Annotated in this window: 44 protein-coding genes (2 of these 44 cut by a window edge); 13 read left to right on the top strand and 31 right to left on the bottom strand. The window is 66.4% G+C overall.

Annotated features, from left to right (window positions below):
- Both PMI02_RS02130 and PMI02_RS02125 read left to right on the top strand, forming a co-directional pair.
- A protein-coding gene (locus PMI02_RS02130) for a hypothetical protein (protein WP_007678056.1) crosses the window boundary here: on the top strand, positions 1-380 show its 3' portion. 892 nt of this gene lie to the left of the window's left edge; only the last 380 of its 1,272 coding nucleotides appear in the window; the start codon falls outside the window, past its left edge; the stop codon is at positions 378-380.
- Entirely contained in the window at positions 377-1,762 is a 1,386-nt protein-coding gene (locus PMI02_RS02125; RefSeq protein ID WP_007678054.1) for a hypothetical protein, read from the top strand. Before PMI02_RS02130 ends, PMI02_RS02125 begins: the two co-directional genes overlap by 4 nt.
- A gap of 3 nt (positions 1,763-1,765) precedes the next feature.
- On the opposite strand, the gene PMI02_RS02120 is transcribed toward PMI02_RS02125, so the two are convergent.
- The 7 genes from PMI02_RS02120 to PMI02_RS02090 form a co-directional block, all read right to left on the bottom strand.
- Complete coding sequence (locus tag PMI02_RS02120; protein ID WP_007678051.1) at positions 1,766-2,941, bottom strand: catalase family protein; 1,176 nt, start codon at positions 2,939-2,941, stop codon at positions 1,766-1,768.
- Positions 2,942-2,943: 2 nt separating this feature from the next.
- The gene (locus tag PMI02_RS02115; RefSeq protein WP_007678047.1) at positions 2,944-4,761 is read right to left on the bottom strand and encodes a GMC family oxidoreductase; all 1,818 of its coding nucleotides are present in this window, start codon (positions 4,759-4,761) and stop codon (positions 2,944-2,946) included.
- Between the two features lie 8 nt (positions 4,762-4,769).
- Complete coding sequence (locus PMI02_RS02110) at positions 4,770-7,172, bottom strand: hypothetical protein (protein WP_202948591.1); 2,403 nt, start codon at positions 7,170-7,172, stop codon at positions 4,770-4,772.
- Between the two features lie 194 nt (positions 7,173-7,366).
- Positions 7,367-8,497 carry an NAD(P)/FAD-dependent oxidoreductase gene (locus tag PMI02_RS02105; protein ID WP_007678042.1) on the bottom strand — a complete coding sequence of 377 codons (1,131 nt, stop codon included), beginning with the start codon at positions 8,495-8,497 and terminating at the stop codon, positions 7,367-7,369.
- A 1-nt stretch (position 8,498) separates the two neighbouring features.
- Positions 8,499-9,587 carry a type III polyketide synthase gene (locus PMI02_RS02100; protein WP_007678032.1) on the bottom strand — a complete coding sequence of 363 codons (1,089 nt, stop codon included), beginning with the start codon at positions 9,585-9,587 and terminating at the stop codon, positions 8,499-8,501.
- On the bottom strand, positions 9,584-10,813 hold the full coding sequence (locus PMI02_RS02095) for a beta-ketoacyl synthase (RefSeq protein WP_007678028.1): 1,230 nt from the start codon (positions 10,811-10,813) through the stop codon (positions 9,584-9,586). The genes PMI02_RS02100 and PMI02_RS02095 overlap by 4 nt, the downstream gene beginning before the upstream one ends.
- Complete coding sequence (locus PMI02_RS02090; RefSeq protein WP_007678025.1) at positions 10,810-11,040, bottom strand: acyl carrier protein; 231 nt, start codon at positions 11,038-11,040, stop codon at positions 10,810-10,812. Before PMI02_RS02090 ends, PMI02_RS02095 begins: the two co-directional genes overlap by 4 nt.
- 237 nt (positions 11,041-11,277) lie before the next feature.
- Here PMI02_RS02090 and PMI02_RS02085 point away from each other — a divergent pair, with 237 nt between their 5' ends.
- On the top strand, positions 11,278-11,991 hold the full coding sequence (locus tag PMI02_RS02085) for a methyltransferase domain-containing protein (RefSeq protein ID WP_007678022.1): 714 nt from the start codon (positions 11,278-11,280) through the stop codon (positions 11,989-11,991).
- On the opposite strand, the gene PMI02_RS02080 is transcribed toward PMI02_RS02085, so the two are convergent.
- From PMI02_RS02080 to PMI02_RS02060, 5 genes are all read right to left on the bottom strand, one after another.
- Positions 11,969-13,270: a M20/M25/M40 family metallo-hydrolase gene (locus tag PMI02_RS02080; RefSeq protein WP_007678015.1), complete on the bottom strand. Its 1,302-nt coding sequence runs from the start codon at positions 13,268-13,270 to the stop codon at positions 11,969-11,971. The two genes, PMI02_RS02085 and PMI02_RS02080, sit on opposite strands and share 23 nt — an antisense overlap.
- A 41-nt stretch (positions 13,271-13,311) precedes the next feature.
- Positions 13,312-14,565, bottom strand: a complete 1,254-nt coding sequence (locus tag PMI02_RS02075) for a D-amino acid dehydrogenase (protein WP_007678012.1) — start codon at positions 14,563-14,565, stop codon at positions 13,312-13,314.
- Between the two features lie 89 nt (positions 14,566-14,654).
- Positions 14,655-16,262, bottom strand: a complete 1,608-nt coding sequence (locus PMI02_RS02070) for an amidohydrolase (RefSeq protein WP_007678010.1) — start codon at positions 16,260-16,262, stop codon at positions 14,655-14,657.
- A gap of 14 nt (positions 16,263-16,276) precedes the next feature.
- On the bottom strand, positions 16,277-17,869 hold the full coding sequence (locus PMI02_RS02065) for an amidohydrolase (protein ID WP_007678008.1): 1,593 nt from the start codon (positions 17,867-17,869) through the stop codon (positions 16,277-16,279).
- A gap of 25 nt (positions 17,870-17,894) precedes the next feature.
- Complete coding sequence (locus tag PMI02_RS02060; RefSeq protein ID WP_007678005.1) at positions 17,895-20,804, bottom strand: TonB-dependent siderophore receptor; 2,910 nt, start codon at positions 20,802-20,804, stop codon at positions 17,895-17,897.
- Positions 20,805-21,446: 642 nt separating this feature from the next.
- Between PMI02_RS02060 and PMI02_RS02055 the strand changes: the two genes are divergently transcribed.
- Positions 21,447-23,888 carry a zinc-dependent metalloprotease gene (locus PMI02_RS02055; protein ID WP_238538950.1) on the top strand — a complete coding sequence of 814 codons (2,442 nt, stop codon included), beginning with the start codon at positions 21,447-21,449 and terminating at the stop codon, positions 23,886-23,888.
- Between the two features lie 49 nt (positions 23,889-23,937).
- Entirely contained in the window at positions 23,938-24,516 is a 579-nt protein-coding gene (locus PMI02_RS02050) for an Lrp/AsnC family transcriptional regulator (protein ID WP_007678000.1), read from the top strand.
- On the opposite strand, the gene PMI02_RS02045 is transcribed toward PMI02_RS02050, so the two are convergent.
- The 10 genes from PMI02_RS02045 to PMI02_RS02000 all read right to left on the bottom strand — a co-directional run bounded on the left by PMI02_RS02045 (position 24,513) and on the right by PMI02_RS02000 (position 34,926).
- Entirely contained in the window at positions 24,513-25,781 is a 1,269-nt protein-coding gene (locus tag PMI02_RS02045) for a decarboxylase (protein WP_007677998.1), read from the bottom strand. The genes PMI02_RS02050 and PMI02_RS02045 overlap by 4 nt on opposite strands.
- Positions 25,778-26,017: an acyl carrier protein gene (locus tag PMI02_RS02040; protein ID WP_007677996.1), complete on the bottom strand. Its 240-nt coding sequence runs from the start codon at positions 26,015-26,017 to the stop codon at positions 25,778-25,780. Before PMI02_RS02040 ends, PMI02_RS02045 begins: the two co-directional genes overlap by 4 nt.
- An 11-nt stretch (positions 26,018-26,028) precedes the next feature.
- On the bottom strand, positions 26,029-27,591 hold the full coding sequence (locus PMI02_RS02035) for an AMP-binding protein (RefSeq protein ID WP_007677994.1): 1,563 nt from the start codon (positions 27,589-27,591) through the stop codon (positions 26,029-26,031).
- Positions 27,588-28,157, bottom strand: a complete 570-nt coding sequence (locus tag PMI02_RS02030; RefSeq protein WP_238538949.1) for a serine O-acetyltransferase — start codon at positions 28,155-28,157, stop codon at positions 27,588-27,590. The genes PMI02_RS02035 and PMI02_RS02030 overlap by 4 nt, the downstream gene beginning before the upstream one ends.
- The gene (locus PMI02_RS02025; RefSeq protein ID WP_238538948.1) at positions 28,150-29,142 is read right to left on the bottom strand and encodes a glycosyltransferase family 61 protein; all 993 of its coding nucleotides are present in this window, start codon (positions 29,140-29,142) and stop codon (positions 28,150-28,152) included. Before PMI02_RS02025 ends, PMI02_RS02030 begins: the two co-directional genes overlap by 8 nt.
- 317 nt (positions 29,143-29,459) lie before the next feature.
- Positions 29,460-30,680, bottom strand: a complete 1,221-nt coding sequence (locus PMI02_RS02020; RefSeq protein WP_007677985.1) for a DUF418 domain-containing protein — start codon at positions 30,678-30,680, stop codon at positions 29,460-29,462.
- Positions 30,681-30,785: 105 nt separating this feature from the next.
- Entirely contained in the window at positions 30,786-31,067 is a 282-nt protein-coding gene (locus PMI02_RS02015) for a hypothetical protein (RefSeq protein ID WP_007677982.1), read from the bottom strand.
- A gap of 7 nt (positions 31,068-31,074) precedes the next feature.
- A complete protein-coding gene (locus PMI02_RS02010) occupies positions 31,075-33,597 on the bottom strand; it encodes a cbb3-type cytochrome c oxidase subunit I (protein WP_007677979.1) in 2,523 nt (840 codons plus the stop codon).
- Positions 33,594-34,556 (bottom strand): cytochrome c oxidase subunit II, encoded by a 963-nt coding sequence (gene coxB / locus PMI02_RS02005; protein ID WP_007677975.1) that lies wholly within the window; start codon positions 34,554-34,556, stop codon positions 33,594-33,596. Before coxB ends, PMI02_RS02010 begins: the two co-directional genes overlap by 4 nt.
- Positions 34,546-34,926, bottom strand: coding sequence for a cytochrome c family protein (locus PMI02_RS02000; protein ID WP_007677972.1), 381 nt, complete (start codon positions 34,924-34,926; stop codon positions 34,546-34,548). Before PMI02_RS02000 ends, coxB begins: the two co-directional genes overlap by 11 nt.
- Positions 34,927-35,007: 81 nt before the next feature.
- Between PMI02_RS02000 and PMI02_RS26865 the strand changes: the two genes are divergently transcribed.
- Complete coding sequence (locus PMI02_RS26865) at positions 35,008-35,589, top strand: c-type cytochrome (RefSeq protein ID WP_162130143.1); 582 nt, start codon at positions 35,008-35,010, stop codon at positions 35,587-35,589.
- On the opposite strand, the gene PMI02_RS01990 is transcribed toward PMI02_RS26865, so the two are convergent.
- The 3 genes from PMI02_RS01990 to PMI02_RS01980 are packed head-to-tail and all read right to left on the bottom strand — an operon-like array spanning position 35,507 to position 39,510.
- Positions 35,507-36,175, bottom strand: a complete 669-nt coding sequence (locus tag PMI02_RS01990) for a cytochrome b (RefSeq protein ID WP_007677966.1) — start codon at positions 36,173-36,175, stop codon at positions 35,507-35,509. The two genes, PMI02_RS26865 and PMI02_RS01990, sit on opposite strands and share 83 nt — an antisense overlap.
- Entirely contained in the window at positions 36,172-36,909 is a 738-nt protein-coding gene (locus PMI02_RS01985) for a cytochrome c oxidase assembly protein (protein ID WP_007677962.1), read from the bottom strand. Before PMI02_RS01985 ends, PMI02_RS01990 begins: the two co-directional genes overlap by 4 nt.
- 48 nt (positions 36,910-36,957) lie before the next feature.
- Positions 36,958-39,510, bottom strand: a complete 2,553-nt coding sequence (locus PMI02_RS01980) for a TonB-dependent receptor (protein ID WP_007677960.1) — start codon at positions 39,508-39,510, stop codon at positions 36,958-36,960.
- Between the two features lie 421 nt (positions 39,511-39,931).
- On the opposite strand from PMI02_RS01980, the gene PMI02_RS27810 reads away from it, so the two are divergent.
- A complete protein-coding gene (locus tag PMI02_RS27810; RefSeq protein ID WP_007677957.1) occupies positions 39,932-42,841 on the top strand; it encodes a PAS domain-containing protein in 2,910 nt (969 codons plus the stop codon).
- A gap of 15 nt (positions 42,842-42,856) precedes the next feature.
- On the opposite strand, the gene PMI02_RS01970 is transcribed toward PMI02_RS27810, so the two are convergent.
- The 3 genes from PMI02_RS01970 to PMI02_RS01960 form a co-directional block, all read right to left on the bottom strand.
- Positions 42,857-45,649 (bottom strand): EAL domain-containing protein, encoded by a 2,793-nt coding sequence (locus PMI02_RS01970; protein WP_007677943.1) that lies wholly within the window; start codon positions 45,647-45,649, stop codon positions 42,857-42,859.
- Positions 45,650-45,749: 100 nt separating this feature from the next.
- A complete protein-coding gene (locus PMI02_RS01965; protein WP_007677942.1) occupies positions 45,750-47,135 on the bottom strand; it encodes a sensor histidine kinase in 1,386 nt (461 codons plus the stop codon).
- Positions 47,132-47,797 carry a response regulator gene (locus tag PMI02_RS01960; RefSeq protein ID WP_007677930.1) on the bottom strand — a complete coding sequence of 222 codons (666 nt, stop codon included), beginning with the start codon at positions 47,795-47,797 and terminating at the stop codon, positions 47,132-47,134. The genes PMI02_RS01965 and PMI02_RS01960 overlap by 4 nt, the downstream gene beginning before the upstream one ends.
- 95 nt (positions 47,798-47,892) lie before the next feature.
- Between PMI02_RS01960 and PMI02_RS01955 the strand changes: the two genes are divergently transcribed.
- The 6 genes from PMI02_RS01955 to PMI02_RS01930 are packed head-to-tail and all read left to right on the top strand — an operon-like array spanning position 47,893 to position 54,617.
- Positions 47,893-48,987 carry an ABC transporter substrate-binding protein gene (locus tag PMI02_RS01955; protein WP_007677924.1) on the top strand — a complete coding sequence of 365 codons (1,095 nt, stop codon included), beginning with the start codon at positions 47,893-47,895 and terminating at the stop codon, positions 48,985-48,987.
- Positions 48,984-50,471, top strand: coding sequence for an OprO/OprP family phosphate-selective porin (locus PMI02_RS01950; protein ID WP_007677921.1), 1,488 nt, complete (start codon positions 48,984-48,986; stop codon positions 50,469-50,471). Before PMI02_RS01955 ends, PMI02_RS01950 begins: the two co-directional genes overlap by 4 nt.
- Before the next feature lie 49 nt (positions 50,472-50,520).
- Entirely contained in the window at positions 50,521-51,822 is a 1,302-nt protein-coding gene (locus PMI02_RS01945; RefSeq protein ID WP_007677920.1) for a CitMHS family transporter, read from the top strand.
- A complete protein-coding gene (locus tag PMI02_RS01940; protein WP_007677918.1) occupies positions 51,819-52,901 on the top strand; it encodes an AbrB family transcriptional regulator in 1,083 nt (360 codons plus the stop codon). Before PMI02_RS01945 ends, PMI02_RS01940 begins: the two co-directional genes overlap by 4 nt.
- On the top strand, positions 52,888-53,964 hold the full coding sequence (locus PMI02_RS01935) for an ATP-grasp enzyme, D-alanine-D-alanine ligase (RefSeq protein WP_007677915.1): 1,077 nt from the start codon (positions 52,888-52,890) through the stop codon (positions 53,962-53,964). The genes PMI02_RS01940 and PMI02_RS01935 overlap by 14 nt, the downstream gene beginning before the upstream one ends.
- The gene (locus PMI02_RS01930) at positions 53,961-54,617 is read left to right on the top strand and encodes a YjbE family putative metal transport protein (protein WP_007677911.1); all 657 of its coding nucleotides are present in this window, start codon (positions 53,961-53,963) and stop codon (positions 54,615-54,617) included. The genes PMI02_RS01935 and PMI02_RS01930 overlap by 4 nt, the downstream gene beginning before the upstream one ends.
- Positions 54,618-54,665: 48 nt before the next feature.
- Here PMI02_RS01930 and PMI02_RS01925 read toward each other — a convergent pair whose 3' ends face one another.
- From PMI02_RS01925 to PMI02_RS01915, 3 genes are all read right to left on the bottom strand, one after another.
- Positions 54,666-55,520 (bottom strand): SMP-30/gluconolactonase/LRE family protein, encoded by an 855-nt coding sequence (locus PMI02_RS01925; RefSeq protein WP_007677907.1) that lies wholly within the window; start codon positions 55,518-55,520, stop codon positions 54,666-54,668.
- 115 nt (positions 55,521-55,635) lie between these two features.
- Positions 55,636-57,432, bottom strand: a complete 1,797-nt coding sequence (locus PMI02_RS01920; RefSeq protein WP_007677905.1) for an IlvD/Edd family dehydratase — start codon at positions 57,430-57,432, stop codon at positions 55,636-55,638.
- Between the two features lie 21 nt (positions 57,433-57,453).
- Positions 57,454-57,671, bottom strand: the 3' portion of a protein-coding gene (locus tag PMI02_RS01915) for an aldose epimerase family protein (protein WP_007677903.1). It continues 940 nt past the right edge of the window; 218 of the gene's 1,158 nt are visible here — the last part of the coding sequence; its start codon lies beyond the right edge, outside the window; its stop codon occupies positions 57,454-57,456.

Raw genomic sequence — 57,671 nt, 5'->3', positions numbered from 1 at the left:
GGCTGGCGCGAGTCAACACGATCCACTTCGCGAGCTGGACATTCCTTGACGATCGGCGGCGCGTCTATTTCGCCAGCAACTACGACGGCAGCCGCGAGGCCTATAACGACGACTTCATCAACAAGGTCGCGTTCGGGTTGAACCTGTCGTTCTCCAACGGCCTTGGCTATCCTCGTACCGACTGGCTGATCGTCGGCGGCGCGCGGCGTGAGCAGGACTTCAAGCGCTACCTTTTCCACCACCAGATACCGACGCAGGTCTGGTACAACGCATTCCCCGGCCTCTCGAACTACGACATGGCCCGCAATGCCCGCATCCGCGCAGGTTTCGGGCGCCGCCTGCGCGGCAAGGCGCTACGTCGCTGGATCGCCGAGATATGAACCCTGCTGATATCCAGGCTCTCGTCGCGCGCGGCTTCGGCTCGCTGGACGGCGCGCGCTACGTGCTCCTGCGCGTGGAGGACGCGGGCGCGGCACGGGAGTGGCTGCGCGGCCTGGGCGTGACGACGCTGGCCGAGGCACAGGCCCGGCGTCTCCCGCGGGTGCGGCAGGTGGCGTTCACGGCCGCGGGACTGTGCGCGCTTGACCTGCCGGTCGATACGATCCCCGGCTTCGCGCCTGAATTCCTTGACGGGCTGGCCGGCGACCCGTCCCGCTCGCGCCGGCTGGGGGACATCGAGGACAGCGCGCCCGCGCTCTGGCGCTGGGGCGCAGGTGACGCCGAACCCCACGTCCTGCTGATCCTGCTGGCCGAGGGCGGTGATATCGAAGCCCACCTGGCCGAGACGTTGGCCGCCATGCCCGCCGGGGCCTGCTCGGTGCTGCTCGTCAATGCCGCCAGCGGCCCGGTCGGACGCGAGCCGTTCGGGTTCGTCGACGGTATTTCGCAGCCTGAGGTCGACTGGGAGGGGACGGTGGAGCCTGGCGGCGCCAAGGACCGCCTGTACCGCGATCGCATAGCGCTGGGTGAGTTCTTGCTCGGCCACGACAACGAATACGGCTTCGTGCCCGACCATCCGGTGGAGGGCGGCATCGGGCACAACGGCACCTACCTCGTTTATCGCCAGCTTGAGCAGGATGTCGCGGGCTTCTGGGGCTGGGCCGCGCGGACCGCCGGGGCAGGCGGAGCGGTCGCCTTCGCCGAACGGATGGTGGGCCGGGGCATCGACGGCGATCCGCTCCCGGCGCTCGGCGGGGAGGGGGTGAACGGCTTCACCTTTGCCTCCGACCCGGACGGCGCGATCTGCCCGATCGGCGCGCATATCCGCCGCGCCAATCCCCGCAGCGGCGACGATCCACGCGGGCGGCGCGGCTTCCTTGGCGACGTTGTCTCCTCGCTCGGCCTCAAGGGCAGCGCCATGCATGACGCCGTCGCCTCTGCGCGTTTTCATCGGCTGTTGCGGCGGGGGCGGCCCTACGGCTCGGCGCCGGACCCGCAGGCCGCCATAGCGGGCATCACATCGGAGGAGCCGCGCGGCCTGCACTTCATCTGCCTCAACGCCAGCCTCGCCCGGCAATTCGAGTTCGTGCAGGGCAGCTGGCTCGCCAGCCCCTACTTCGGCGGGCTCTCGGGCGAACAGGACCCCATGCTAGGCAATCGCTGCCCGGTGAGCGGCGGCATGCAGACCGACGCCTTCGCTTACCACGATGCCGCCGGAAACCCGCGCCTTGCCGCCGGACTGCCGCGCTTCGTGACGGTCGTGGGCGGCGCTTACTTCTTCCTCCCCGGCATCGGCGGCCTCGCGCGTATCCTGCGCGGCTGACGTTCAGCCGAACCGCTCGTCACCCGTCGGCTCGACGTGCGCCTCGCCGTTCTTGTCCTGCCGGTAGCGCGACATCTCGTAGTAAAGGCGCCGCCGCGCGCGGTTCTGGTTGCCGAGGGGGCGGTGTTCGGGAACGCAGTGCCAGGGGTTCCAGGTGAGCTGGCGGGCGAAAGCGAATTGCTCGGGCGAACGGAACTCCTGTGGCGGGATGGTGATGCGCGCGACGGGAATGTACGGCGTTTTTCCCGGGTCCCACAGCACTGCACCTTGCTCCACCGGCTGCAGGAACGGGTCTTTCTGCAGCCGCAGCCGCATTTCGAAGCACGCCTCTCCTTCGCGCAGTGAGGCGGCGAGGTTGTCGCGCAGATAGTCGTCGCCGGGCCGCAGCGGCAGGCGCGGGATGCGGGTGACGACGCGGGTGAGCGGGTGGAAGCTGTACTGCATCGCCTGCCCGTCGCCGAGCAGGTAGGGTGTGCAGGAGAAGTATTCGTTGGCCAGTGGATTGGCCAAGGTGCGGTTCCACAGCGCCTGCATGATGAAGTCGCGCACGTGCGGGCGTTTGAAATTCAGGAAGTACCAGACCCCCATCTCCCGCCGGCTCCAGTACTGGAGGTGCGCGTTCTCGCGGGTGTCGGGCGTGGGGAAGGTGATGACGGTGATCGAGGTGAGGTCCTGCGTGAAGCGTTCGTCGTCCATCAGCTTGGGACCGGGCACGTCCATCAGCTTCACGCTCATGCTGCCGAAGCCGACGTCGTCGATGTCGGGCTCGACGTGGGGGCCGGGGTTGGAGAAGCGGATCCACGCGGGGAAGCTGCGTTCCTGCGCGAAGATGCCCTTACGCACATGCTCGGGAAGGCCGGGCAGCACCGTCAGCGTGCCGCGCACGAGGCCGTGGGTCTTGGTGTTGCCCGCGCGTTCGTAGTGGCCGGGCTTGAAGTCGAGATCGAGGTGGTGCTGCATCTCGGCGATGATCGTATCGAGGCTGAGGTCCTCGTCCGCATCGGCGTCCTCTCCCGCGAGGGGCGGGACGTCGCGGCTGCGGGTGAGATTGATCGTCCAGTTGACGAACCGTGTCAGCGGCATGCGCAGCGGTCGGTCGAACAGGGGGCGGAAGAACGGATCGAAGCGCCGCTCGAAATGAAGACCCAGTTCCAGCAGGCGATGGAGAAAGCGCAGCATTTTCAGGTCTCCCTGCCGGGGACGGTCCCGGCTTCGGCGAGGATGTCCGCCGCCAGTTTCTCGGCCGCCAAATAGATCGGTGCGGCTATGAACAGGCCGGGGATGCGCGGGAAGATCGAGGCATCCACCACCCGCAGGCCCGGCACGCCAAGGACGCGGCCAGAGCTGTCGAGTACGGTCCCGATCGCGGCGGTGCCGCAGGCGTGGTGCCCCCAGGCGTTGATGCGGACCCATTCGCGAAGCGCCTCGCCGGTGACGTGAGCGCCCGGAAGCTCCTCCTCGGCGATCACCCCGCGCGCGATGAGGGGGCGGGCTAGCGCTCGGGCCATTTCCAAGCCTTCGACCAGGCCGGTGAGGTCTGCCTCGCCGTTCTGCTCGAAGTGGGCGAAGTCGATCCGGGGCTGGTCGCGCGGGTCGGCGGAGGCAAGGCGCACCCGGCCGGCGCGGTTGCCGGTCTGGCCCTTGAGCACCGTCCAGCTGAAACCGTCGAGGCCCGGCCAGAGGTCAGCGGAATAGCCCCGATAATAGCCCCTGAAGCGCGCCATCAGACCCATCAGGAAGAGGTCCGGCGCTGCATCGCGTGCGGTGCTGGACCGGCGCAGCGCGGCGAGGGCGGCGCCGTTCGAGATATACATGCCGCTGCGGCCATCCGCCCATGCCCGGTGCAGCGGGTCTCCTGGGGCGAACTCGGCGCCCTTCAGGGAATGCCACGGGCGTGCCATGCGGTGGACCGCGCTGATCTCGTAGCGATCCTGCAGGTTGCGGCCCACTTCGGGGAGGTCGGCGCGCACGGGGATGCCGTGCTGGGCAAGATGCGCCGCCTCGCCGATACCGGACAACATCAGCAGTTGCGGCGTGGCGAAGGCGCCGCCTGCGAGGATCACCTCGCGCCGGGCGATGCTCCTGCCCTCGGCGACGGGCGTGCCGGGATGCGGGCTGGCGCGGTGCAGGTGGCGGCCTTTCAGCCACTCGACGCCCAGCGCGGCCCCTGCCTCGTCGAACAGGATGCGCGTGGCCAGGTAGTCGGTCATGATCTGAAGGCGGTCCGGGTGGCGTCGGCGCACATCCTCCAGCCGTTCGCGCGCACCGCTGCGGGCATGGTCGCGGGTAGACAGAGGCGCGTAGCAGACCTGTTCGCGATGTCCCCGGCGCCGGTCGTTGGGATCGCCCCAGTTGCGCAGGAACACAGTCAGACGTCCCAGCCACCCGCGCCCGCGAGCGAGGTCCACCAGCGCTCCCAGCACCAGCGAGCGGATCAGCGCCGCATCGCGAAAGGCCCGCATCGGCACGGCCTTCTCGACCGGCAGCCAGCCGTTCCAGCCGTGGCCGGTTGGGTCGATGCCTAGCCGTGCGAGGAAGCGCCAGAGCGGGCGGTGGCGGCAGTTCTCGACCGCCTTGCGGTGGCCGCGCATCGCCTCGGGCACCCAGCCGGGATCGCCGGTCTCGTCCGACAGCGCCTGCCAGTCGCTGTCGGGAGGCACCATGAAGATCATCGCGTTGTGCGCCGTGCATCCGCCCAGCGCACCGGCGCGGGGATAGGCGATCAGTCCATCCACCGCCTTGTCGTCTGCCCCTGCGGTGGCAGCGTCGGAGAAGTGGCGAACCTTCGTGTCCCACGCGAACTCGGGGTTTTCGGACGCGAAGGCGTGGAAGGCAGGGACGTCGTAGTCGGCCGCCGCGCGTGCGTCGGCATTCTCGCGCGGGTCGGGGCCGGCCTCGATGACCAGCACCCGCATCCCGGCTTCGGCGAGACGCGCGGCGACGGCGCCCCCGGCGGCGCCCGAACCCACCACTATGTAGTCATGTTCGGGCGCATCCATCGCGCGGCTCAGAGCGTCTTGAGGTATTCGACCAGTGCCCGCTTGTCCTCGTCGGTGAGCACCGGCTCGGTGCCGTAGGCTCGCTCGTCCCTTGTGAACTGGTGCTGGTTGAACTGCGCGGTGCCGAAGTAGTGGCCGCGATTGACCACGAAGTCCGGGCACTTGTTTAGCCCCAGAAGCTGGCTGCGCAGCGGAGCGAAATGTTCGCGAAGCGCCGCGTCGTCGGCGCCGCGCGGCGCGGTGAGCAGGCTCTTCTTAAGCCGCGCCAGCAGAACGATGAGATCGCGGTAGTGGCGCGCGACGACCGCCGGATCGCGGCTCTCGGCGAGCGGTTGGAGCGAGGCGAGCAGGTTGACCGGCATGCCTTTGGGGATCGGGCCGAGCTCGATGTCCCCGCCGGCGTTCTCCAGCGACTTGAGCGCTTTTCTCGCCTCCTCGTCGAACGGGCCGGGGGCGTCGGGCAGGAAGGCGGAGGGGACGTAAAGGTAGCTGCGGGCGCTGGTGCGGTCGATCGTACCCCAGGCGCCGGGCACCATCGTGTCGCGCTCGCGCCGTTCGGGCCAGAGCATCTTGACGATGCCATCGTCGAAGGCGGCCATGCGGCCAGCGACCGAGGGATCGCCATTGAACGTGCCCACCGTGTTGTTGAGGAGGAACGGCGCGGTCGACCACAGCGACACCAGCGAAGGCACCCGCGTGTAACCGCGTCCCCCGCCCGGCATGCGGTAGGGCTTGGCCTCGCCGGTGAACGGGTCCTGGTAGGCGACCGTGCCCACCGAAGGCAGAGTCTTGTACGATTCCGACGAGAAGTTGTCCCAGATGTTGCCGCGCAGGGCGTTGGTCGCAAGCGTACTGCACAGGTTGGTGCGCAGCAGCGTGACGGGGACGCGCACGTCGCTGCTGAAGTAGTTGCCCTGCCGGAAGTCGGGCCGGGCGACGATGGCGCGCATCTGGCCCTTGAAGTTCTCGGTCTGCGTCCAGCGCCACCAGGACTGGAAACGCGAGACGTAATCGGTGCCGATCGCGTCGGTCAGGGTGGCATTGGCGGGCGCCTGCGGCTGCTTGCTCGAATGGCAGCGCGCGCATGTTTCGGCGAAAGCCCTGGCGCCGCGCTGGAGAACCTGAGGGCTCGCCTTGAGGTATGCCGCGCCGCCCGGCGCGTTCGCGAGCGGATCGGGACGCGCGGCCTTCAGGAAGAACATCGCGGTCAGCGGCGTTCCCTTCTCGGTCGCGCGCCAGTAGGAGGAATTGCGCCGCGCGGTCTCGATCTCGATGGGAGAGATGATCTTGCCGCCGACCACCGGGTTGAAGTGCCGCAGCCACTCCTCGCTGAACAGGCCGATGTTGAGGTAGACGCGGTTCAGCGCGCCCAGCGCCCCCACCGAATCCGATCCATCCTTCAGCACATGCGGCGTCCACACTGTGTCGGGCTTCTCGAAGTAGCGGGTGAGGGGGCCGGACTTGAGGATGTCGTTGAACTGGGCGTTGTTCCTGCCGCCGCCCGCGAGCTTCTCGCGCCCGATGCTGCGGCCGACTTCCAGCCGGTCGCGCAGGAGATAGACCGCGTTCATGGTGCGCGGATTGTTGATGTTGTCGGTGGAGACGAGCGAGGTGTCCATCGCTCCGGGACGGTAGGTCGAAACCAGCTGGTACATGTAGTTGGTCGGGTCGGCCTTCCACATGAACAGGCGGTTCACCCACATGTACTGTGCGCCCACGGTCGAGTTCAGGTTCGCGTATGTCGGCTTCTCGGGGTCGGCGGGTGGGCGCGTGGGGCTGGGGCCGACGTGACAGAATCCGCAGCTCATGCCGACGCGGTAGGGCCGCACGAGCTTCGGATTGTTGTAATAGCGCGGTTCGTTATAGTATTTCTCCGCGCTCCACGCCGCCTTGGCCTTCTCGTCGAAGTCGGGGTTGGGGAACAGGCGCAGGCCTAGGATGCCCGAAGGTTCGCCGAAGTAGGAGCCCACCGGCACGGTGGTTCCGCGCGCGCCGATCTTCACGCCGGGATACTTCTTGGCATTGGCGAAGGGATCGGGCGGGCAGGCGGGATCGCGGGTGTCAAGCCACAGCCCGTAGCGGTCGGGCTTGCTCGAGGTGGAGAAGCAGGGCTCGTTGACGAGGCCCATGACCTTCCAGCGCGTGGGCCGGGCATCGGGGCTTCCCGGCGGCGGCGCGACGATCTTGAGCAGGTCGAACCCGCCGAGCGTGGGCTTGGTCATGCCGTCCCAGAAGCGGTCGTTGCCGCCGGTCCAGACCAGCCACATGTTACGGCCCTTCACCTCGTCGGGGTTGAGGGAGACGCCGTCGTCCATGTCGCGGAAGTAGTCCTCGTCGACCTGGGCCAGCGCATCTTCCTTGATGCCCGCCGTCTGCGCCTCGTCCTCCGGTCCGCGATCGCAGGCGGCCAACGCGACCAGAGACAGGCTCAGGAGAAGTCCTCTAGCAACCACCACATTCCCCCTCGACAGTGCCGCCCACGTTGTGGGGTACGGCTTGCTTGCGGTATGACTGGCGGCCCTGGTACCTAGTATTTATTAGTCAGGAGGCTCCTGTTTTATCCGGTCGTCAAGTGACTTTGCTTGTAATGGCACGCGGCTGCCGGTTAGTTGGCAGTCGTCCCGGGGCGATCCTCTACGGGATCTTCGACCCATTCGCGCAGGCGCGTCGCCCGTGCGGCGAAGGTCAGTGTCCATGGAAGCAGGCGGGCGAGGTGGCAACCGGCCTGACGGAGCAACGGACGCTCCAGCGCGTATTGAAACGCCATCGCTCGGCGAATCTGGGCCTTGGCCTCGGCGTCGACAAGGCGGCCGTAAGTCGCCGCGCCTTCTCCCGCCTCAAGGCAGCGCGCGGCGAGGAAGGCGCTGCGCAGCGCGATCGACATGCCGTCTCCGGTCAGCGATGCCGTCATGCCCCATTGATCGCCGAGCGGGATCACCGCCCCATTTCCGGGGCGTTTCGCTGCGATGCCGTAGGCAAGGTTCGCAATGGTCAGTGGCCGGTCGAACAGCGGCTCGGCGTCGGCCAGCAATGCCTGCATAGCGTCGTTCGCGCAGATCCAGTCGAGCAGGGCGCCCCAGTCGCCGCCGATACGCGCCAGCAGCGTGCGCCGGACGACGAAGCACAGGTTGGCCCTGCCGGCCTCCACCATCTGCAGCCCCGCGTAGCCACCGTCGAACAGCGCCAGCATGATTGTTCCGCTCAGGCGCCGCGCGGCGAGGGGGGCGAGGCGGTAGTGCATCTTGAAACCGACGAAGCCGTTTTCGGCTCGTCCGGAGGGCGCCACGCCCTTTTCGCGCACCGGCAGCTTGCCGGTAGCCAGCAGGACGTGCGCGCCCTCATGATCGCCCTGGTTCGTGCGGACGATCCGCCCGTCGATCTCGGCCACCCGCACGCCGCGCCGGACCTCGGCGCCCGCCTCGGCGGCGCGGGCGATCAGTGCTTCGTCGAGGACGTAGCGGCTGAGGCCGAAGGCGCCGAATGGCAGGGGCGCCTCGGCCTCCACTGCGCCCGAGACGAGGCGGATCCTGTCGATCGGCACTCCGCCGAGCGCCAGCGGGTCGACACCGAGCTTCCTAAGGTGCGCTACCGCTTCGACCGAAAGGAACTCGCCGCAGACCTTGTGATGCGGCGCGCTCTCGCGCTCGATCAGCAGCACGTCCTTGCCTGCCCGCGCGAGCAGGCAAGCGGCGGCGCTGCCCGCCAGTCCCCCGCCGACGACGAGCGCATCGCGCACCTCAGGTCTCGAGCGTGAAGCGGAAGCTTTCCGCTGCCATGCCCGGCCCGAACGCCAGCGCTAGCCCCGGCCCCCGCGCCTCGCCGGCGAGCATGCGGGCAAGGATGAACATCAGCGTGGCCGAGGACATGTTGCCGTGATCGTTCAGCACGGTCCGCGATGGCAGCAGCGCCTCCGGGGGCAGGCCCAGCCCATGCTCCACCGCGTCGAGCACGGTGCGCCCTCCGGCATGGACGGCCCACAGGTCGAAGTCTCCGGGCGACGCGCCGCGTAGCAGGCCGAGGTTGTCGTTGCGGCGGGCATCGGCGGCGAGGGCCTCGGCGATGCGGGCAGGAACCTCGCCGCCCAGATGCATGTCGAAGCCCTGGTCGCGTATGCCCCAGGTGATCGCATCCGCCGTCCCGGGGATGGTCACGGCGCGGAAGTCGCGAAGGGCGATGCCTCCGGAAGCCGCGGTGACCAGCGCCGCAGCGGCGCCGTCTCCGAAGAGGAGCATGGCGAGCAGGCTCGCCAGTTCGCCGGTGCGCTGGAAATGGATGGAGCAAAGCTCGAGCGTGACGACCAGGACCCGCGCCTCGGGGGTGGAGCGGACGATGTGATGGGCGAGCCGCAGCGAATTGACGGCGGCGTAGCATCCCATGAACCCGACCACCGTGCGCTCAACGCCGGGATCGAGACCGGCGCCGGTGACGATCAGCTGGTCCAGTCCGGGCGCCATGAAGCCGGTGCACGATGCGACCACGAGATGGGTGATCCCGACCGCCGCGGGCTCGATCCCGAGTGCGTCGATGGCGGCGAGCGCAAGGCGCGGGGCGTCGCGTTCATAGCGCTCCATCCGCCGTCCGGTCGAGGGCCATGTCCCGGTGCCATAGAACCCCGCCGTGTCGGTCAAGGTGCCGTCCGGGAGCGTCCTGGGTTCGAGGAAGGAGTAGCGTTTTGCGATGCCCGACCTTGCGGCCATGCGCTCGAAAAGGCGGCGGGAGCGCTCGTCCTGCAATTCTCCGGTGACGAAGCGGACGAAGGCATCGTGAACCTCGAACGGCGGATTTGCGGTGCCGATGCGGTTGATGTGGGCGACCGCCGTGCTCATGCCCGCTTCCCCACCAGCACGGCGTTGAGGCCGCCGAACGCGAAACTGCTCGATATCAGCACGTCCGGCGAGATGTTCTCCCGTTCGAGCACCAGCGGCAGTTCGCAGTCCGGGTCAGCGCCAAGATAGTTCAGGATCGGCGGAGCCACGCCTTCGTTCAGGGCGACCATGCCGAGCAGGAACTCCATCGCGCCGGTCGCGCCGATCATGTGGCCATGCGCCGACTTGGTGGCGATCACGCGGTGCCGGGGAAGGTCGGCGGCATAGACCTCGTGCAAAGCGGTGGTTTCCGCCACGTCGTTGAGCGCGGTGCCGGTGCCATGCGCAGAGATTAGCGCGGGAACGTCGAACGCCGTGCCCGCATCCTCATGCGCAGTGCGAAGGGCTGCGGCGATGCCGGCGGTGTTGGGCGCGGTGATGTGGCTGGCGTCGCTGGTCGCGCCGTACCCGGCGAGTTCGCCGTAGACATGCGCGCCTCGGGCAAGGGCGTGACGTTCGCTCTCGAGCACCAGCACGGCCGCGCCTTCGCCCAGCACCATGCCGCCGCGATCGCGCGAGAACGGGCGGCAGGTGTCGGGTGCGAGGACGCCCAGCGATTGCCAGCCCGCCATCGATCCGCGCGTCAGGCACGCCTCGGCGCCGCCGGCGATGACGACATCCACGCGACCGCTGCGGATCATGTGCATCGCCTCGCCCAGGGCATGCGCGGAGGACGCGCAGGCGCTCGACAGCGTGAAGACAGGCCCATGTACGCCCAGCAGGATGGCTATGTGCGCTGCAGGTGCGGTTATCATCGAGCTTGGTATGCTCTGGGGGTGGACCCGGGCTTCATCCCTGCCGAAAAGGCGTTCGTAGCCGGCGTCGATCGTCGCGTTGCCGCCGCTGCCGCAGCCCAGCAGGATCGCGGTGAGGTGGGCGAGCGAAGGGTGCTCCGGCAGCCCCGCGTCGGCCACGGCTTCCAGCGCTGCTTCGATCGCGAAGGCCGAGATCGGATCGAGACGGCCCAGGCGCCGCAGGCGCTGGGCGTCGATCCCCGCAAAACGAGCGCTGTCGCCTGGTCCTCCCTCGATCCATGCGGCAATACCCGAGGGCGCTGGCGGAACGAGTGGGCGTATCGCGCCGTCGCCATCCCGGAGGCGCTGCCAGTTCGCTGCCACTCCGCGCCCGAGCCCGCTCACGCAACCCATTCCGGTCACGAGCACGCGGCGGTTCTGCCTGTCCGTCATTGCGGCGCCGTCACCCCGATGCGTTCGAGCAACTGGCGCAGCGTCGTCTCGCGTGAGAGTTCCTCGGGCTGTATCTCGACGCCATACCTGTCCTCCAGTTCGAACAGCAGGCTGACGAGATCGAGCGAGGCGATGTCCAGCGTGGCCAGCGTCGCGTCGGGAACCAGCCGCTCGGCGGGCAGGCCGGTTTCCTTGGCTATCAGGGCTATGATGTCGTCATAGGTCATCGGCTCTTCTCCGTGGCGACGCAGCTGCAGTGTTACTGGGGGTGAATGAGTGAACAGCGGCCCGTCACGTGGGGTTCGGCGCTACCGGTGACTTGCGTTTCATCGTGGCATCCCGGCTGCTCTCCCGAACGGAGACTGCGCCCTTTCGAAAGCCCCCGCAAGCACGATGGATGTGTTAACGATGCAACGCAGAAATCCCGGAGTCGCTTCCCTGCGCGCCGGACGCCGGAGCCGGACATGAGCGTTCTCTCGACCCGTTCCCGCCAGGAAGAGCAGATGGACGCCGCCGACCTCGACGGCGCGACGTACACCGCCGTCCTGCGCGATCTCGCCAAGGTCAACCGGTGGACGCTCACGGCACATCCGACACTGGCCTTCCTGTCCCATGCGATAGGGGAAGCGCGCAGCTTCAGCCTGCTCGACGTCGGCTTCGGGTACGGCGACCTGCTGCGCAAGGTGGCGCGCTGGGCGGAGCGTCGAGGGATCGAGGCGCGGCTGGTCGGCGTCGACCTCAACCCGGCGAGCGAGGGTCTGGCTCGGGCGACGACACCCGTCGGCCTCGCCATCGACTACCGTACCGGGGACTATATCGACCAACCTGAAGAGTTCGACTTCATCGTCAGCAGCCAGGTCGCCCACCACATGAGCGACGAACAGCTCGACCGCTTCCTGCACCATATGGAATACGCGGCCCGGCGCGGCTGGCTGGTCTGCGACCTCAACCGCCATGCCTTCGCTTATCACGGCTACCCGCTCCTGGCGCGGCTCATGGGCGTTCACCGTATCGTGCGGGAGGACGGGCAGCTGTCGATCGCCCGGTCCTTCCGGCCGCAGGAATGGCCGGCGGTGCTGGCGCGGGCCGGTCTCGATCCCGACACGATCCGGGTCGAAAGGCGTTTTCCTTTCAGGATCGCTGTGGAGCGCCGGTTTACCGCACCTTTTCCCGGCTGAGGCGTGTCATGAGCAGCGCTGCGCGCTTGATCTGGCGGGGGAAGCTGGCGAGATCCACGCGCTCCTCGGGCGTGTGGTCGCCGCTGCTGCTGGGGCCGAGGCCGGCGAGGCCGTCCACGTCCTGCGCGACGAAGCTGATATCCCCCGCACCGCGTTTCAGGGGATCGAGGGCGGGCATCGCGGTCAGGCCGAGGTCGGCGTTGATCGCGTTGAGCCGGTCCAGCAGCGCCTGGTTGCCCGGCGTCGGAGCCATGGGCGGATAGCCTTCCTTGAACGTGATGGTGGCGCCCGTCTGCGGCAGGTGCTTCGCGACGATTGCCTGCATCTTCGCTTTGACCCGTTCGACCTGCTCAGGCGTGAGTGCGCGGAAGTCGCCCTTGGCGATGGCGACGGGCGGAATGATGTTGGTCTTGCCGGTCGCCTCGATCATCGCCTCGTCCGGGCTGAGGTTCGCGGTGGCGCCGCCGGCGACGAGGCCGATGTTGAAGGTGAGGTTGGGCTCGGGCAGTTCCTGACGGAAAGCGGTGATGATCCGCGCCAGTTCGAACACCGCGCCGTCGCCGACACCGGGGGAGAAGATGCCGCTCGAATGCGCCGTCACGCCGGTTGCGGTGATCGTATAATCGCGCGCCGATCGCCGGGCGACCGAGCCGTAGTCCTGCCCGTCGATGATCACGAGCCCTTCGAAGTCGAGCGCCACGTCGGCCCGCTTGCCTGCGGCGATCAGGTCCGCCCGGGAGGTGCTGATGGGCGTGCCGGAGGCTTCCTCGTCGCCGGTCAGCACGACCTCGACATTTGCGCCCGCCAGCGTGCCCGCCGCCTTCATCGCCCGCAGCGCCGCGAGCATGACGACGATGCCGCCCTTGTCGTCGCCTGCTCCGGGGCCGTGAAGCTGGTCGCCCTCGCGCTTGGCAGTCTGGAACGGCGAACTCGGTTCGAACACCGTGTCGAGGTGGCCGATTAGCAGCATCCGCGTAGTGCCCGCCTTGCCCTTGTGCGCCGCGATCAGGTGCCCGGCGCGGTTCACCGCGTCCATCGGCACCCACTTGGTGGTGAAGCCGAGCGCGGTCAGTTCAGGCACGACCATGTCGCGCACCTTTTTCACGCCCTCGACGTTACGGGTGCCGCTGTTCTGCGCAACCAGCTTCTCCAGCAGCGCGAGGTCTTGGTCCGCCCCGGCATCGGCTGAAGCGACGATCCTGCGTTCGGGTGCGGACACTTCGGCGAGGGCAGGGGCGGCGGCCAGCAGCAGCGGCAGGGGAAGCAGGGCTCGGATCATGCACGGACGATACCTTGGCAGCGCGGCGGTGCAAGGGCCGCTCATGCCGCCGCCGGCAGATTGTCCAGATGCTCGGCCGCCAGCTCGGCGGTGATGGCGGAAAGGGTCCAGCCCAGGTGTCCGTGGCCGGTGTTGTAGAACACGCGGGGGTGGCGGCCGCGCCCGACGATCGGCATCATCGTCGGGGTCATCGGGCGCAGACCCGCCCAGGGGATGACCTGCCGGGTCGACATGCCGGGAAAGTGGCGCTCGCTCCATGCAATGAGCGGCTTGATGCGGTCGGCGCGGATGTCGCGGTTGATGCCGTTGAACTCGGCGGTCCCCGCCACGCGGAAGCGGTCGTCTCCGAGGCGACTGGTGACGATCTTGGCGTCCTCGTCGAGCAGACTGACGCGCGGCGCGGCAGAGCGGCTGGGCTCGTCGCCAAGCTGGACGGTGATCGAGTAGCCCTTGACCGGGTAGATGTTGGCCCGGTCGCCCAGCATGGCCGCGAGGCCGCGGCTGGCGATCCCGGCGCAGACCATCACGGCGTCGCCTGCGATGGCGTCCTGCGGACGGTGGGCCTGTCCTTCCCCAAGGCCGCCCACCGCCTGCAGTCGCACCGACACACCGTCGGGGCGAAGGTCGAACCCGGCGACTTCGCTGCCGAACACGAAGCGCGCGCCGCGCCGCTCGCAGGCCGCCGCGAGGCCGCTGGTGAACTTGTGGATGTCGCCGGTGGAGTCCGAGGGCGTGAAGAAGCCGCCGCAGAAGTCGCCGTGGAGGCTCGGTTCGATCCCGGCAATCTCAGCCGGAGACACTTCCTCGCGCTCCAGCCCGCCCTCGCGAAGCAGTGCATTGCCCTTGCGTGCCTGCGCGAAGGTCGCCGGATCGCGGTAGAAGTGGAGGATGCCGCAGCGGGCGAGGTCGAAGTCGATCCCCTCGCGCTCGGCGATCTGGAACAGGTGGCGGCGCGCGGCGATGGCGAGGCGGGTGGTCTCCACCGTGTTGGCGCGGTGCTTGCCGATGGCGGCGGTGAATTCGGCCAGCCACGTGTACTTGTGATACGTGGGGCGCATGTTGAACAGCAGCGGCGCGTCGGCCCGGAAGATCCAGCGCATGCCCTTGGTGATCGTCGCGACCGAGTTCCAGACCTCGGCATTGCTGGCGGAAAGCTGGCCGCCATTGGCGAACGAGGTCTCCATCGCCGGGTAGCGCAGGCGTTCGACGATCGTCACCTCGTGCCCGCGCTCGAGCAGGGCATAGGCCGAGGTGACGCCGGTGATACCGGCGCCGATGATGATGATCCGGGCCATCGCGGGTTTCCTGTCTGGTGGTCGGGCCTGAGAGGGGCCGGCCGGGGCAGTTTCCCTGGATAGGGCCCCGGCCGGTCGGCGCGGCGGGCCTAGCCCCCTGCGCCCGAGGTTTCGCGACCCGAAGCCTCGTAATCTACGCCCAGCTGCTGCAGGTACGTGTCGTATTTGTCGGGCTGGTAGTACTTCTGCTCCATCGCCGGGCGGATCTGCGTCATGGTGCGCGCGTTGCGGTCGATGGCGGGCATGTCGGTGGCGGCGATCAGCGGGTCGTACTTCTGCTCCTTGAGCTGCACGTCGCGGAACCACGCCTTCGCGTCGGTCACCAGCTGCGGGGTGGTGGCGATGTCGAGGATGGTCATGGCGACGGCCTTGGCGCCCGCCACCGTGCCCTTGTGCGCGATCGGGGTGGCCATCGCCATTGCGGCGGTGGAGTGGTGGAAGATCACGTTCGGGATGTTCGCCGGGTAGCCGATGGTGACGGTGGGAACGGTCCACATGACGTCGCCTATGTCGTCCGAGCCGCCGAAGCTGGCCTCGCCGCGCGTCTCGGGCGTCGAGAGCGGGGTGACTTTGGCGGGCAGGGCTTCGACCTTGAGGTGATTTGTCGTCTGCACGGCCTTGGCGAAGGCCTGGTCGGCCGGTGTCCACTGCGGCACGCCCACCGCCTCGATGTTGGCATAGAGCGCCTCGGCGAGCGGCTTGTTGCCGTAGTTGGGGGCAGCGAAGCCCAGTACCTTGCGCTTGACGGAGGTGCCGGACGCGAGCGCTGCGGCGTCGGCCACGTCGTTGCCGGTCTTGTAGAGATCCCGCAGCGAGGAGAAGTCCTTCTGGCGGAAGTAGTACCAGCTGCTCGCCTTGTCGGGCACGACGTTGGGCTGGCCGCCCCCATTGGTGATGACGTTGTGCGAACGCTGGGCGAGCGGCAGGTGCTCGCGCCGGAATTGCCACATCACATCCATCAGCTCGACCCCGTCGAGCGCGCTGCGCCCCTCCCACGGCATCCCGGCGGAGTGCGCGGTCCTGCCCTTGAACTCGTACTCGACCGAGATCATGCCAGTGAGGCCAAGGTCGCCCCAGCCGGTGCCGAAGCCGGTGTTGACGTGCGCGAAGATCGAGGCGTCGACGTCCTTGAACACGCCCGCGCGCACGTAATAGGCCTTGGTCGCCAGCAGTTCCTCCGCCACGCCGGGCCAGAGCATCAGCCGGCCCTGGATGCCGTGTTTCGTCATCACGTCCTTGGCGGCGATGGCGGCAGCGACCATCAGCGGCATGCCCGAATTATGGCCCTCGCCGTGGCCCGAGCCGCCTTCGGTCAGCGGTTTGACCTCTGCGATGCCCGGCACCTGCGAGACGCCGACGAGCCCGTCGATGTCGCTACCCAGCGCGATCTTAGGTCCACCCTTGCCCCATGTGGCGGTAAAGGCGGTGGGCACTCCGGCGATCCCGCGCTCGATCTTGAAGCCGTTCTTCTCGAGGATGGAGATGAGGTATTCGCTGGTCCGGGTCTCCTGGAAGCCGGGCTCGCCGAAGCTGAAGATCTCGTCGACCATGACCTGGATGTGCTTGCGCTGGGCCTCCACCCCGGCCAGCACCTCCTGCTTGAGCGCCGGGTCCGCCGCCGCGAGGGCAGGGACGGGGGCCAGCGCCGCGCCCGCCAGCATCGGCGCCAGCAGCGCCGCGAGCTTCCTGTTTTTCATGCCGCTCGCTCCCTTCACTTCGCCGGGCCTTCGAGCATCGGGTACTTGATGCCGAGCTGGTCGAGGTAGGTCGGGTACTTGGCCGGGTTGTAGTAGTACTTCTCCATCTGGGGGCGGTAGAGCGCCATGTTGCGCTCGTTGAGCCAGATTGCGGGTACGTCCGCATCGGTCAGGACCGGGGCGTAAGTGTCGGTCTTCAGCTGAACGTCGGTAAAGTAGGTCTTGGCGTCGGCGATGAGCTTGGGAGTGGTGACGAGGTCGAGCACCGTCATCGCCACGGCCTTGGCGCCCGCTTCCACGCCCTTATGAGCGATCGGAGTGGCCATCGCGATCGCTGCGGTGGAGTTGTGGCCGATCATGTTGGGGATGTTGGACGGGAAGCGGATGGTGATCGTCGGGACTGCCCACATGATGTCGCCGATGTCGTCCGAGCCGCCGCCCGTCGAGGGCTTGCGGTTCTCGGGCGTGGAGAGTTCGGTGACCTCGTCCTTGAGCGGCTCGATCTTGCGCTCGTTGTAGGTCTGGACGGCCTTGGCGAAGGCCTGGTCGTCCGCGCTCCACTTGGGCATGCCGACGGCCTTGATGTTGGCGTAGGCGGCCTCGGCCATCGGCTTGTTGCCGAAGTTGGGCGCGGCGTAGCCCAGCGTCTGCTGGGTCATCGTCGTGCCCGTGGCGAGCGCGGCGGCCTTGGCGACGTCGTTGCCGGTCTCGTAGAGCTTGCGGATGTCGGCGAAGGTGCGCTCGCGGAAGAAGTACCAGATGCTCGCCTTGTCGGGCACCACGTTGGGCTGGCCGCCGCCGTTGGTGATGATCATGTGCGAGCGCTGGGTCAGCGGCAGGTGCTCGCGCCGGAAGTTCCAGGCGACGTCCATGATCTCCACCGCGTCGAGCGCGCTGCGGCCTTCCCAGGGCATGCCCGCCGAGTGGGCGGTCTTGCCCTTGAACGAGTATTCGACCGAGACCATGCCGTTGTTGCCCATCTCGCCGTAGCCGGTCGAGAAGTCGGAGCTGACGTGGGTGAAGATAGACGCGTCGACGTCCTTGAACAGCCCGGCCCGCACGAAGTAGGCCTTGGTCGCCAGCAGTTCCTCGGCGACGCCCGGCCACAGCATCAGCCGTCCCTCAAGGCCGTGCTTCTGCATGACCTTCTTGGTGGCGATGGCGGCGGCCACCATGAGCGGCATGCCCGAGTTATGGCCCTCGCCGTGGCCCGGCGCGCCTTCGATCATCGGCTTGAGGTAGGGCACGCCGGGCATCTGAGAGACGCCGAGGACGTCGTCGATGTCGCTGCCCAGCGCGATCTTGGGTCCGCCCTTGCCCCAGGTGGCGGTGAAGGCGGTGGGGATGCCGGCGACGCCCTTGGTCACGGTGAAGCCGTTCTTGGCGAGGATGCCGGTCAGGTACTCGGAGGTCTTGAATTCCTGGAAGCCGGGCTCGGCGTAGCTGAATATCTGGTCGACCATGACCTGGATCTGCTTGCGCTGGGCCTCGACCTCGAGCGCGACCTCGTCCTTGAGGGCCTGCGGGGCCTCGGCGCGGGCCGGGGCTGCGGACAGCACGGTGGAGGCGAGGGTGGCGGCCAGAACGGCGCGGGTGAACGTCCTCATCTTGGGGGTATTCCTCTCTCTTCCCTTAGAATTCGACTTTGGCGGCGACGCGGAACGTGCGGCCCACGACATCGTAGCGGCTGCGGTTGGTCTGGGCGTAGGCGGGGACGTTGTTGCCGTCCGGCCCGTTGCCGACGAGGACCGGGTCCTTGTTGGTCAGGTTGTTGACGATGAAGGTCAGGTGGCCATTGCCCCCCATCGTCGGGAACTTGAAGTCGATCGAGGCGTCGAAGTAGGTGGCGCCGTTGATCGAGTTGTCGTTGATCGTGCGGTACTGGGGCGTGCTGGCGGGGCAGTCGCCATTGCACTCGATCCAGTCGTTGCCGTAGACGCCGTCGGTGAAGCCGCGTGCGACGAGGTTGAAGGTCACCGGGTCCAGCTCGTAGAAGGCGCTCAGGCGGTAGACCCAGTCGGGCGAGGCGTAGGTCGTGTTGGTCAGTACGCCGGCGTAGTCGATCGGGAAGCTGATGCCGTCGTCGAGCACGTTCTCGATGTAGTGCGTGGCCTGCCCGTGGAGGCGCAGAGTGCCCGGACCGACCGGCAGGGTATAGCTCGCCTCGATGTCGAAGCCGCTGGTCTTCTGGGTCGCGAAGTTGATCGGTGTCAGGTCGATGGTGCTGAGCGCGCCGTTCACGAACTTGATGTTCGGGCAGTAGGAGGCGACACCCTGATCATAGCACAGGTCCACGGTCTGCTGTGCGGTGATCGAGCCGATCGCGTCGTCGATCTTGATGTCGTAGTAGTCGAACGAGGCGCTGAAGCCCGGCAGGAACGACGGGGTGATGACGATGCCCGCCGTCCAGCCGTCGGCGACTTCGGGCTTGAGGTTCGGGTTGCCGAAGGCGTTCTGCACGAACTGCTGCGAGCCGGTGACGGGGGCGTTGGCCCCGGCCGGGATGATGACCGAGTTGGTGCGCGCGGTGCCGGCGGCGAACAGTTCCTCGAGGTTGGGCGCGCGGATGTCGTGGCTGATGTTGCCGCGCAGGCGCACGTCGTCGATCACCTGCCAGGTCGCGCCGACCTTCCAGGTGCCGACCCAGCCCGAGGTCGAGTAGTGCGTGCCGCGCGCCGCGGCGTTGAGGTTCAGCCCTTCGATGATCGGGATATCGACTTCGAGGAAGCCCTCGTAGACGTCGTATTTGCCCTGGTTGACGCGGAAGTTGCCGTAGAGCCAGCCCGAGTTGTGGACCGGATCGACCTCTCCGTCGATCTGCTCGCGCCTCCATTCGACGCCGGTGGCGAAGGCGACGTCACCCGCCGGAAGCGCGAAGGCGCTGCCCGAGATGGTGGCGGCGGCGACGTCCTGCTTGATGGTCTGGTGACGGACCGGCTGGTATCCATCGAGGAAGATGTAGTCGAGCGCCTCGGCCGATGGACCGTTGGTGCCGAGGCGGTCGATGGGCACGCAGCCGTTGGTCGGGTCGGTGAGCGTGGAGCGGCACACGATGCTGCCGTTGGCTGCGAACACCGCGTCCTGCGCCAGCGCCATGCGAGAGTTCTGCCAGGTGTTGGTCAGCTCCTCTCGCGCCTTGGTGACGCCTTTCTGGTAGTAGACGTCCCAGTTCATCGGCTTGCTGAACAGGTCGAGGCTGCCCTTCGCGCCGACGACGCCACGATAGACTTCGCGCTTGATGTTGCTGCCGGGGATCGGGAAGCCCGCGTTGGAGGTGCCCACCGTGATCGTCGAGAGGCCGCGCGCGGCCATCTGCGCGGCGACGGCCGGGTACTGGCTGAGCAGGTAGGCGTTGTCCGTGCGGATCGAGACGCCGGTGCTGGGGGTCTGCTGGTACGAACTGGCGCTGACCGAGCGGTTGTAGGAGAACTGGCCGAACACCTCGATATCAGGCGTGACGTTGAAGCCTATGCGCTGGAACGCGCTCAACCGCTCGTCCTTCGGGACGAGGGTGTTGGTGCCGACATGGCCCGCCAGCGTCGTCTGCCAGTCGCCGCCGACCATCCACGGGCTGGAGACGGTGCCGTAGTTCAGCTTCGCGGTCTGGCCCTCGCCGAGGAAATAGGTGCCCATCAGCGGGCCGCTGGTGATGAGGCCGCCCGCGGTGTAGCCCGAGGGTCCGATGCCGCTACCGACGTAGCGCTGGGGCTGGCCGTTGGTGGCGGTGTAGGCGGGGTTGTTGATCTGGAAATAGCCGCTGTCGTTCCAGTCGCGGTTGATACCTTCCTCGCGCGTCTGGTCGAACCACGAGACGCTGGTGAGCAAGTGCAGACGGTCGTCGAGCAGCGAGAATCCGGCGGTCGCGGCGATGCGGTAGTTGAAGGCGTCGCCGTAATCAGAGATGCCCGCGTCGGCCGAAAGCTTCACGCCCGTGTAGCCGGTATCGAGGATGAAGTTGACGACACCGCCCACCGCGTCCGAACCGTATGCTGCGGAAGCGCCGCCAGTGATGACCTCGACCCGCTTCACCAGGTCCTGCGGGATGGTGTTGATGTCTACCGTCCCGCCGACGCTGGATGCGACCGAGCGCTGCCCGTCGACCAGCACCAGCGTGCGGCCGACGCCGAGGCCGCGCAGGCCGATGGAGTTGATGCCCGCACCTGCGTTCGAAAGGCCGCCCGAAGACGTGCCGGAAGTGCCGCTGCCGGCGATCGCGGGCATCTGGTTGACGAAGTCCGAGATGTTGGCCGGCGCCTGCGCGGCGATGTCCGCCTCCCCGAGCACGGCGACGGGGGTGGGCGCGCTGTAGCCGTCGCGCACGATGCGCGAGCCGGTCACGACGATATCGCTCGTCGGACCTTCGGCGATCTCGTCTGCCGGGGTTTCCACCTCCTGCGCCATGGCCGGGGTGATCGACAGGAGCGGCGCGGCCGATGCCAGCAGCAGCATCCGGGCGGTGAAAGTCTTCGACTTGTGTCGAGCGCCAGAAATCCGACCAGCATGCGTGGTCTGGGTGGCGCTTTCTTCAGTGGCGCTGTGCATCGCGATAATTCCCTCCGGCCTGAACCATGTCTGCCGCAGGCGTCCCCGTCCCCGTTACGAATGGAGGGCACGTGTCCGGTCGTACCGGTGAAAGGCCGGTCGGCGGATTCTCGTCCGCTGCTTTACGATCGTAGCGTCCCCGCCTCGCGATGGTCGCAAGGTTCCATTATCGAGAAGTGCCCGTTGGCGCCGTTGCCCCGCGGTGCCCTCCCCGACGCCGTTGATCTTAGCTGGAAGGCTGCGCGTGATCCCACGAAAGATCAGGAGATTGCTGCAGGCGGTTGACAGATTCCGTCGCCAAACCCGCACCTCGCGCAGAAATGGTGCGAGCGAGCGGTTGGGAGCGCATTTTCCAATCATGATGCAATGGCGTGATTCGGAAATGCGGCAATGCGTTCCGATTACGGTTTCAAAGCTTTAACTCGATATGCGAACCGGTAGGGAGAATCCGTTGTCAAGGGGGCGTTTGACGCAGGATTTCATCGTCAAAGGGGGTTGATCGCCCGATAAGTTCGGGGATGCTGCAGTGCGATATCTGTTAGTCTTGGCAGGTCATCAACGGCCGTCCGGTCAGCCATTTGCCCGGGTAGTCCAATAACAGGGGTTGTTTTGCCGATGTCGATTCCTGCGCGCAATAAACACTTGGTCCGCACCCTGCTCGTCGCTGCCTCGGCGCTGTCGTTGCTGTCCGGGACCGGGGCAACGGCCGCGCCCGTTCGCGTGACGGCATCGCCCGACGGCGCGCTGCTGCCGGTCGAGGCGGACGCACAGAAGGGCAAGGTCATGCTCGTCCTGCCCGCGGCGGACGCGGACGGCGTTTCGGGCCGCTACCTGTTCACGCAGGCGATCAAGACGGGCCTGGGCTCGGCCGCCATCCGCATCGACCGGGGCATGCAAGGCGATACCAAGGTGCTGGCGTTCCGCCGCATGGGCGGCAAGGTCGCCGTCGTCTTCGAAAACCCGCGCTATCGGGCCACGGGTGATGCCGGCGTCGCCAAGGGCGCGCGGGCCAGCTTCCCGTTCAGCACCGTCGCCATGCTGGAGATCGTCGGCGATGCTCCCGATGGAGGGCCGGTGAAGGTCGACCTGACCCCGCTGCTGATGGCCGACAGCATGGACCTTGGCGGAGCGCTCGCCGCAGGTGCCAAGGGCTACAAGCTGTCGGAAAAGCTCAGCGCGGTCGATACCGGCTCGATCAAGGTGTTCCCGCGCAACATCGAACTGGAAACGGTGCAGACATTCGCCGCCGACAGCGCGGGCCACGAACTCGATATCCTCGCGCCGGACGGCCGCGCGGTCAGCTTCACGGTGCACTCATCGCTCGTGGCGCTGCCTGAACCGGGTTTCAAGCCGCGCCGCTTCGACATCCGCTCGGGCGCCCATGCCACCCAGGTCTACGACTTCGGCACTCCGCTCGGATCGCCGATGCTGGTCGAATACGCGAACCGCTTCCGCCTGGAAAAGACCGACCCGGCGGCCGCCCGCTCGCCGGTCAAGAAGCCCATCGTCTTCTACATCGACAGCGCCGCACCCGAACCGATCCGCAGCGCGCTTGCGGACGGGGTGCGCTGGTGGGCCGACGCTTTCGACGCCGCCGGGTTCATCGACGCCTTCAAGGTGGAAATCCTGCCCCCCGGCGTAGACCCGCAGGACGTGCGCTACAGCATGGTCAACTGGACCGACCGCCAGAACCGCAGCTGGTCGTATGGCGGGGGGGTCATAGACCCGCGTACGGGCGAGATCATCAAGGGCAATGTCGTGTTAGGTGCGCTTCGGGTACGCCAGGATATCACGATCTTCGAAGGCCTCGTCGGCACCGCCCAGAACGGGGACGGCGGCCCGAACGACCCGGTTCGCGCGGCTTTGGCGCGTATCAGCCAGCTCGGCGCGCATGAAGTCGGGCACTCGATCGGCTTCGTCCACAACTTCAAGGCCAGTCTCCAGGACCGCGCCTCGGTGATGGACTACCCCGGTCCGAAGGTGGATATCGCCGGAAGAAACCTAAGTCTTGCAGATGCTTACGCGTCGGGCATCGGAAGGTGGGACAAGTTCACCGTCGACTGGCTCTACGGAGAACCCTCTCCCAGCGTAGACCCCGATACCGACGCCGCCTCCAAGGCCGAAGCCGCCCAGAAGGCCGGCATGCTCTACGGCACCGACATCGACGGCCGCGCCTCCGACCTCGCGGTCCCCGGCGTCAACATGTGGACCGAGGGGCAGGACACCCCCGCCGACCTCGCCCACACTCTGGAAGTCCGCCGGATAGCGCTCCAGAACTTCGGCCCCCGCGTCCTCCTCGCCGGAGAACCGCTGTCGAACCTGCGCCGCAAGTTCGTGCCGATCTGGCTGTTCCACCGCTATTCCATCGACGCCACCGGCAAGCTCGTTGGCGGTGTGCGGTACGACTATGCCGTAGCGGGCGACGGAAAGCCGGTGCCCAGCCCGGTTCCCGCAGCTGAACAGCTGGCAGCGATGGACGCCATGGTCGCGACGCTTTCGGAACGCGAACTGACGGTTCCCGGCGAACTTTCGATGGTGCTTTCGAGCGGCACCAGCGCCCGCGACGACGCCGAGGCGGAGCCGGAAGTACTGCTCAGTGCGGGTTCCGCCGTATTCGACCCGCTGGTGGCGGCACAGGTCGCGGCGCAGGTCACGCTCGACAGCCTGCTTGCGCCTGCGCGCCTGACCCGCCTTCACATCCAGCATGGCTACGACGCAGGGCAGCCGGGAGTGATGACGCTGCTCGACAAGCTGCGGCCGGTTATCGGCGCGCATGACCGTGCCGTCACGCGCCGTATCTCCCAAGCAACGCTGCTGGCTATCGCCTCAGCTTCGCGCGATCCGGCCACTCCCGCGGATGTCGCGGCGGTGCTCGACGGTTTCCTCAAGGTCATCGCGGGCAGCTTCGCCAAGGCCAAGCGTGTTTCCGAGGAGGGGCTGTGGCAGCTGTCGATGGCCGCCACGCTTGGTGATCCGGCAAGACTGGAGGCCGAGATCGACAAGCAGCGTCGGCCCAAGCCGGACATCCCGGCAGGCATGCCGATTGGCGATACCGGGTGGTTCGACGACGTCCTGCCGAATTGATCGGTCCTTCCGCCACCTTTCGTTTGAAGTCACGGAGGCTTGCGGCACTATGGTTCTGAAAACGAAAAAAGGGGCGCAGAGCAACATGGACATGCCATCAGGCCGATCGAACTGGCTCGAACCGGCGCGAAGCCGGCCTATCCAGCACGAACTCGACGATACCGACTTCCGACTGATGCGCGCGCTGGTGACCGAAGGGCGCGCATCGGATGTCTGGCTCGGAGACAACGTCCACCTGTCGAGCACGGCGGTCGCCCGGCGGCGCAAGATTCTTGAGGAAACCGGCTACATCACCCATTATTCGGCCAACCTCAACGTGCGGTCGCTGGGGTATGGTACGCTCGTGGTGGTGTCGATCGAACTGATGTCGCAGGCCGAGAACGTGCTCCAGGATTTCGAACGTGCGGTGCTTCAAAGCCCGTCGATGCGCTTCTGCGCGTTCGTCACCGGCGACACCGACTTCCTGATGATCCTGAACGTCCAGTCGCTCGAGGATTACGATATGATCTATCGCAAAGAACTGTCGGTCCTGCCGCACGTCGCCCGCATCCGCAGCAGTTTCGTGCTGCGCGAAGTGGCGAACCGCCAGATTGCGCCCGCGATCCTCCAGGCGCATCGCTCGATCTAGGCGGCATCTGCAGCCGCGAGGCTCATGCTTTCAAGGGTCGATACCGGCGCAAGGAAGCGGGAGACGTCATGCAGCACTCCGCCCAGCAGCATCAGCTCGGCGGGAGGTGCGTGGCTTATGAAATGGATTGGGCTGGCGGTGAGGCCGTAGGCCCCGCTGTTGTGGACCGCGATCACATCGCCTTCCGTAAGCACCGGTAGCCGCACGCCGCTCCCCAGCCTGTCGATCGAAGTGCAGAGGGGGCCACTGATGTCCACGGGTTCGACGACCTCGCCGCCGCCGACCCGGTGCATCGAGTAGTTGCGGCGGATGACCATGCCGAAATGCCCCGAGGCAGGCAGGTGGTTGTTCATGCCGCCGTCGCAGATGGCGATGCGCACACCGCGCGACTCCTTGATCGAGACGACCTGGGTGAGGAAATACCCGGCCTCCGCCACCAAGTAGCGGCCCAGTTCCAATTTGATCTTTGCCTTGGTGAAGCGGGGGGCCTCACGGAACCGGGCGATGTCCGGCAGTATGGCATCAGCCACGGCGTCCAATGGCAGCGGGACGTCGCCGTCGTGATAGGCTACCCCGAGCCCTGCGCCCATGACCAGGCTGTCAGGCGTCAGCGCGGCGCCTTCGCACAGGTCCTCGAAAATGGAGAGAAAGCCGCGGTAATTCTCCACGATCGCGTCGGGCTTGAGGCACTGGGTGCCGGAATAGATATGCAGCCCTGCGAGCCGCAGCCCGGGCATGGAAGCGATAAGCTCCAGCGCCGCCGCTGCGTCGGGCAGGTCCACCCCGAACGGACTGGGGCGGCCGGCCATCTGGTCGCCGAACCCTCTCGGCACCCTGTCGGGAGCGACGCGGAGCAAAACCGGTTGAACCTGCCCCGAAGCGCAGGCCACTTCGCTGGCAACCCGCGCTTCACGAAGCGATTCGAGAACCAGCAGGCCGAGGCCTCCGTGGACTGCCTCCCTGATCTCGAACTCGCGCTTTGCCGGCCCGGTGAAGCTGACGAGAGCGGGGTCCCAGCCGGATTCCATCGCCAGATGGAACTCGCCGATCGACGATACGTCCAGCAGGTCGATCTTGCCGACCATCCAGTGCAGGAGCGCCGGATTCGGGTTGCTCTTGACCGCGAAGCTCAGGTCCAGCTGCCCGCCGAAGGCCGAGCGGAGCTTCTCGATGCGCTTTGCGATGTCGTCGGGGAAATAGACGAAGGAGGGCGTTCCGAACTGGTCGGCGGCTGCGGCCAGCCAATCGTCCCGGTCGCCGCTCATGTCGCTTTCTCGAGTGCGAAGCGGCTGATCCGCTCGGGGGTATCGAAATTCTCCAGTGTCACTTCGTCGGCCCTGATCTCGATCCCGACCTCCTGTTCGACGAAGGCGATCAGGGAAATCATGGCGATGGAATCGAGTGCTCCGGATGAAAACAGCGGAGTGTCGGCATCGACCTCGCCGTCAAAGCCGGAGATGGTGTGCAGTTTCTCGATGATCTTGTCGGTCGTGAAGGGCACTGGGTTCGCTCCTAGGGGGCAATGGGCTGTGGTTGCGGGGGCGGGGCGCATGCGCGCACCACCTCGGGGCGGGCGAGTTTTCCACTCGCCGTGCGAGGCATCGGGGCGTCCCAGACATGGATGGCGCGAGGAACCATGTAGGCGGGCATGACCTGGCGGCAGTAAGCGAGCAGCCCTTCGCGAGTGGCCCCCGCCGTGAGGGTCGCGGCGACGTGCACGCTCTGGCCCAGCAGCTCGTCGGCGACGCCGAAGACGACCAGGTCGGTCGCCATGCCGCTGCGGTGGACGAGGTCTTCCACCTCATCCGGACTGATGCGGAACCCGCTGCTTTTGATCAGGTTATCCCGGCGGGAGACGAACCAGAGGTCGCCATCCTCGTCGACCCTGACGATGTCCCCGCTGTACACGACGAGTTCGTCACCGATGAGCGCCGAAAGTTCCGGGCAGGGCCTGATCTTTTCGGCCGTCGCATCGGGGCGGTTCCAATAACCCTGGCTGACGAGCGGGCCGCGATGCACGAGTTCGCCCTGCTCGCCCGGACCGGCGATGCCGATGCCTTCCTTGACGACGAAAACCTCGCTGTGGGGGATGGCCTGGCCGATCGAACCCATTTTCCGGGCGAACTTCTCCGGCGGCAGGAAGGTGGAGCGAAAAGCCTCGGTCAGGCCGTACATGAGATAGACCCGAACGTCCGGGAGCAGTTCGGGCATCCGCTCAAGTATGTTCAGAGGGATCTTGCCGCCCGAGTTGGTGATGAAGCGCAGGGATGGCAGGGCCTCGTGCGAGGCGTCCAGCAGGCGGATGAACTGGATCCACAGCGGGGGGACGGCCGCGAAGCCGGTCACGCCGTGGTCGCGGATGGCGCGGACGATTTCGGTGACCATCGCGACGGGCTGATGCACCACAGTGCCGCCCACCAGCATCATCGTCGTCAACTGGTTGAAGCCGTAGTCGAAGCTGTAAGGCAGTACGCTCAGCAATCTGTCGTCCGAACGCAGTTCCAGGTAGGCGGAAACCGAGCGCGCGCCGTAGACGATGTTACGGTGGCTGAGCATGACGCCCTTGGGCTTGCCGGTCGAACCCGAGGTGTAGATGATCGCGGCAAGATCGGTTTCGCTACTGGCGAAGACTCTTGAGGGGGGGGCATCGGGAAGTTCGTTCCAGCAGGCGGCGGTAGTGCAATGACCCGCCAGGAGCACTGTCACGTCCAACAGCCTGTCGGACAACGCGGCCGCCACTCCTGCTTCAAGGATGGCTGCCCGTGCCCCGCTGTCCTCGATGACGTAAAGCAATTGCTCTGCGGTCCACGCGGTGCTGACGTTGACGAACACGCAGCCGATCCGGCTCGCCGCCAGCATGGCGGCCACCTCGCGCATGCCTTTGCGGACCTGCACCACGATCCGGTCTCCCGGCACCAAGCCCCTGTCGGCAAGGAACGCCGCGACGCGGTCGACTTCGCGGGCGACCTCGGCGTAAGTAAAGGATCGTGCCGGATCGACGATGAAGGTTTTCTCCGCCTGCTGCGGAAAGTTGTGATCGAACAGGTCGAAGACCGTGCGGCTATCTTGGGTCATCGGAACGGACCCAGCCGCGGGTAGATCCTCGCAGGTGATCCCACGACGACCGAGTCCGAAGGGACATCGGTGGTCACCGCGCAGTTCGCGGCGATGCGCACGCGGTCGCCGACGCGGATAGCTCCCAGCACCGTCGAGTTGGTGCCGATGAACACGTCGTTGCCGATCAAGGGCGCGCCGGGGCGCATGTTCGTGCCGATGGTGACGTTATGCATCACGCCAAGGCGGTCACCGATCACGACGTCGGGATGGATCGAGAGCGAACCCTCGTTGTTGACGATGTGGAAATCGCGCCCGATCGTGACCCGGGGCGGGATCCAAATTTTCGTTATGTTGGCGACGAAGAAGTTCATCAGGCCGTAGAACTTCGATGCGAGCCCCCTCGTTATCGGGCTGCGGCGATGCAGACCCCAGTGGCCGAACCGATAGATGCAGAGCGAGACGAACGCCCCGTTCGTCACCGCCGAACCGTGGCGACGATAGTCGGCGGTGATGATGTGCCAGGCCGACTCCCGCCGCACGTTGCCGGCCGCCCCTGGCGGACCATCGATTGCGGCGTCAGGCAAGGTCGAGGGTCCGGTTGATTTCGTCGATATCGGCGTGAAATGCATCGTCATCACCTCCCATTCCCACCACGAGCGAATAGTCCTGCTGCTGGCGATCGGTGAGCAGCTTGAGTACGGCCACGGCACGCGACGGCGGCTGGATCACAAGCGCACGCGCGTCCGGCGGCATCATCACCAGCCCATGCACGAGGTGGCTGCCCTCGACGCCCGCGACCACCGAGGCGCCTCCGCATGCCGCCACGATTTTGTCCAGCGCAGCGGTGGTCGGGTCGAGCACGGTGAAGCCATGGCGGGCGGCAAGATGATCGGCGATCGCGCGTTCGTTGCGCAGGACCCGCTTCTCGCCCGTTGCGCCCCGCAGGAGAAAGACGCCGGGGTGCCGGCGCGGCTCGCTGCCCGCGAGGCGACGGCGCATGTCGTCTGCCCGAGCCCTCTTGTGGGCATTGTGCGAGCGATCGTCGAACAAGATCAGTTCGTCGAACAGCGTCGCGCGTGTCCTCACCGGCGTTATGGCGAGCCGCCGCTCGTAAGAGGGTCGATGCCCCTTGGGCACCATGGTCGCCATGGGGACCCCCGCGTTTTCGGCCAGGCGATAAGTGAGGCAATCGTCGCTCAGCCAGTTGCCGAACCAGCGGTTGCCGACCCAGCTCTCGTACATCGCGGCGCGGCACGCCTCGCGCGGGGCAAGGCCGAGCGGGCGGCGCCCCGCGCCCGGGCGCAGATGGCGGGCGGTGCTGCCGGAATGGAGTATGCCGTCCATGAGCAGGACGTTGCTCAGGCGATAGCCGAAAGTCGGGGCCTGCTGCGAATCGAACCCGCCGCGAAAATCGCGCAACACTTCCTCGATCGAACCGAACTCCGAGCCGCGAATTCTTTCCATCTGACCGGACAGCGCCAGGGCAGGCCGGACGTGGACCATGCTGGCGGGGGCGATCTCCCATCGCTCCACTGCGCGCGTCAGGACATCCTGCGACTTCGCACCCATCAAACGGGACACGCCGTGCATTGCTGGACGGATAAAGGGGCGCAACATGTTGGATTGTCCGTTCAAGGCCACGCCGCGCGATCGGGCGCGTTACGGACTTCCAAGAAATAATTCAGAAAAAACAAAGCAAATCGCCAATACATAATGGAAAAGGCACAGCAACATTTTCACAAAGCTCGCCCAATGCGTATCCGCCCCCATAGGAACAGGTTACCTCGCGGTCAGAACCCACGTCCGCAAATCATGGATGGTCAAGCGCAAGACTCTTTGCCGCGGCAAAGCGAACTTGGCTCGTTACCGCTTTAAGCTATTGATCTTCAGTTGCCCGGCGTCGGCTGCATATCGAGTTCGGGCGAAGGCCCAGAACCAAGCGGTGCGCGCCTGAAGGGAATGTCGACCCTAAGGTCGGTCGCCGCCCGCCATGCCCATTCGACCGGGCCATATCGGAATCGGCGGAACCACAAGTTTGCGATGCAAACCTGAGAAGCAATCGCGGCGATGCCGACGAGTAGAAGCGTGGGGCCGTCCCACCTCTGGTACAGGCCGCCGCCGAAAGGATAGAGGAGGGGAATGAAAATCAATGACTGCAGAATATAAAGCGTAAGCGTCGCACGCCCGACATTGGCTAATGGCGCAAGTATCGCGCGCGCGGAACTCTGCCACAATGCGCAGATCGCAAGCCCCCAGCAGGCTGTGGCGGCCAGGTCTTCCCAACCTTCCAGGATGGCGCCCAGAATGTCGGTCGATTCCACTCCCGCCGCAGCATCGAGCAGTTTCACGCGGATGGAATGCAGCACGAGGATCGATGCCAGCCCTGCGATCAACGCCAGTGCCCTCGGGCGGCGCAACTCGGCCAGGCGGGAGAAGAAGTTCGCACGGCCTAGGACGAGCCCGACGATGTAAAGACCGAAGATCTGGGAAATACGGCCAGAGACGAACATGAAGTGCCACTTGGTGACCTGCCCCACCCACATGTTCGCCCGAACCACTTCGGACAGGCCTCCATGCAGATACGCCGAGACGCCTGGATTGACTGCTCCCGCTGCCGCGGCGGGGAGCACACTGCGACCTGTCACCGCGAAGTTCCACCACTGCAGGGGTTGCAGAAAACACAGGATGGCGATGCCGATCAGTATGCGCTTACCTTTGATCTTGGTGGCAAGAAGCAGGGGCAGGCCCAAGGTCGCGAGCACTTCGATGATGTCCCCGGAATAGATCATCGCATGGGCGTAGCCGATCAATTCAAGGATAATGAGGCGCCAGGCGAACCATAGGGCGTTGTTCGACGGTTTCGCTCCGGGACGGTCGATCAACATGTAGAAGCTGAACCCGAAACCGATCGACAGCAGGGGGAAGGACTTCCCCATGAAGAGGGCGAAGACGGCTTTGCTGGCCCAGCTTGGCTGCGGGTGCATCCAGTACAGTTCGTAGCCTTCCAGCATGTGAACCAGGAACAACGCCGACAGCGCGAAACCACGCAAGACATCGACGATCTGCAACCGCTCTGCTTTTGGAGAAGGTACGCTGGTGCGAGACATGCCGCTCCCGCCCATGATTAGGTTAGGTTGAGCGCTTTTACGTTTCCTCGGCCCGGCGAAGATATTGGGAATATTATCTCCCCGATTTCGGTCGCTCGCTGAGGCCTATTCTGTTCCCGCGAACCAGGGGGGAAGCGCTTGCCAGCAGACCGCGACCAGACTGAGCGCGACGCCGCCAAGCGCTATAGAGCGGCGCCATCCTGCGAAAGTATCTCGAACCTCCAAGCGCCGGCCCCGGAGCAGCAGAAATGCATCGACTCCAAGGCAGGGCACCGTGAGCAGGACGGTGATCCAGCGCGACGGAGCGATCTCGGCGATCGCATAGAGCCCGAAGAAGTGTGTCGTCCATACCAGCAGCCCGCCGAGGAGGATGGCCCAGGTCTTCATGCCTGCGTCACGCGCCGATCGAGCGGGCGAAGAGGGTGCCGACCAGTCCCTGCGCTCCGGTATAGGCGATGAAGAGGCAGGTAAGGTCGAGCGTGTTGTTCCGGCGCGCCGTGACCACGCGCCGCAGCTGTCGCCATCCCAGATAGAGCGCCATCAGCACAGCGATGGCTGCGACCATGCCCTGCAACGAAAACAGTGCGAATACCGCCGCGCCCTGACCTCCGGCATCAGGTGCCGTGACGGCGGACCATGCGCCGATGTCCAGCCACAGCAGTGCCGGAGCAACGATCGCGCCGGCCAGCGCGGGGAGGATCGCCCAGGACTTGCCGATCCGGTGAAGTTCCCGCGTGCCCCAAGCCGCCGCGATGACGGCAAGGTAACCCAGCGCGATCGGTAGTGCCTCGAGCATTGGCGGCGGCGCTGTCCAGAACGAGGGCTGGTTGCCCCACAGGAAGGCAAGGCTGAAAAGAGCCATCGCAAAGATCATGCCCATGACGACGATGAGGATCATCATCGCCCACCAGCCGTGGCTCTGGGGGCCGGTGACATAGGTGGGCACGCGGATGCCCGCACCGATGTCGACGTCGTTCTCTGGAACGGGCAGGTCGGTGTCCGCCAGCCAGCACAGGACCGCGAGGATGCCGAGCACGCCGCTGACGAGCGCGAACAGGTAGGCTTGTACCGTCAGCGCCAGGAAGAAGCCCGCCGTGAACAACGCCGCTGCGAAGGGCCAGACCGATGGTCCTGGCATGATCTGCACGTATTGCGGCTCCGCCAGCAGCGGGCTGGTGACGATCGTCTCGCGCCGGCCCGTGGCAGTGCGGGGCAGGAAGTAGCGGCCCCGCTCGACATCCTCGGAGATGTTCGGATCGTCCCACAGCGGCTCGCGGCTTTTCACCACCGGTATCGAGCGCGTGGAATAGAGCCCGGTCGGCAACCATTCCAGCGTACCGGCGCCGAAGACGTTGCCTGCCTCCCCCTCCTCTGGTGCGAGGCGGAAGTTGCGGGCCATATCGATCAGGAACAGCAGCACGCCCGCCGCCAGCATGAAGGCACCCAGGGTCGAGATGAGGTTCAGCGTGTCCCAGCCGCTGCCCGGCAGGTAGGTATAGATGCGCCTCGGCATGCCCATCAGGCCAGAGAGGTGCATCGGCATGAAGGCGATGTTCATGCCGCCGAACATGAGGCCAAATACCCATCGGCCCCATCTCTCCGACAGCGGGCGGCGGCTCACCATTGGAATCCAGTAATACATCGCCGCGAACAGCGGGAAGACCATGCCTCCGATCAGCACGTAATGCAGGTGGGCGACGATGAAGTAGGTGTCGTGCGCCTGCCAGTCGAATGGGACGAGTGCGACCATCACTCCGGTCAGCCCGCCGGTCACGAAGATGACCACGCTGCCCATGGCGAAGAGGCCCGGCGTATTGAAGCGCGGCTTGCCGACCGCGAAAGTCGCGATCCAGGAGAAGACCTGGATGCCCGCCGGCAGACTGACCGCCATCGATGCGGCGGAGAAGAACCCTGCTGTCATCGGCGGCAGACCGGTCGCGAACATGTGGTGCGCCCAGACGCCGAAGCTGATGAACCCCGTGGCGATCATGGCGAGGACGATCAGGCGGTATCCGACCAGTTCCGCACGCGCGACGGTGGGGATGATCATGCTCATCATGCCCGCCGCCGGCAGGAAGATGATGTAGACTTCCGGGTGGCCGAAGAACCAGAACAGGTGCTGCCAAAGTACCGGGTCACCGCCGCGCGTGGCGTCGAAGAATGGCCAGTTGAACGCGCGCTCGATCTCTAGCAGCAGCGTTGCGAGGATCACGCTGGGGAAGGCGATCACGATCATCACCGCAAAGACCAACATGGCCCAGGCGAAGATCGGCATCTTGTCGAGGCTCATGCCCGGCGCGCGGGTGCGCAGGACGCCGACGATGATCTCGACGGCTCCGGCGATGGCGCTGATCTCGATGAAGCCGATGCCCAGCAGCCAGAAGTCGGTGTTGATGCCGGGCGAGTAGGCTTTCGACGTCAGCGGCGGGTACATGAACCAGCCCCCGTCGGGCGCCAGACCGATGAACAGCGAGCCGAAAAACGCGAGCCCGCCTACCGCATAGGCCCAGAACGCATAGGCCGAGAGGCGCGGGAAGGGCAGGTCACGCGCGGCCAGCATCTGCGGCAGCAGCAGCACGCCCGCCGCCTCCACCATGGGCACTGCGAAGAGGAACATCATCACCGTGCCATGCATGGTGAAGACCTGGTTGTAGGTCGCCTGGGGCAGCACGTTCATGAGCGGTGCGGCCAGCTGCACGCGCATCAGCAGACCGAGCACACCCGCCAGCAGGAAGAACAGGAAAGCGGTGCCGAGGTAGTAGATGCCGACGTAGTTGTTGTTGACGACGGTGAGATATTCCCACCCCTTGGGCGCGCACCAGACGCGCTTTAGGCCTTCCTCCTCGCCCTCCGGCCGGTCGCCTTGCGTCGGGAAGCGGTTGAAGAGGTCGGGATCGAAGCCTGTCTCCGATTTCATTTCAGGCCGGCCAGATAGTCGGCGAGGGCATTGAGTTCCTCCGCCGTGAACTGCTTGTAGTTGGGCATGCGGTTGCCGGGTTTGAGCGTCTGGCTGTCGGCGATCCATCCAGCGAGGGTGCCCCGGTTGTTGGGCAGGATGCCTGCGCCAAGCGTGCGCCGCGATCCGACGTGGGTGAGGTCCGGCCCGGCGAGGCCGCGCGCCTCGGTGCCGGCGATGGTGTGGCAGGCCGCGCAGCCGCTGGTCAGGAACAGTTCCTGACCGCGCGATGGCGGCGGTGCTGGGCGCGGGGCGAGGCGGCCGGCTCGCCAGCGCTTGAAGCTCTCTGGCGTATGGGCGACGACCGCGAAGCCCATCAGCGCATGCGGGCCGCCGCAGTATTCGGCGCATTGACCGCCGTAAGTGCCGGGCTGGTCGGCCTGGATGCGCAGCAGGTTCCGCCGGCCGGGGATCATGTCCATCTTGCCAGCAAGGCGCGGCACCCAGAAGCTGTGGATCACGTCGGCGGAATCGAGTTCGAGCAGGACTGTCTCACCTATTGGTACGTGGAGTTCGTTGGCATCCTGCATCACCGGGCGGCCTGCCTTGTCGAGATAGGAGACGCGCCACCACCACATTTCGCCCGTCACGCGCACGCGCATCTCGCCGGGGCGCGGGGCCTTCGCGGCAAGGTCTCCGGTGAGCCAAAGGCCCCAGACGAGCAACACGGTCAGCACGACGACCGGGAAGGCGACACCGCCGATCCAGATCGCCTTGTCGCCGCCCAGCCGCTTGCGTAGCGACGGCGCGCCCCATAACGCCACGCCAAGCGCGGCCAGCACGATCGCCAGCACCACGGCGCCGCCGATCAGCAGTGCCCATGACAGCAGGGTCACCGGCTCGGAGTAAGGTCCGGCCGGGTCCAGCACAGCGGGCGGCCAGCCGCCTAGAACGGCTTTCAGGTCGGTCTCAGCGGGCATCGGAATGGTGGAGGAATGCGGCGATGTCGGCTGCGTCCTGTTGCGTCATGGGAATTTTGGGCATGGCGGTTCCGGGAACGGTCGCCGGCGGATCGAGAAGATAGGCGGCGAGTTCGCCGGGACGGTTGGGGAGCTTGCCCGCGATCAGCCCGCGATCGGCGAAATTCGTCAGCGCAGGGCCGGTGGTGCCTTGGGGCCAGATATCGGGGATCGCGTGACAGGCACCGCAGCCGAGCCGCTGGGTCGCCGCCTTGCCGCGCGTGATCGAGGCTTCGTTCGCCTCATGAGGGGCGACCGCGATGTCCTCGCAAGCGGCAAGCAGCAGCGTGGCCATCAGCGCGAAAAGTACCCCCGTCCTGCGATCATCCATCGCTTTGGGGAACAGTCGGTTAGGGCGATGGTTCCGTCAGCCATGCGTCGTTTCCTTCCCGCACTTGCCCTATTGTTCCCCGTGTCTCTGGCCAGCTGCGGCGCGGAGGGTGGCAATCCCGCGTTCCGGGCCAGCGGCGAAGTGATCGCCTTCAGCGGCGGAGAAGGAGGAGCCAGCCACGCCTGTGCGACCTGTCACGGCCTGAAAGGCGAAGGTGACGGCCGCCTGACACCTCGCCTGGCGGGTCTCGATGACGGATATCTTCACCGCCAGATGGACGACTATGCCAACGGCCGCAGGCAAAATCCCGCAATGCGCGCAGTCGTCCGGCGCCTCAGCGGGGAGGATCGCGCCAAGGTGGCGGCCTACTACGCGGCCCTTCCTCCCACCGGCACGGCGCTTGCCGGTATCTCGCCTCTTTACCGTGAGCGTTGCTCCGGCTGTCACGGGGCGGCGGGCGAAGGCCGGGACGCCGCCAATCCGCGGCTCGCCGGTCAGTCGCCCGCTTACATCGCCGCCCAACTGGAGGCGTGGCGCTCTGGCAAGCGGCGCGGCGACGGGATGGGCGAAATGCTGGCGATCAGCCGGGCGCTGACGCCGGCGGAGGTGGACCTGCTTGCAAGCCATGCCGAGGCTGCCCTTCAGCCGGCTCGTCGGCCTTGAGTTCGGGAAGCATGCCGATAAGTACGTCGTGCTTGTCCCAGAAGTGATGCTTGATCGCCGCCCCAGCATGGAGCGGGACCATGACCAGCAGGCAGATCACCAGCAGGGCATGGATGCCTTCAGCCCAGTCCAGCACGGCCCACTGGACGGCGATGGGCACGTCGTGGAACGGCATCTGCGGCCAAGGCACGCCTGCCAATGACAGGTCGGGGCCGTCGCCCAGCGCCGACCACATGGCCCATCCGCTCAGCGGCAGGCCGAAGAAGCAAATGTAGAACAGCCCGTGCGTTATGTAGGCGAGCTTGGTCTGCCAGCCCAGCTTGTCGGCATCGTTGACCGGTCCCGGTACGATCGTCCGCCACAACAGGCGCAGTACGGCGAGCACCAGCATCAGCAGGCCGAGTTCGGAATGGAGGCGATAACCCTCAAGTTTGTCCGCGCCAATGGGCACCCGGCCCATATGCCAGCCCCAATAGAGCTGGAAGGTGATGAGAGCAGCCATCGTCCAGTGGAAGGCAACGCCGACCGGAGAATACCGCCGCTCGGCGGTGTGGCGAGCGGCCCATTGCCGGATCGCCTCGATCACGCGGCAATAGCCCGTTCACGCCCGCTTTCGCGGCCGCGCAGCCAGCTTCCGGCTAGGTACAGCGCGGCGAAGAGATAGGCCCCGGCGCCCGGCACCCACATGACGAGCCCGGCAAGTTGTTGATCCTCCAGCGGCGAGAGGCCCCACGCTTGCGTGGTGATCCAATGCCAGCGGTAGATCGCGGTCCCGGCGAACGTCAGCAGCGCGCCGAGCAGGCCCATCTGCATCATCGTCGCCAGTAGCGCGGTCCCGGCGGCGGGTCCGGGCGATGCGATGACCGCGCGCCAGAAGCCGATCGCGGAGCCGAGCAACGTGGCCTGCATCAATGCGTAGCCCACGTAGCTGCCGAGTGCGAAGGCGTAAGCGGACGGGGCATGCCATGCCCATAGTATTGCGGCGTGAGCGAGGGTCCAGGCCGCGAGTGCCCCCGGCCCGCCCTTGCTCTCCCGCCGAAAGGCCATGGCGACCAGCGGCGCCGCGAGCGCAATCAGCAGGACGTGGTGGACCGTCCGTGCGCTGAACAGAGCGGACGTCAGTGCACAGAACGGAGAGACGAACAACAAGGTCAGGACGGCGAAGCCGCCGAGCAGCGGGCCGCTACGCGCACCCGCTTTCCGGCAGAGCAGAAAGCCCATTGCCAGCAGTCCCATCACTAAGGGATCGAAATTCCATCGGCTGACGAGTTCGGCCGGAAGCGGTGTGCCGCCGCAGTAGGGGAGGGTGTCTGGCTCCATCCCTCCCCAACCGCCCCCGCGGCGCGCGGTTCCCTCAGGCGTGCCTGCTTAGCGGCCGAAGTGATACTTCAGTCGCAGGCCGTACATGCGCGGCTCGCCCACCGAGGCGGTCTCGAACCCGACTTCCGGCGATCCGAGCCCGGCGGCGTAGCTATAGTACTTCTCCTTGGTCACGTTCGTCGCGAACAGGGAAAGGTCGATCGGCGAGCCGGCAATGGAATCCCATGCAAAGTTGAGGTTCAGCAGGCCGAGCGAAGGGAGCGTGCTGAAAGCGGCGATCGCCGGATTCGGGTTCTCGCGGTCGATGTAGTTCACGAGCATTTTGGTGCGGTAGGTGTAAGCGACTCCGAAGGAGATCTGCCCGATGGTGTCGTCCAGCGGCAGCGTGTAGTTCGCCGAGACGGTGAACTTGTGCTTGGGGGAGAGGACTTCCGGATCGCCCGGCTCGAACGGCGCGGCAAGGGTGAAGTTCGGATCGGTGTAGGTGTAGAGTTCTTCCGGCACCGATTTGATCTCGGTGTGGAGGTAGGTGTAGCTCGCCGCGAGCGCGAGGCCCTCGAACGGGTTGAGGGTCGCCTCGGCCTCGAGCCCGTAAATCTCGGACTTGCCCGAATTGACGGGTGCCGCGGTGGACGCTTGGCCGCTGCCCGGGACGGCGTTGAACCCGACCTGGAGCTGCTGGTTGGCGAAGTCGTTGTAGAACGCGGCGAGGTTGAGTGTGCCGTTGACCGAGCCGTGGAAGCTGCTCTTGAAGCCCAGTTCAAAGCTGTCGACCTTCTCCGGATCGACCAGGTTGAGCGGCGCGGCGACGTTGGGCGCGATCGTGGCCGAACGATATCCGCGTGCATACTTCGCGTAGACCATCGCGTCGGGGGTCAGGTTGTAGTCGAGGTCGATGAGCCAGGTCGGCTTGCTCGACTTCTGATTCAGCGTCACCGAGCAGCCATCCGCCACCGAGGTCGGGTCGGTGCAGCGCGGATTGGGCGCGCCGGGCAGGCTGGGGAACGGACCGTACGCGGGCGGGTACGCCAGCGTGTAGGTTTGGCGCAGGCTGACGTTGCGCTGCTTGTCCCAGGTGTAGCGGAACCCGCCGGTCAGCTTGAGCTGGTCGGTAAGCGCGTAGGTGGCCTGGGCATAGAGGCCGTAGTCCTGGAAGAACGTCTTGCCGACCGTGTAGTTGACCGAACCGACGTGGATCGGCGGCACGAGCGCCGGGTTGCCGCCCGCGGCGATCACCTGCTGCACGGCGCCAAGATAGGTGAGAAGGCCGATCGGGTCGTTGCACCGGAAGTTCGCGCCCTGGTCAGTGCACGAGGCGAGGAACGGCGACTGGCTGCCAGCATAACCCAGCGGATTGCTGAGTTCGACGTAGCCGCCGACTTGCCAGTCGAGGCGATTGTCCATCGCCTTGCCCTGGATCTGCAGTTCGTCGGTGAATGTGTACTGGTCCGCGGTCTTGAGGCCGGGCGGAGGCGAAATCTGGGTGAAAGGAACGTGGTAGGTGCCGATCGGCAGCGCGCCGCCGGTCAGCGCGCCGAAGTCGATGATGGCGTCGACGCCGAACTCGGGTGCGTTCATCGTCTGCTTGTATTCAGCGTAGCTGGCGATGTTCTTGACGGTGATCGTGTCGGATGCGTGCCAGGTCGTGGTGTTGATGACCTGCCACTGATCGATCTTGTTGAAGGATTTCGCCAGCGGATTGATGACGTTGTAAAATCCCGTGCCCTGCCGCGCGAGCTGGCTGGCGAAGATCCCGCCGAGTCCCTCGCTCGGATCGACGGCGACCAGCTTGGTGATCGGCCCGTTGGTGTCCGAGTGGACATAGGAGGCGATGAGGTAGTTCTCGAGATCGGGCGTCAGGTCGGCGACCACGCTGAGGCGCAGCGCGTAGTAATCGACATCGTTGAAGTCCTTCGGACCGATGCCGCTCTGGTTCTTGAGATAGCCGTCGCGGACCATGCGGTCACCCGACAGGCGGACCTTGAAGGTATCGGCCAGCGGGATGTTGATCGCGCCCTGGACACGGCGCGTGTCGTAGTTGCCTATGGTGCCTTCAAGGTAGCCTTCGAGGACGTCTGTGGGCTTCTCGGGAACGAGCAGAACGGCGCCGCCGGTGGTGTTGCGGCCGAACAGGGTGCCCTGCGGGCCCTTGAGGACCTGCACGTTCTGGAGGTCGAAGAAGCTGCCAGGAAGCACGCCGTCGCCCGTGGGCAGGCCGTTCGAGGCCCCGCGCGGCGTCACGACCTCGGCGAAATAGGTGCCCACCGATGGGAGGGTTCCGATGTCCTGTGCGAAGCCGCGGATGGCGAAGGTGGTGTTCTCGGAACCGAAGTTGGAGTTCGACGAAAGCGACGGCGTGTAGGTCGCCAGGTCGCCTGCGTTGACGACGTTGCGATCGGAAAGCTGTTCCTGGTTGAAGACGGTGATTGAGATCGGCACGTCCTGAAGGCGTTCCTCGCTGCGCCGGGCCGTGACGACGATGTCGTTGCTGCCGATGCTGGCCCTGGCGGAGTCGCGCGGGGCGTCCTGCGCAAAGGCAGGCGAGGCGCACGCCAAAGAACTTGTCGCAAGAAGGACCACGCGTAGCTGGACGGAATTCATCGGCTCTCTCTCCCTGACATGCGGCGCCGTCGTCGTTGACTCGGATCGGAAACGCCGTTCTCCACATTTGTGATATGAATCAGCGTGGCTCGCAAGGCCGTCCGATTTTGCTGGCGCCGGTGAGCCGAGGGAATCTTTGCTTCAAGCAAGTAGCTGTAAACGAACAGTTTTATGCAAACTTCATTGTTACGAATGATTGCTAATACTCTGCGACACGATATCGCCCGAGGGAAATCTGGGGCCTGGGCGTGTAAGGGAGGGTACCGTGAGCGGTCGCCGCAGCCTCCTCAAAATTCATAAGAGAAAGTCCGGATGGAACGGAAACGCCGTGATATACTTTCCATCTGAAGCGCAGTAGCTGACATTCCCCTATGCGGCCGATGTGCCCTTCCGCGACGCAGGAACGACAGAGCCGATCCGAATGAACGACGCCCCCAATGCTGCCGCCCGGCGCGACGCCGCGCTGGCTCGTTACGATGTCCTGGATACCCCCCCTGAAGAAGCATTCGACGAGATCGCCCAACTGGCTTCGGCGATCTGCCGCGCGCCGATTGCGGTCGTCAATTTCGTCGCCAGCGACCGGCAGTTCTTCAAGGCCGAGGTGGGCCTCGGCGTGCGCGAAACCCCGCTCGAGACTTCGTTCTGCATCCGGGCGCTGCAGGAGGAAGACTTCCTGGTCGTGCCTGACGCGAGGCAGCACAGCGATTTCAGCACCAACCCCCTCGTCACCGGCGAGCCGGGTCTGCGTTTCTACGCGGGCGCGCTGCTCAAGACGGAAGAGGGTACTCCGATCGGGACGCTCTGCGTCCTGGACTACGAGGCCCGCGAACTCGATCCGTTGCAGCAGCAGGCGCTCAAGGTCCTCGCACGGCAGGCGATGACCACGCTGGAGCTGCGCCGCGCCGCCGTCGTCGCTGACCAGCAGCAGGCACGCCTGCGCGAAGCACAGGGAGCGGGCGGGGTCGGGCTCTTCACGTTGGAACTGGCGACCAGCATTATCACGCCGACCGCCGAATTCTGCCGCCTCCATGGCTTGCCGGTCCAGCCCCACTATCCGGTTTCGGCCTTCGAATCGCAGGTGCTTGGCGAGGATCGGCACCTCATCACGTCCGCGGCCGCCCGCAATCGCGGTGAGACCCCGCGGGAGCTTCAGTACCGGGTGCGGAACGACGAGACGGGGGATGTCCGCTGGCTTGCCCGCACCGGGGAAGTCGAATTCGACGAGGCCGGCACCCCCGTCCGCTTCGTCGGCGTCGCGCGCGATGTGACCGGCCAACGTCAGGCGGTGGACGCACTTGCGCGTAGCGAGGAGCGTTATCGCGCTCTGTTCGAGGCGGTCGATGACGGATTCTGCATCATCGAGTTCTTCGACGGGCCCCACGGTCCCCTCAGCGACTATGTCCACGTCGAGGCAAACGCCGGATACGAGCGCCAGTCCGGCATTCCTGGTGTGGTTGGCGTCACCCTCCGCGAACTCGAGCCCGATGACGCGGACGGCTGGGCGGAGCTTTACGGCAATGTCCTGCGCACCGGCGAACCGATCCGGTTCGAGCGCTATTTCCTCGCCGCGGGCCGACATATCGAGGTGTCGGCCGCCCGCGTCGAACCCGCGAGCCGCCGGCAAGTCTCCGTGCTCTTCCGCGACATCGAGGCCCGCAAGCGGGCCGAGGACGCGCTGCGCACCAGTGAGGCCCTGGCTCGGGAAAACATCGACCGTGTGAAGCTGGCGCTTTCGGCTGGTGCCATCATCGGGACATGGGTCTGGGACATTCCCAATGATCGCTTCACCGTGGACGAGGGGTTTGCGAACGCGTTCGGGCTCGACGCGGCGCTGGGCCGGGAAGGGCTCAGCTTGGCCCAGGTGGTTGCCTCCGTGCATCCCGACGACAGTGCAGGACTTGCCGAGGCGATGTCCGAGGCGATCAAGCAGGGTGGCTCCTACGCGCATCCGTACCGGGTGCAGCGCGCAGACGGACGCTATTATTGGATCGAGGCCAACGGCCGGGTGGACCGGGGAGCGGACGGATCGCCCCTGAGCTTCCCCGGCGTGCTCCTCGACATCGAGCAGCGGCGCACGATCGAAGAGGAACGCGACCGCGCCGCGGCGGCCCTACGCGCGCTGAACGAGACGCTAGAGCAGCGTGTCGTCGAACGCACCGTCGAATTGATGGAGGCGGAGGAACAACTTCGGCAGGCCCAGAAGATGGAGGCGGTCGGCCAGCTGACCGGCGGGCTTGCCCACGATTTCAACAATCTCCTTGCGGGCATCTCCGGCGCGCTGGAGATGGTAGGTACGCGCCTGAGCCAGGGCCGCCTCGCCGACGTGGACAAATATCTCGTGGCTGCACAGGGTGCCGCTCGCCGCGCGGCCTCGCTGACGCACCGACTGCTTGCGTTCTCGCGCCGTCAGACGCTCGATCCCCGGCCCACCAACGTCAACGCCCTCGTCAACGGCATGGCCGACCTCATCCAGCGAACCGTGGGTCCGGCGATCAAAGTCGAGACGGTGGGCGCAGCTGGGTTGTGGCCGACGCTGGTCGACCCCAGCCAGCTCGAAAACTCGCTTCTGAACCTGTGCATCAACGCGCGCGATGCTATGCCCGACGGCGGGCGGATCACTATCGAGACGGCGAACAAGTGGCTCGACCGCAATGGCGCGCGGACCCACGACATTCCCGAAGGCCAGTACCTCTCGCTATGCGTGACGGACACCGGCAGCGGCATGACCCCGGACGTCATCGCCAAGGCTTTCGACCCCTTCTTCACCACCAAGCCGATCGGGCAGGGCACTGGCCTCGGTCTGTCGATGATCTATGGCTTCGCCAAGCAGTCGGGCGGGCAGGTTCGCATCTATTCCGAAGTCGGCGACGGCACGACCGTGTGCATCTACCTGCCGCGCCATTATGGCGATTCCGGCGAGGAAAGCGTGCGGGACGTCGAGGTTGCGCTACCTGCGGCGGAAGCCGGCGAAACCATCCTGGTGGTGGACGACGAGCCGAGCGTCCGGATGCTCGTGACCGACATCCTCGAGGATCTCGGCTACACCGTGGTCGAAGCGGCGGACAGTGCTTCGGGCCTCAAAGTCCTGCAGTCGGACATTCGGATCGACCTCTTGGTCAGCGACGTCGGCCTGCCCGGAGGGATGAACGGCCGGCAGATGGCGGATGCCGGGCGCGAGTCTCGGCCGGACCTCAAGGTGCTGTTCATCACCGGTTACGCGGAGAATTCGGTGATCGGCAACGGGCACCTACAGCCCGGCATGCAGGTTCTAACCAAGCCCTTCGTCGTCGAGACCCTTGCCGCCCGGGTGCGCGACCTCATGGCAAGCTGAAGGGGCCGGAGGCGGTCAGGCGATCTGCCTGACCGCCTCCGCCGCAGCCAGGCTCGGCGAAAGGCCGGGCCGACCGAAATAGTAGCCTTGAGCTTCATCGCAGCCCTGCTCCTTAAGCAGGTCGAGCTGGTCGACCGTCTCCACGCCCTCGGCCAGCACCGGCACGTTGAGGCTCTGGCCAAGGGCCAGAACCGCCTTGATGATCGCGCGGGCCTGCGCGCTCGACTGCGATCGGAGCAGGAACGACTTGTCGATCTTGATCTTGTCGAACGGGAACGAGTGAAGCGTGTCGAGAGAGGAATAGCCGGTCCCGAAATCGTCGATGGCGATGCTGACGCCGAGACTCTTGATCTGGCGCAGCAGGTGCAGGGCACGCAGCTTGTCGCCGATGATCGCGGTTTCGGTGATCTCCAGTTCCAGGCGCATCGGCGACAACCCGGTCTCCACCAGGATGCCTCGCACGATCTCGACGATTTCCGTCTGCCCCAGCTGGATGGCGGAAAGGTTGACGGCGACCTTCAGGCCGTCGGGCCACGTGCGCGCCTCCTTGCAGGCTTCGCGCAGGACCCATTCGCCGATCCGGAATATCTCGCCGGTTTCCTCCGCGATCGGAATGAATTCGTCGGGCGCGACCGGGCCGCGCGTCGGATGTTGCCAGCGCAACAGCGCCTCGTACCCATTGAGTTCGCCGGTCGCGAGGCCGTGTTGCGGTTGGTACAGGACGGTCAGTTCGTTGCGGTCGATCGCCTGACGCAGGTCGTTGGAGAGCTGGCGGCGGGCGCGCGCGGTCTCGTCCATCTCGGGCTCGTAGTAGGCGATGCGCTCGCCGACATTGGCCTTGGCACGGTACATCGCGAGGTCGGCGTTGTTGAGCAGCTGCTCGCGCTGCTGCGCGTCGTTCGGGAACACTGCAAGACCGATACTGGCGTCGAGGAGGAAGCAGTTGTCCTCCGGGCCGAACGGCCTCGCGAAACAGGCATCCAGGCGGTCGAGGAAGTTTGCCAGCTCCGCCTTGTCCTTGAAGCGCTTGGCGGCCGCGAATTCGTCCCCGCCCAGGCGAGCGACAACCTCACCTTCAGCCATGACGTCGAGCAGACGCTTCGAGAGATGCTGAAGTGCAGCGTCGCCGGCGCCGTGCCCGCGCGTGTCGTTGATTTCCTTGAAGCGGTCGAGGTCGATCATGACCGCGGCAAGCTGGTGCCCGAAATGCCGGGCCTGCTCTAGTTCCGCATCGATCCAGTGCGCGAAGCTCGAGCGGTTGGGAAGGCCGGTGAGGGCGTCGTGCATCGCCATGTGCGCGATCCTGGCGTCGGAGCGGCGCCGCTCGGTTATGTCCTCGAAAGTGGTGACCCAGCCGCCGTCGGCCATCGCGCGGCCGGTCATCGAGACCACAAGGTCGTCGCCAAGATCCAGCACCACGGGCGACGAGGTCGGGTCGGCGGGAGGTTTGGCGAGCAGCAAGTGCAACTCGTCGATCCGCGCCTGCGAAACTTGCGCATGTGCCCGGGTTTCCAGCACCAGCCGCGCGACATCCTCAAGCGTCATGTCGATGAGTGACGCCTCGCGGTCGAGGCCCCAGATCTCCTTGAAGCGCCCGTTGACCACCAGCAGCCGCTCGTCCGGCCCGAACAGGCAGAGGCCCTGGTGCATGTTGCCCAGTGCCGCGTCGAGGTGGCCGGCCATCGCCTTGAGGCGGTCCTCGTCCTCCTTGAACCGCGACATGTCGCGGGTGATCTTGGCAAAACCGATGTGGTCCCCGTTCTCGTCGGCGATCTTCTCGATCGAGACGTGAGCCCAGAACCGGCTCCCGTCACGGCGCACGCGGAAGCCCTCGCCGCTGAACTTGCCGGTCTGCGCGGCGAGCGCCAGAGCACGTTCGGGTAGGCCCTCGGTACGGTCATGTGACGTGTAGAACCCGGCAAGCGGAAGGCCGATCGCCTCGGTTGCCGTATAGCCCTTCAGTCGTTCCGCGCCCGCGTTCCAGTTGGCGACATTGCCATCCCGGTCCAGCATGTAGATCGCGCAGTCGGTGATGCCCTTGACCAGGATCGTCATGTCGCGCTCGGTGGCATGGAGCACGAGACGCGCCTTGCGGGCCATGGCCAGGACCGCGATGCAGATCGCGAGAAGTCCCAGCGCTCCCGCGGCGATTGCAGCCGCCATGCTGCCCGGCGACATCAGGATGCCCGTGCGCAGGTCCAGCGGCGCTGGTACCAGTCGGACCGCAGTCATCGCGGTGAAATGCAGGAGCACGATCGAGAGCGTCATCAGCAGGCCCGCGGCGACGCCGCTGCGCACCGAACGCCCCCGCACCGCCAGCGCCAATGCGGGGCCCGTCGGCAGCACCGCGAAGAGGAGGGAGAGCGTCACATAGCCCTGGTTCCAGTGAATGTCCGCCGGGATTTCCAGCGCCGACATGCCGATGTAGTGCATCGCGACGATGCCGCCGCCACCCAGCACGCTGGCAAGCGCCAATCCCTTGCGGTCGGGCTTGGCCAGCGCGGTGGAGAACGACATCGTCGTCATCGCGATCGCCGTCATCAGCGATATGATGGTCGCGGGGATCTGAAAACCGGCGATCACGCCGGGGTCATATCCCAGCATCGCCACGAAGTGCGTGGCCCATATCCCAAAGCCGATCGCGACGCCCGCCCCGCATATCCACCGCGCCGCAGCGTAACCGGCGAGGTACCGTGCATGACGAAGCAGCTGGACCGAACTCATTGTCGAGATGACGCAGATGAGCGCCGCGAGGAGAACGAGCCACTCGTCGTGCTGGTCGTGGATGCACAGCAGAACGTCGAACATTGGAAAAAAGCCCCCAGATTGCAGGGCCGTGGTAGCCGCCGTTGGTTAACGAGCGCCTAAGCGTCTTCCGCATAGGCATTTTTTCGTTAGTCGAGGTCCGTCAAGCGGCCGGAAAGGTCACGGTCACGCGCAATCCTGGCTCGGCATCGCCAAGTTCCAATCCTGCACCGAGCCGTTCGACAACCGCCTTGACTATCGCGAGGCCAAGGCCACTGCCGGCGGGCCCTTGTTCGCCTTGAAGGCGGGCAAAGCGATCCAGGGCCTGGTCGCGGGAGGCGGCCGGAATGCCGGGGCCGGTGTCCGCGACGGTGAGCCGCACGCGGTCGTCCTGCGCTTGCAGAGCGATGGTCGCCATGCCGCCGCGCCGATTGTAGCGGATGGCATTGTCGACGAGGTTGGAGAGCATCTCGAACACCAGCGTGCGGTGTCCCTCGATCAGGACCGGACCTTCGCCGTCGCAGTCCAGGCGCAGTTCGACATCGGCTTCGATCGCCTGATGGATGCGCCGCGAGATGACGGCGCGGCTCACTTCCCTGAGATCGATGCGCACGAACGGCGGCTGCTTGCCGGCCTCGTCGGCGCGGGCGAGGGCGAGCAGCTGGGTGAGCAGGCGCTCCAGCCGGTCGGTGGCTTCCTCGATCTCATGCAGAGCTTCATGGGAGCCGCGCCGAGCCAGCGCCAGCTGCACCTTGAGTACAGACAGCGGCGTGCGCATCTGGTGCGAGGCGTCTGCGGTGAAGCGGCGCATGCCGGTCGTCGCGTGATCGAGCCGCTCGAGCAACCGGTCGAAGGAGCGCGACAGCGGCTGCAACTCGGCAGGCAGGGGACCGGTCTGGAGAGGCGAGAGGTCGGGCGCGGCGCGGGTGTCCCGCGCTTCGATCACGGTGCGCAGTTCGGCCAGCGGGCGCAGGCTCCACCCCAGAGCCGGGCGGATCAACAGCAGCACGATGCCGATGAGCACGAACTCGCCGATGAGCAGTGCAGTCATCAACCCGCGTTCGAGCGAGCGCCGGTTCTCGAGCGTTTCAGCCACCTGCACGACGACTGGTGCCTGGATGCGGGGCAGATCGCGCCGGATTTCGGCGATGCGGATGCGCTGTCCGCGATAGTCGGCAAAGCGGAAGCGCGGGCGCTCGGCGGAAAGCACGGCGACGTCCGGTGCCGGGAGGTCGGGATAGCCGGTGAGCATCCGGTCGCCCACCGCGATACGGTAATAGACATTGTCGCGCTCGGAGTTCTCCAGCATGCCGAAGGCGGCGGGCGGGAGATCCAGCGTGACTTCACCGCGCTCTACTTGAACCGTTTCGGCGATGGCACCAAGCGCCCCCCCGAGTACGCGGTCGTTGGTGCGGCGCACGACGTCCGAGATCAGAACCCAGCCTATCAATCCCAGCGCCAGCGCCGGGATAACCAGAGGGCCCATCATCGCGGCGAGCAAGCGATGGCGCAGCGATACCGCTCGTTTCGACTCCAGAGCGCCGGTCATGCCCGGTCGAGCATGTATCCGACGCCGCGAACGGTGCGGATCGCCGGCCCATCAGGCGCCAGCTTGCTGCGCAGGCGCGTCACGTTCACTTCCAGCGCATTGGAGCCAACGGGATCATCGAAACCGAAGACTTCGGCCTGCAGCGTCTCGCGTGAGACGATCTGGCCGGCTCGCGCCGCCAATGCCTCGAGCACCGACCATTCGCGGCGGCGCAGTTCCACATGCCGCCCGTCCACTTCGACCCGGCCCGTCGAGCGGTTGATGGTCATCGCGCCGATCCGCACTTCGGGTGCCGCATCGCCGCCCCGCCGCCGGCCGAGGGCGCGGACGCGTGCTTCCAGTTCTTCGACCTCGAAGGGTTTACGCAAGTAATCGTCGGCGCCGAGGTCGAGCCCGCGGACACGGTCATCGAGGCCGTCGCGAGCAGTCAGCATCAGGACCTGAGCCTGATCGCCGCGCGCGCGGAGGCGAGCCAGTACCTCGAACCCGTCGATATCTGGGAGTCCGACGTCGAGGATGACAAGCGAGTAGGGCTCGCTGGAGAGGACCGACAGCGCTTCCTCGCCGCAGCCGACATGGTCGATCGCGTGGCCGGCCGTGCGCAGCAACGACACAACACCCCGAGCGAGGGCGGCGTCGTCTTCCACAATGAGGATTCTCACGCAGATTTTCCGTGAAAGGTGAATGACAGGTTGCGCTCGTAGGCCATGCCCACTGCTTATCCGACATTCGAGGCGGAAAGCGAGAGGAACCGGCAATGCGTATTTTCACCCCTGTCCTGGCTCTGGCGGCGCTCCTGGCGGTGCCGGCGGGCGCGCAGCGACCGAGCGCGCCGCAGCGCCCGGCGGGCTATCCCCGGTCCTACGACACGACGATAGCCGATGCCCGCGCCGAGGGGCGGGTACGCATCTACGCCAATGCCGACCGTGCCGAGCTCGTTCCGGTGGTGGAGGCGTTCAAGCGCGCTTACCCCGGCATACAGGTGTTCTACGCCGACATTGGCTCGACCGAGATGTACGCCCGCTACGTGCGCGAGATGCGGGCGAAACAGTATTCGGCGGACATCGTCTGGTCCTCGGCAATGGACCTCCAGATCAAGCTCATCAACGACGGTTACGCGCAGCAGTACGCCAGCCCGGAGAAGCCATCGCTGCCCGATACCGCGGTGTGGAAGAACATGGGATTCGGCGTGACGGCCGAGCCGATCGGCATCGTCTACAACCGCAAGCTGGTGCCGGCCGCGCAGGTCCCGCGCAGCCATCAGGACCTCGAGACGCTGCTGCGCGCCCGCCGTGCCGAGTTCACCGGCAAGGTCGCGACTTTCGACCCGGCGCGATCGAACACTGGGTATCTCTATCTCTCGCAGGACTTCCAGACGACCCGCGACACGCGCAGCCTGATGGAGGCGATCGCGGCGACCACGCCGGTGCTTGCGACCAACACTGGGCCGATGCTGGCCGGCGTCGCATCCGGCAAGCTCGCCATCGCCTACAATGTCATCGGCTCCTATGCGCTCGAGCAGGCGCGGCGCAACCCGGACCTGGGCGTGGTGTTTCCGCAGGACTACACGCTGGTGACATCGCGCATCGCCTTCATCTCGCGCGAGGCGCGCCATCCGGCCGCTGCCCGCCTGTTCCTCGATTTTCTTCTCTCCCGTACCGGACAGGCCCAGCTTGCCCGGCACAGCCTCTGGCCGGTGCGCGGCGACATTCCCGCGCGTCGTCTCCTTGCAGGGCAGGCACGCGTCGTGCGCGTCGGACCGCAGCTTCTCGTCAACCTTGATCGCCTGACCCGCGAGCGCTTCCTGCGCGAATGGAACGCGATCCTGCTTTCCGGAAAAACCAATCCATGACCCGACTTTTCTCGACCGGCGCGGCGGTAATCGCGCTGGCGGCGGCGACTCCCGCGCTGGCGCAGGCGCCGACGCGCGATGAACTGGCCGACCTCGTACGCGCGCAGGCCGCGGAGATCGCCTCGCTGCGCCAGCGGGTCGACAGGCTGGAGGCAGAGCGCACCGTAGCGGCGGCTCCCGAGCAGGCACCCGCGCCGGTACTTGCCGCCGGTGAGCCCGCCAAAACCACGCCGGTGCCGATCGTCACGCAGCCCTACGCGGCGCAGCTTCTCCCGCCCGGTCCGGCAGAGCGCGACGTCGAGCGCATCCGCGCGGCAGCGGTCGCTGCTGCGGGCGGCAGCACGGAATGGGGCCAGGGCTTGCCGGTGTTCCACTCCGCCGACGGCATGTTCAGCTTCAAGCCGCGCGGGCGCATCATCACCGACGTCAGCACCTCGTTCGGGTCGGACTACGAAGGCCGCAACCTCACCACCACCGGCATGCGCGCTCTGCGCATGGGCCTTGAGGGCACTGTTGGCACCCACTTCTTCTACCAGTTCGAAAGCGACTTCTCGGAGAACGAGGTCGATGTCGTCACCGCCTTCATGGGCTGGCGCAACCGCATTTCGCCCGGCCTCGACTACGACGTGCGCATCGGCCACCTGTTCAACGACCGCAGCTTCGAGGGCTCGACCGGCTCGGATTCGACGCCGTTCCTCGAGCGTACCGTGGTCGCCACCGCGATCATCCCGCAGCGGGCCTTCTACGGTCTCGGCATCATGCCGCGCTTGTTCTGGAAGACCGGCCACGCCTCGCTCACGGTGACGGGCGACCGCATCGACGGCGACCAGTCGACATCGGACAACCGCACCGTTCTGGGCCGCGCGCACTGGAACCCGATCAAGTCCGACCGGCAGGTCCTCCACCTTGGTATCTGGGGCTTCGACGAGGCGCTCAACCCGGGCAAGAACACGCTGACCCGCAACACCGTGATCGGCGGCCGCTTCAACGGGGCGCTGCGAGTTTCGACCGGCACGTTGCTCGGTGGAACCGGAACAACGGGCTATGGCGTTGAACTTGGAGGATATTCCGGCCCGATCTGGGTCATGGCCGAAGCGGGCGAGCGCCATGCGCGGCTCGACAACGGGCGGCCCGACTTCGTGACCAAGGCCTGGAGCATGAGCGGGGGCTGGTTCATCACAGGCGACCTTCCGCCCTACAACCCGCGCCTCGGCAGCTTCGGCCAGCCCAAGGTCAAGCGCTCGATATTCGAGGGTGGTCCCGGCGCGATCGAAGTCACCGCACGCTACGAAAACCTTGAGTTCGACGACATCGTAACCCCTGCCGATGGCTGGGCGGCGACGCTGGGCGTGAACTGGTATCTCAACAGTTTCACCCGTTTCCAGGTCAATGCGATCCACTGGAACACCGACAACGCCGCCGGCCCCTACACCGGCAAGGACGACGGCGAGACGCTTTCAGCCCGCGTCGGCGTGACGTTCTGAACCGCACCTAGCGATACCCGAACCCTACCTAACCATACCGAGGACGAACATGAGCCTTGCCCTGATCGGCTTCCTGATGGTGGCCACATTCATGACGCTGATCATGACCAAGCGGATGACGCCGCTGGTCGCGCTGATCGTCGTCCCGACCCTTTTCGCGCTTCTCGCCGGCTTCCATTCCGGCCTCGGCGAAATGATGATCGACGGGTTGAAGAATCTCGCCCCGACCGGCGTCATGCTGCTCTTCGCCATCCTGTTCTTCAGCACCATGACCGACACCGGCCTGTTCGACCCGCTGGTCGGCAAGCTGATTCGTCTGGTGCATGGCGACCCGATGCGCATCCTGATCGGCTCGGTCGTGCTCTGCGCGCTGGTGAGCCTCGATGGTGACGGGTCGACGACCTACATCATCACGATGGCCGCCATGCTGCCGCTCTACAAGCGCTTCGACATGAACCGGCTGCACCTCGTCTGCCTGCTGATGGTCACCAGCGGCGTGATGAACCTGACACCCTGGGGCGGGCCCACGGCGCGCGCGGCGAGCGCGCTCAAGCTCGATCCTGCCACGCTGTTCGTGCCGCTGATCCCGGGCATGATCGCGGGCCTGGTGTTCCTGATCGGCCTTGCGATCCACTTCGGCCGCAAGGAGCGCCGCCGCATCGGTACGATCGAGATGCCCTCGACCTTGGAGGCAAGCGACCTTGCCGTGTCGCAGTATCCCGAAGCGCGCCGTCCGAAGATGATCTGGTTCAACGCAGCACTGGTCGTCGCGCTGCTGGTCCTGCTGGTCTGGGGCGTGCTGCCGCTGCCGATTCTGATGATGCTGGCCTTCGCCATCGCCATGATCGCCAACTACCCCGACACCGCGGCGCAGAAGGAGCGCATCGCCGCCCATGCCGGCAACGTGCTGGCGGTCGTCGGGCTCATCTTCGCGGCGGGCATCTTCACCGGCATCCTCTCGGGCACCGGCATGGTCGACGCGATGAGCCACGAGGTCGTGAACTTCATCCCGCCGGTCCTCGGCCCCTACATGGCGCCGATCACCGCGCTGCTGAGCCTGCCGTTCACCTTCTTCATCTCGAACGACGCCTTCTACTTCGGGATGCTGCCGATCCTTGCCGAGGCTGGTGCGCACTACGGCGTAGAGCCGATCGCGATCGCCCGCGCCTCGCTGATGGGCCAGCCGGTCCACCTGCTCAGCCCTCTGGTCCCCTCGACCTACCTGTTGGTCAGCATTGCGGGCGTCGACCTTGCCGACCACCAGCGTTTCGCGCTGGTTCCGGCGGCGCTGTGCTGCCTGGTGATGACCGTGGTGGGCATGCTCGTGCTGGCGTTTCCGTTCGTCGGATGACCGGAGAGGGCGCGAAGACCGACCGGGGAGCGCGGCGCATAGTCCTGCGCTTCCTTGCCGCCGTGGCGCTCGGCGCTTTTGGCGGCGCGCTGTTCTGGTCGATCGGCGCGCCGCTGCCGTGGGTGCTCGGCTCGATGATCGCCTGCGCGGGCGGGAGCATCGCGCGCCTGCCGATCGAGGCTTCGGGCGCCACCCGCCGCCCGATGGCGGCGGTGATCGGCGTCGTTCTGGGCAGTGCCTTTCATCCCGGCCTGTTCGCGCAGGCGATGCAGTGGATCGTGCCCATCGCACTGCTGCCGCTGTTCCTGGCGACCTCGGCCTTCGCCTGCATCCTCTACTTCCGCCGCGTCGCCAAGTTCGACCCGCCGACCGCCTACTTCGCCGGAATGCCGGGCGGCATAGCCGAGATGGTGGTCATGGGCTCCGAACGCGGCGCGGACGAGCGGACCATCGGCCTGATCCACGGCGCCCGCATCTTCCTCGTCGTGTTCATCCTGCCCTTCCTGATCCGCGCTTTCGAATCCGAAACCCACGCACCGGTCATGGTCGCCGCACAGGCAGTGGGACAGACGAGCTGGTCGCTGCTTCCGTGGGCGCTCGGCTGCGTGATCGTCGGCGGAGCGCTGGGCAAGGCGCTGAGGCTGCCGGCGTGGCACCTGATGGGACCTCTATTCGTCAGCGCTGCCGTCCACCTCTCGGGCCTCAGCGACTTCCATATCCCGGCCTGGGCCATCGCCGCCGCGCAGGTGGGGCTGGGCGCGACGATCGGTTGCCGCTTCGTCGGCCTGTCCTTCTCCACCCTGGTGCGCACGCTCATGCTGGCGGCGGGATCGACGGCGATCCTGCTGGTGGTGACGTTCTGCTGGTCATTCGCGATCGGGTGGGGCACGGGGCTCAACCCGGCGCTCGTCGCGCTGGCCTATTCGCCCGGCGGGGTGGCGGAGATGAGCATGGTCGCGCTCAGCCTGTCCCTCGAAGCCGGCTTCGTGATCGTCCACCACCTCGTGCGCGTGATGCTGGTGATAGCCGGCGCGCCGTTCGCTTTCCGCATGATGGGACCCGCCGATGACAGCGCGTGACCCGCTCCAGCAGAAGATCGCCATCCTCTACCAGGCGCTCGAACCGCCGGTGATCGACGGCGCCCGCAAGGAGGCCAAGCCTGGCGGCTATTCGGACAGCGGCGCCGACATCGGCGCGGCGCTCGTCTCGGCGGGCTGTACGGTGGTGACGCCGGTTGCGGAGCCCGATCCGGTTCGCGTGTTCGACTGGGTCTGGCCGGACACGCCGGAAGGCATCGCCGATGCCCTCGCAGCCGGCGCGACGTTGCTCTGGGCAAATACCGTCGTTTTTGCCGGTCACCCGCTTCAGGACGCGAGCCGCTGCGCGTGGATCCTCGGCCCGGACCCGCAGGCAATGCAGGCCATCGACGACAAGCTGGAAACTAACGCCCGGCTTCGCGATGCGGGCCTGCCGGTCGCGCGCTCATGGCTGATCGATGGCGATGCCGACGACCTAGCCGCGCTGCTCACGCCCTTCGCGGACAGCCTGCCGCTGGTGGTGAAGCCTTTGCGCGGACGGGGCAGTCAGGGAGTGAGCGTGGCCCGCGACGTCGACCAGCTCAGCCTCCAGGTCGCGGCCCTCGCGGCAAGCCGCCGCTTCGGCGCGGCGATCATGCTGGAGCAGTTCCTGCCGGGCGAGGAGATCACGATCACCGTCCTGCCAGCTGCCGCGCGAGCCGGTGAAACCGCTCCCTTCGCGCTCTCTCCGATACGCCGCTTTGACCAGGTCGCAGACGTCGCGCCCTACAACGGTGACGTACCCGTCAGCCGTAACAGCGCGGCGCTGACGAGCGAGGAATGCGCCCATCCCGCCATCGTGGCGGTCACGGCCGCCTGCGAGAAGGCCGCCGCGCTGCTCGAAATCCGCGCCACCATGCGGATCGACTGCCGCGCCGATGCGGATGGCCGGTTCCTGCTGTTCGACGTCAACGCCAAGCCCAACCTCACCGGCGCCGGAAGGCCCGGCCGCGAGGACGAGGACAGCCTTTCGACCCTTGCTGCCGCCGCTGCCGGGTGGCGCTACTCCGACTTTCTCCTCGCCGCCGCGCGCGCCGCATGGACCAACAAGGAAGACCCCGAATGACCGAACTGTGGCAGCATATCGTTGCCGATTTCTCCAACATTGGCTCCCCCGCCGCGCTCGCCGCGTTCGGGCAGGTGGTGCTGATCGACATCATGCTGGCGGCGGACAATGCCATCGTCGTGGGTGCGCTGGCGGCGGGCCTGCCGCCGGTCATGCGCCGCAAGGTCATCCTGATCGGCGTGATCGCCGCGCTGGTCCTGCGCGTCGCCTTCGCGTTGGTGGTGAGCCAGCTCATGCAGGTCGTTGGCCTCGTCTTCGCCGGAGGGCTGCTGCTGGTCTGGGTGGCGTGGAAGATGTGGCGCGAACTGAGGGCCGGTCCGGAAGGCGACGGTGAGGTCGACCCCACCATCGCCAAATCCGCGCCGCGTACCTTTGCCGCAGCGGCCTGGGCGGTTGCGGTGGCGGACGTCAGCATGAGCCTCGACAACGTGCTCGCCGTCGCAGGCGCCGCGCGTGACCATCCCGGCATTCTCGCGATCGGCCTGATCCTGTCCGTCGCGCTGATGGGCCTTGCCGCCAACGTGCTGGCGCGGGTGATCGAACGCTACCGCTGGCTCGCCTATGTCGGCCTGCTGGTGATCGTCTACGTCGCGGGCAAGATGATCTGGGAAGGTCTCGTAGACCCGTCGCGGGGCCTGCTGGTCCTGTTCTGAGCGGTCGGTCCGGGGGCGGGCCTGTGCCCGCCCCCGGATACCGGCGACTTACCCTAGATAGGTGCCGGCCGGGTTGCCCGTCACGCCGGCATCGACCTCGTAGAGCGCCCCGTCGAACTCCGACTCCGGCAGGCCGGTCGAGGCCGAGGTCACGAACATCCGGTCCAGGCCCTCGCCGGCGAACGCGATGTTGGTGATGCGCTTGGCCGGAAGCGCGATCGAGCGGTCGCGCGTGCCATCAGGGGCGAAGCGGGTGATGCGCCCGCCGTCCCAGTGAGCGGACCAGAGATAGCCCTCGGCGTCGGTGGTCATCCCGTCCGGATAGCCGTCCTCTTCGGAGAAGCGGGCGAATTCCTGTCGCTCGCCTACCCCGCCCTCGGTCAGCGCGAAGCGGTAGATCACACGGCGGCCGGAATCCGCGTGGTACATCCAGTTCCCGCATGGCGAGAACGCCGGGCCGTTGGGCACGGTGTAATCCGTGTCGATCACCTGCCAGTCGCCGCCGGGCGAGAGGCGGTAGAGCGAGCCGGTGACTTCCTCCTCGGCCATGTCCATGGTGCCGCACCAGATCGCCCCGTGGCGGTCGGCCTTGCCGTCGTTCATGCGGTTGCCGGGGAGGTGGGGTTCTGGATCGGAGCGCTCGCCCACCGTCAGCGGGTCGAGCGTGATCGCCGCAACGCCGTCGCGAAAGCCGCCGATGAGCCCGCCCGAAACGCGCTCGGCCACCCAGCCGAGGGGGGCAGGCATGTCCCAGCGCGTGATGGAATTATTGGAAAGGCTGAGGCGGTTGAGCGCCGGGGCGAGGATGTCGACCCAATAGAATGCCCCGTCGCGGGCACTCCATAGCGCGCCTTCGCCCAGGGTATCGCGCACGTCGCGCTCGATCTTGCGCCAGAGCGGCATCCGTTCTCTCCCTCGGTATGGGTTGGAGCCCCCACCCGGTCCCCGGTCGGACAGAATCACGAAGAACGGGTGGGGAGCGGGCCGGCGCGGTTCAGAACGCCGACCCGTGTTCACATCAGTGGTTGTCGCGCGGGAGGCCCATGGTCTGGGCGATGCGCTGGTACTTCTCAGCACCTTCCAGGATCGCGCCGGTGTCCATCTGGCCTACGAGCGCGCGCTGGATTTCCTGCCACGGAGTCTGCGAGGCCGGGTAGGGGTAGCCGCCCTTGGCTTCGAGGTCGGCGCGGCGCTGGGCCATCTCCTCGTCGGAAATGAGCACGTCCACGGTGCCTTTCTTAAGGTCCATGCGCACGCGGTCGCCGGTCTTGAGCAGCGCGAGGCCGCCCATCGCCGCCGCTTCGGGCGAGGCGTTGAGGATCGAGGGGCTGCCCGAAGTACCCGACTGGCGTCCGTCGCCGATGCAGGGCAGGGCGTGGACGCCCTCGGTGATGAGGTACGAAGGCGGACGCATGTTCACGACTTCCGCCGCGCCCGGGTAGCCGATCGGGCCGGCGCCGCGCATGAACATCAGCGTCTCGGGCGTGATGCCGACCGAGGGATCGTCGATGCGGTGATGGTAGTCCTCGGGACCGTCGAACACCACGGCCGGGCCTTCGAAGGCCTCCGGATCGTCGGGGTTCGAGAGGTAGCGGTCGCGGAACTCGGGCGAGATTACGCTGGTCTTCATGATCGCCGCATCGAACAGGTTGCCCGACAGGACCAGGAAGCCGGCTTCTTCGACCAGAGGAGTGTCAAAGGTCTTGATGACCTTGTCGTCCTCGATGGTGGCGTCGCGGCAGTTGTCGCCGATGGTCTTGCCGTTGACTGTCATCGCGCCTTCGTTGATCAGGCCCTGGCCGATCAGCTGCGCGACCACGGCGGGCACGCCGCCCGCACGGTAATAGTCCTCGCCGAGGTATTCACCGGCAGGCTGCAGGTTCACCAGCAGCGGGATCTTGTGGCCGAGGCGCTCCCAGTCCTTGAGCGGCAGGTCGACGCCGATGTGGCGTGCGATCGCGGCAAGGTGGATCGGCGCGTTGGTCGAACCGCCGATCGCGGCGTTGACGACGATCGCGTTGTGGAACGCGTCGAGCGTCAGGATGTCGGAGGGCTTGAGGTCCTCATGCACCATGTCGACGATGCGCTTGCCGGTGCGCCATGCGCATTCCTGACGGTCGCGGTAAGGCGCGGGGATCGCGGCGGAGGCGGGAAGCATCATGCCCAGAGCCTCGGCGAGCGAGTTCATCGTCGTCGCCGTGCCCATGGTGTTGCAGTAGCCGGTCGAGGGCGCCGACGAGGCGACGAGCTTGATGAAGCCCTCAGCGTCGAGTTCGCCCGCCGCCATCATCTGGCGGCCCTTCCACACGATCGTGCCCGAGCCGGTACGCTCGCCCTTGTGCCAGCCGTTGAGCATAGGGCCGACCGAAAGCGCGATCGCTGGGATGTTGACCGTAGCGGCAGCCATCAGCAGCGCCGGGGTGGTCTTGTCGCACCCCGTGGTCAGCACCACGCCGTCGAGCGGGTAGCCGTAGATCGCCTCGACCAGCGCTAGGTAGGCAAGGTTGCGGTCGAGCCCGGCGGTCGGGCGTTTGCCGGTTTCCTGGATCGGGTGGACCGGGAACTCCAGGGCGATGCCGCCCTGCTCGCGGATGCCTTCGCGGATGCGCTCTGCCAGCACGAGGTGGTGGCGGTTGCAGGGCGAGAGGTCACTGCCGGTCTGGGCGATACCGATGATCGGCTTGCCCGAACGCAGTTCCTCGAGGCTGAGGCCGAAGTTCAGGTATCGCTCGAGATAGAGCGACGTCATGTCGATGTTGTCGGGATTGTCGAACCAGGCGCGCGAGCGGAGCTTGGGTGCGGTGTTTTCGGTCATGGGGCGTTCGTTTCGTTCGGATCAGCGCGGAGAGGTGGACACGCGGTAGATCATGACATGCCGGTAGGGCTTGCCGGGATCTACGCGAGTGGACGGGAAGTCGGCATGGTTCGGGGCATCGGGGAACTTCTGCGGTTCCAGCGCGATGCCGTCGCCCATGCGGTAGAGGTGGCCTTCCTTGCCGATGAACGTGCCATCGAGGAAATTGCCGGAGTAGAACTGCACGCCCGGCTCGGTGC

This window comes from Novosphingobium sp. AP12 (assembly GCF_000281975.1).
Classification (GTDB): domain Bacteria; phylum Pseudomonadota; class Alphaproteobacteria; order Sphingomonadales; family Sphingomonadaceae; genus Novosphingobium.
Note: the sequence above shows the minus strand (reverse complement) of the source record. Positions and strands in the feature narration are given on the sequence as shown.

What these genes read in the sequence shown, in the direction of transcription:
- PMI02_RS02020 (WP_007677985.1), bottom strand. Translation starts at nt 30,680, where the DNA reads ATGTCTCGCACCAGCGTACCTTCTCCAAAAGCAGAGCGGTTGCAGATC.
- coxB (WP_007677975.1), bottom strand. Translation starts at nt 34,556, where the DNA reads ATGCCCGCTGAGACCGACCTGAAAGCCGTTCTAGGCGGCTGGCCGCCC.
- PMI02_RS02125 (WP_007678054.1), top strand. Translation starts at nt 377, where the DNA reads ATGAACCCTGCTGATATCCAGGCTCTCGTCGCGCGCGGCTTCGGCTCG.
- PMI02_RS01980 (WP_007677960.1), bottom strand. Translation starts at nt 39,510, where the DNA reads ATGAATTCCGTCCAGCTACGCGTGGTCCTTCTTGCGACAAGTTCTTTG.
- PMI02_RS02090 (WP_007678025.1), bottom strand. Translation starts at nt 11,040, where the DNA reads ATGACCTATGACGACATCATAGCCCTGATAGCCAAGGAAACCGGCCTG.
- PMI02_RS02115 (WP_007678047.1), bottom strand. Translation starts at nt 4,761, where the DNA reads ATGGATGCGCCCGAACATGACTACATAGTGGTGGGTTCGGGCGCCGCC.
- PMI02_RS27810 (WP_007677957.1), top strand. Translation starts at nt 39,932, where the DNA reads ATGAACGACGCCCCCAATGCTGCCGCCCGGCGCGACGCCGCGCTGGCT.
- PMI02_RS02025 (WP_238538948.1), bottom strand. Translation starts at nt 29,142, where the DNA reads ATGGGTGCGAAGTCGCAGGATGTCCTGACGCGCGCAGTGGAGCGATGG.
- PMI02_RS02120 (WP_007678051.1), bottom strand. Translation starts at nt 2,941, where the DNA reads ATGCTGCGCTTTCTCCATCGCCTGCTGGAACTGGGTCTTCATTTCGAG.
- PMI02_RS01925 (WP_007677907.1), bottom strand. Translation starts at nt 55,520, where the DNA reads ATGCCGCTCTGGCGCAAGATCGAGCGCGACGTGCGCGATACCCTGGGC.
- PMI02_RS02000 (WP_007677972.1), bottom strand. Translation starts at nt 34,926, where the DNA reads ATGGATGATCGCAGGACGGGGGTACTTTTCGCGCTGATGGCCACGCTG.
- PMI02_RS01940 (WP_007677918.1), top strand. Translation starts at nt 51,819, where the DNA reads ATGACCGGAGAGGGCGCGAAGACCGACCGGGGAGCGCGGCGCATAGTC.
- PMI02_RS02015 (WP_007677982.1), bottom strand. Translation starts at nt 31,067, where the DNA reads ATGAAGACCTGGGCCATCCTCCTCGGCGGGCTGCTGGTATGGACGACA.
- PMI02_RS01920 (WP_007677905.1), bottom strand. Translation starts at nt 57,432, where the DNA reads ATGACCGAAAACACCGCACCCAAGCTCCGCTCGCGCGCCTGGTTCGAC.
- PMI02_RS01930 (WP_007677911.1), top strand. Translation starts at nt 53,961, where the DNA reads ATGACCGAACTGTGGCAGCATATCGTTGCCGATTTCTCCAACATTGGC.
- PMI02_RS01955 (WP_007677924.1), top strand. Translation starts at nt 47,893, where the DNA reads ATGCGTATTTTCACCCCTGTCCTGGCTCTGGCGGCGCTCCTGGCGGTG.
- PMI02_RS02050 (WP_007678000.1), top strand. Translation starts at nt 23,938, where the DNA reads ATGGTTCTGAAAACGAAAAAAGGGGCGCAGAGCAACATGGACATGCCA.
- PMI02_RS02075 (WP_007678012.1), bottom strand. Translation starts at nt 14,565, where the DNA reads ATGGCCCGGATCATCATCATCGGCGCCGGTATCACCGGCGTCACCTCG.
- PMI02_RS02065 (WP_007678008.1), bottom strand. Translation starts at nt 17,869, where the DNA reads ATGAGGACGTTCACCCGCGCCGTTCTGGCCGCCACCCTCGCCTCCACC.
- PMI02_RS02095 (WP_007678028.1), bottom strand. Translation starts at nt 10,813, where the DNA reads ATGACGGACAGGCAGAACCGCCGCGTGCTCGTGACCGGAATGGGTTGC.
- PMI02_RS02070 (WP_007678010.1), bottom strand. Translation starts at nt 16,262, where the DNA reads ATGAAAAACAGGAAGCTCGCGGCGCTGCTGGCGCCGATGCTGGCGGGC.
- PMI02_RS01985 (WP_007677962.1), bottom strand. Translation starts at nt 36,909, where the DNA reads ATGGAGCCAGACACCCTCCCCTACTGCGGCGGCACACCGCTTCCGGCC.
- PMI02_RS01935 (WP_007677915.1), top strand. Translation starts at nt 52,888, where the DNA reads ATGACAGCGCGTGACCCGCTCCAGCAGAAGATCGCCATCCTCTACCAG.
- PMI02_RS02085 (WP_007678022.1), top strand. Translation starts at nt 11,278, where the DNA reads ATGAGCGTTCTCTCGACCCGTTCCCGCCAGGAAGAGCAGATGGACGCC.
- PMI02_RS01945 (WP_007677920.1), top strand. Translation starts at nt 50,521, where the DNA reads ATGAGCCTTGCCCTGATCGGCTTCCTGATGGTGGCCACATTCATGACG.
- PMI02_RS02100 (WP_007678032.1), bottom strand. Translation starts at nt 9,587, where the DNA reads ATGAGCACGGCGGTCGCCCACATCAACCGCATCGGCACCGCAAATCCG.
- PMI02_RS02080 (WP_007678015.1), bottom strand. Translation starts at nt 13,270, where the DNA reads ATGATCCGAGCCCTGCTTCCCCTGCCGCTGCTGCTGGCCGCCGCCCCT.
- PMI02_RS02035 (WP_007677994.1), bottom strand. Translation starts at nt 27,591, where the DNA reads ATGACCCAAGATAGCCGCACGGTCTTCGACCTGTTCGATCACAACTTT.
- PMI02_RS02045 (WP_007677998.1), bottom strand. Translation starts at nt 25,781, where the DNA reads ATGAGCGGCGACCGGGACGATTGGCTGGCCGCAGCCGCCGACCAGTTC.
- PMI02_RS01950 (WP_007677921.1), top strand. Translation starts at nt 48,984, where the DNA reads ATGACCCGACTTTTCTCGACCGGCGCGGCGGTAATCGCGCTGGCGGCG.
- PMI02_RS02010 (WP_007677979.1), bottom strand. Translation starts at nt 33,597, where the DNA reads ATGAAATCGGAGACAGGCTTCGATCCCGACCTCTTCAACCGCTTCCCG.
- PMI02_RS02060 (WP_007678005.1), bottom strand. Translation starts at nt 20,804, where the DNA reads ATGCACAGCGCCACTGAAGAAAGCGCCACCCAGACCACGCATGCTGGT.
- PMI02_RS01970 (WP_007677943.1), bottom strand. Translation starts at nt 45,649, where the DNA reads ATGTTCGACGTTCTGCTGTGCATCCACGACCAGCACGACGAGTGGCTC.
- PMI02_RS01965 (WP_007677942.1), bottom strand. Translation starts at nt 47,135, where the DNA reads ATGACCGGCGCTCTGGAGTCGAAACGAGCGGTATCGCTGCGCCATCGC.